The organism is Streptomyces sp. NPDC026301 (assembly GCF_055567935.1).
On sequence record NZ_JBVHPN010000007.1, the window covers coordinates 280,840 to 336,342 of the forward strand.

At 72.3% G+C, this 55,503-nt stretch carries 51 protein-coding genes (1 of these 51 only partly in view); 22 read left to right on the top strand and 29 right to left on the bottom strand.

Annotation, left to right across the window (positions count from 1 at the left end; translation table 11 throughout):
• Both ACZ4MH_RS14780 and ACZ4MH_RS14785 read left to right on the top strand, forming a co-directional pair.
• A protein-coding gene (locus tag ACZ4MH_RS14780) for an ABC transporter ATP-binding protein (RefSeq protein ID WP_351586168.1) crosses the window boundary here: on the top strand, positions 1-505 show its final stretch. It extends 1,559 nt beyond the left edge of the window; 505 of the gene's 2,064 nt are visible here — the last part of the coding sequence; its start codon lies beyond the left edge, outside the window; its stop codon occupies positions 503-505.
• 202 nt (positions 506-707) lie between these two features.
• Positions 708-1,484 (top strand): VOC family protein, encoded by a 777-nt coding sequence (locus tag ACZ4MH_RS14785; RefSeq protein ID WP_351586170.1) that lies wholly within the window; start codon positions 708-710, stop codon positions 1,482-1,484.
• Between the two features lie 28 nt (positions 1,485-1,512).
• Here ACZ4MH_RS14785 and ACZ4MH_RS14790 read toward each other — a convergent pair whose 3' ends face one another.
• On the bottom strand, positions 1,513-2,994 hold the full coding sequence (locus tag ACZ4MH_RS14790; RefSeq protein ID WP_351586172.1) for an aminotransferase class I/II-fold pyridoxal phosphate-dependent enzyme: 1,482 nt from the start codon (positions 2,992-2,994) through the stop codon (positions 1,513-1,515).
• A gap of 128 nt (positions 2,995-3,122) precedes the next feature.
• Here ACZ4MH_RS14790 and ACZ4MH_RS14795 point away from each other — a divergent pair, with 128 nt between their 5' ends.
• On the top strand, positions 3,123-3,839 hold the full coding sequence (locus ACZ4MH_RS14795) for a hypothetical protein (protein ID WP_351586174.1): 717 nt from the start codon (positions 3,123-3,125) through the stop codon (positions 3,837-3,839).
• Positions 3,840-3,849: 10 nt separating this feature from the next.
• On the opposite strand, the gene ACZ4MH_RS14800 is transcribed toward ACZ4MH_RS14795, so the two are convergent.
• Positions 3,850-4,287 carry an Lrp/AsnC family transcriptional regulator gene (locus tag ACZ4MH_RS14800; RefSeq protein WP_351586176.1) on the bottom strand — a complete coding sequence of 146 codons (438 nt, stop codon included), beginning with the start codon at positions 4,285-4,287 and terminating at the stop codon, positions 3,850-3,852.
• Between the two features lie 161 nt (positions 4,288-4,448).
• Here ACZ4MH_RS14800 and ACZ4MH_RS14805 point away from each other — a divergent pair, with 161 nt between their 5' ends.
• From ACZ4MH_RS14805 to ACZ4MH_RS14830, 6 genes are all read left to right on the top strand, one after another.
• Positions 4,449-7,967, top strand: coding sequence for an indolepyruvate ferredoxin oxidoreductase family protein (locus ACZ4MH_RS14805; protein ID WP_351586178.1), 3,519 nt, complete (start codon positions 4,449-4,451; stop codon positions 7,965-7,967).
• Positions 7,964-9,106: an acyl-CoA dehydrogenase family protein gene (locus ACZ4MH_RS14810; RefSeq protein ID WP_351586180.1), complete on the top strand. Its 1,143-nt coding sequence runs from the start codon at positions 7,964-7,966 to the stop codon at positions 9,104-9,106. The genes ACZ4MH_RS14805 and ACZ4MH_RS14810 overlap by 4 nt, the downstream gene beginning before the upstream one ends.
• A 192-nt stretch (positions 9,107-9,298) precedes the next feature.
• Positions 9,299-12,517, top strand: a complete 3,219-nt coding sequence (locus ACZ4MH_RS14815) for an alpha-L-rhamnosidase (RefSeq protein WP_467754517.1) — start codon at positions 9,299-9,301, stop codon at positions 12,515-12,517.
• A gap of 119 nt (positions 12,518-12,636) precedes the next feature.
• On the top strand, positions 12,637-14,016 hold the full coding sequence (locus ACZ4MH_RS14820; RefSeq protein WP_467754524.1) for an FAD-binding oxidoreductase: 1,380 nt from the start codon (positions 12,637-12,639) through the stop codon (positions 14,014-14,016).
• Positions 14,017-14,183: 167 nt separating this feature from the next.
• Complete coding sequence (locus ACZ4MH_RS14825; RefSeq protein WP_351586182.1) at positions 14,184-15,347, top strand: exonuclease SbcCD subunit D; 1,164 nt, start codon at positions 14,184-14,186, stop codon at positions 15,345-15,347.
• Complete coding sequence (locus ACZ4MH_RS14830) at positions 15,344-18,463, top strand: AAA family ATPase (RefSeq protein ID WP_467754518.1); 3,120 nt, start codon at positions 15,344-15,346, stop codon at positions 18,461-18,463. The genes ACZ4MH_RS14825 and ACZ4MH_RS14830 overlap by 4 nt, the downstream gene beginning before the upstream one ends.
• A gap of 6 nt (positions 18,464-18,469) precedes the next feature.
• Here the strand turns inward: ACZ4MH_RS14830 and ACZ4MH_RS14835 are convergent, their stop codons facing one another.
• The 3 genes from ACZ4MH_RS14835 to ACZ4MH_RS14845 all read right to left on the bottom strand — a co-directional run bounded on the left by ACZ4MH_RS14835 (position 18,470) and on the right by ACZ4MH_RS14845 (position 20,812).
• Positions 18,470-18,925 (bottom strand): Lrp/AsnC family transcriptional regulator, encoded by a 456-nt coding sequence (locus ACZ4MH_RS14835; RefSeq protein ID WP_351594373.1) that lies wholly within the window; start codon positions 18,923-18,925, stop codon positions 18,470-18,472.
• Positions 18,926-19,029: 104 nt separating this feature from the next.
• Complete coding sequence (locus tag ACZ4MH_RS14840; RefSeq protein WP_351594370.1) at positions 19,030-20,058, bottom strand: DUF8189 domain-containing protein; 1,029 nt, start codon at positions 20,056-20,058, stop codon at positions 19,030-19,032.
• 85 nt (positions 20,059-20,143) lie between these two features.
• A complete protein-coding gene (locus ACZ4MH_RS14845; RefSeq protein WP_351594367.1) occupies positions 20,144-20,812 on the bottom strand; it encodes a CatB-related O-acetyltransferase in 669 nt (222 codons plus the stop codon).
• Between the two features lie 80 nt (positions 20,813-20,892).
• On the opposite strand from ACZ4MH_RS14845, the gene ACZ4MH_RS14850 reads away from it, so the two are divergent.
• A complete protein-coding gene (locus tag ACZ4MH_RS14850; RefSeq protein WP_351594364.1) occupies positions 20,893-21,822 on the top strand; it encodes an SDR family oxidoreductase in 930 nt (309 codons plus the stop codon).
• Here ACZ4MH_RS14850 and ACZ4MH_RS14855 read toward each other — a convergent pair.
• The 4 genes from ACZ4MH_RS14855 to ACZ4MH_RS14870 form a co-directional block, all read right to left on the bottom strand.
• Entirely contained in the window at positions 21,794-22,708 is a 915-nt protein-coding gene (locus ACZ4MH_RS14855) for a GNAT family N-acetyltransferase (protein ID WP_351594362.1), read from the bottom strand. The genes ACZ4MH_RS14850 and ACZ4MH_RS14855 overlap by 29 nt on opposite strands.
• Positions 22,709-22,847: 139 nt before the next feature.
• Positions 22,848-24,560 (bottom strand): DUF885 domain-containing protein, encoded by a 1,713-nt coding sequence (locus tag ACZ4MH_RS14860; protein WP_351594359.1) that lies wholly within the window; start codon positions 24,558-24,560, stop codon positions 22,848-22,850.
• 109 nt (positions 24,561-24,669) lie between these two features.
• The gene (locus tag ACZ4MH_RS14865) at positions 24,670-26,100 is read right to left on the bottom strand and encodes an amino acid permease (RefSeq protein ID WP_351594356.1); all 1,431 of its coding nucleotides are present in this window, start codon (positions 26,098-26,100) and stop codon (positions 24,670-24,672) included.
• A 305-nt stretch (positions 26,101-26,405) separates the two neighbouring features.
• On the bottom strand, positions 26,406-27,122 hold the full coding sequence (locus ACZ4MH_RS14870) for a CatB-related O-acetyltransferase (protein WP_351594353.1): 717 nt from the start codon (positions 27,120-27,122) through the stop codon (positions 26,406-26,408).
• A 161-nt stretch (positions 27,123-27,283) separates the two neighbouring features.
• Here ACZ4MH_RS14870 and ACZ4MH_RS14875 point away from each other — a divergent pair, with 161 nt between their 5' ends.
• Positions 27,284-28,231: a LysR family transcriptional regulator gene (locus ACZ4MH_RS14875; RefSeq protein WP_351594350.1), complete on the top strand. Its 948-nt coding sequence runs from the start codon at positions 27,284-27,286 to the stop codon at positions 28,229-28,231.
• A gap of 77 nt (positions 28,232-28,308) precedes the next feature.
• Here ACZ4MH_RS14875 and ACZ4MH_RS14880 read toward each other — a convergent pair whose 3' ends face one another.
• The 6 genes from ACZ4MH_RS14880 to ACZ4MH_RS14905 all read right to left on the bottom strand — a co-directional run bounded on the left by ACZ4MH_RS14880 (position 28,309) and on the right by ACZ4MH_RS14905 (position 32,704).
• Positions 28,309-28,749, bottom strand: a complete 441-nt coding sequence (locus ACZ4MH_RS14880) for a VOC family protein (protein ID WP_351594347.1) — start codon at positions 28,747-28,749, stop codon at positions 28,309-28,311.
• A gap of 15 nt (positions 28,750-28,764) precedes the next feature.
• Complete coding sequence (locus ACZ4MH_RS14885) at positions 28,765-29,955, bottom strand: alginate lyase family protein (protein ID WP_351594345.1); 1,191 nt, start codon at positions 29,953-29,955, stop codon at positions 28,765-28,767.
• A 153-nt stretch (positions 29,956-30,108) separates the two neighbouring features.
• Positions 30,109-30,441 carry a DUF3140 domain-containing protein gene (locus ACZ4MH_RS14890; protein WP_351594343.1) on the bottom strand — a complete coding sequence of 111 codons (333 nt, stop codon included), beginning with the start codon at positions 30,439-30,441 and terminating at the stop codon, positions 30,109-30,111.
• Between the two features lie 100 nt (positions 30,442-30,541).
• Positions 30,542-30,946 (bottom strand): nitroreductase family deazaflavin-dependent oxidoreductase, encoded by a 405-nt coding sequence (locus ACZ4MH_RS14895; RefSeq protein WP_351594340.1) that lies wholly within the window; start codon positions 30,944-30,946, stop codon positions 30,542-30,544.
• 142 nt (positions 30,947-31,088) lie between these two features.
• A complete protein-coding gene (locus tag ACZ4MH_RS14900) occupies positions 31,089-31,889 on the bottom strand; it encodes an SDR family NAD(P)-dependent oxidoreductase (RefSeq protein WP_351594337.1) in 801 nt (266 codons plus the stop codon).
• An 89-nt stretch (positions 31,890-31,978) separates the two neighbouring features.
• Complete coding sequence (locus ACZ4MH_RS14905) at positions 31,979-32,704, bottom strand: SDR family NAD(P)-dependent oxidoreductase (RefSeq protein ID WP_351594334.1); 726 nt, start codon at positions 32,702-32,704, stop codon at positions 31,979-31,981.
• An 86-nt stretch (positions 32,705-32,790) separates the two neighbouring features.
• On the opposite strand from ACZ4MH_RS14905, the gene ACZ4MH_RS14910 reads away from it, so the two are divergent.
• The 3 genes from ACZ4MH_RS14910 (at position 32,791) to ACZ4MH_RS14920 (ending at position 34,309) form a co-directional block, all read left to right on the top strand.
• Entirely contained in the window at positions 32,791-33,336 is a 546-nt protein-coding gene (locus tag ACZ4MH_RS14910; RefSeq protein ID WP_351594332.1) for a MarR family winged helix-turn-helix transcriptional regulator, read from the top strand.
• A gap of 184 nt (positions 33,337-33,520) precedes the next feature.
• Positions 33,521-33,925: a hypothetical protein gene (locus ACZ4MH_RS14915; protein ID WP_351594329.1), complete on the top strand. Its 405-nt coding sequence runs from the start codon at positions 33,521-33,523 to the stop codon at positions 33,923-33,925.
• Positions 33,926-34,063: 138 nt separating this feature from the next.
• Positions 34,064-34,309, top strand: coding sequence for a hypothetical protein (locus tag ACZ4MH_RS14920; protein ID WP_351594326.1), 246 nt, complete (start codon positions 34,064-34,066; stop codon positions 34,307-34,309).
• A 69-nt stretch (positions 34,310-34,378) separates the two neighbouring features.
• On the opposite strand, the gene ACZ4MH_RS14925 is transcribed toward ACZ4MH_RS14920, so the two are convergent.
• The 3 genes from ACZ4MH_RS14925 to ACZ4MH_RS14935 are packed head-to-tail and all read right to left on the bottom strand — an operon-like array spanning position 34,379 to position 36,663.
• Positions 34,379-34,606 carry a non-oxidative hydroxyarylic acid decarboxylases subunit D gene (locus ACZ4MH_RS14925; RefSeq protein WP_351594323.1) on the bottom strand — a complete coding sequence of 76 codons (228 nt, stop codon included), beginning with the start codon at positions 34,604-34,606 and terminating at the stop codon, positions 34,379-34,381.
• 33 nt (positions 34,607-34,639) lie between these two features.
• The gene (locus tag ACZ4MH_RS14930) at positions 34,640-36,064 is read right to left on the bottom strand and encodes a non-oxidative hydroxyarylic acid decarboxylases subunit C (RefSeq protein ID WP_351594320.1); all 1,425 of its coding nucleotides are present in this window, start codon (positions 36,062-36,064) and stop codon (positions 34,640-34,642) included.
• Positions 36,034-36,663 carry a non-oxidative hydroxyarylic acid decarboxylases subunit B gene (locus ACZ4MH_RS14935; RefSeq protein ID WP_351594317.1) on the bottom strand — a complete coding sequence of 210 codons (630 nt, stop codon included), beginning with the start codon at positions 36,661-36,663 and terminating at the stop codon, positions 36,034-36,036. Before ACZ4MH_RS14935 ends, ACZ4MH_RS14930 begins: the two co-directional genes overlap by 31 nt.
• A gap of 98 nt (positions 36,664-36,761) precedes the next feature.
• Between ACZ4MH_RS14935 and ACZ4MH_RS14940 the strand changes: the two genes are divergently transcribed.
• Positions 36,762-37,664: a helix-turn-helix transcriptional regulator gene (locus ACZ4MH_RS14940; protein ID WP_351594314.1), complete on the top strand. Its 903-nt coding sequence runs from the start codon at positions 36,762-36,764 to the stop codon at positions 37,662-37,664.
• Between the two features lie 113 nt (positions 37,665-37,777).
• Positions 37,778-38,005, top strand: a complete 228-nt coding sequence (locus tag ACZ4MH_RS14945; protein WP_351594311.1) for a hypothetical protein — start codon at positions 37,778-37,780, stop codon at positions 38,003-38,005.
• Between the two features lie 100 nt (positions 38,006-38,105).
• On the opposite strand, the gene ACZ4MH_RS14950 is transcribed toward ACZ4MH_RS14945, so the two are convergent.
• Positions 38,106-39,329, bottom strand: coding sequence for an FAD-dependent monooxygenase (locus ACZ4MH_RS14950; RefSeq protein WP_351594308.1), 1,224 nt, complete (start codon positions 39,327-39,329; stop codon positions 38,106-38,108).
• Between the two features lie 94 nt (positions 39,330-39,423).
• Between ACZ4MH_RS14950 and ACZ4MH_RS14955 the strand changes: the two genes are divergently transcribed.
• Positions 39,424-39,993: a TetR family transcriptional regulator gene (locus ACZ4MH_RS14955; RefSeq protein WP_351594305.1), complete on the top strand. Its 570-nt coding sequence runs from the start codon at positions 39,424-39,426 to the stop codon at positions 39,991-39,993.
• A 64-nt stretch (positions 39,994-40,057) separates the two neighbouring features.
• Here the strand turns inward: ACZ4MH_RS14955 and ACZ4MH_RS14960 are convergent, their stop codons facing one another.
• Positions 40,058-41,086 (bottom strand): helix-turn-helix transcriptional regulator, encoded by a 1,029-nt coding sequence (locus ACZ4MH_RS14960; RefSeq protein WP_351594303.1) that lies wholly within the window; start codon positions 41,084-41,086, stop codon positions 40,058-40,060.
• Between the two features lie 103 nt (positions 41,087-41,189).
• On the opposite strand from ACZ4MH_RS14960, the gene ACZ4MH_RS14965 reads away from it, so the two are divergent.
• A complete protein-coding gene (locus ACZ4MH_RS14965; protein ID WP_351594300.1) occupies positions 41,190-41,597 on the top strand; it encodes a DUF3224 domain-containing protein in 408 nt (135 codons plus the stop codon).
• 74 nt (positions 41,598-41,671) lie between these two features.
• On the opposite strand, the gene ACZ4MH_RS14970 is transcribed toward ACZ4MH_RS14965, so the two are convergent.
• Entirely contained in the window at positions 41,672-41,749 is a 78-nt protein-coding gene (locus ACZ4MH_RS14970; protein WP_370443954.1) for a 50S ribosomal protein bL37, read from the bottom strand.
• 335 nt (positions 41,750-42,084) lie between these two features.
• Here ACZ4MH_RS14970 and ACZ4MH_RS14975 point away from each other — a divergent pair, with 335 nt between their 5' ends.
• The 3 genes from ACZ4MH_RS14975 (at position 42,085) to ACZ4MH_RS14985 (ending at position 43,646) form a co-directional block, all read left to right on the top strand.
• Positions 42,085-42,417, top strand: coding sequence for a hypothetical protein (locus ACZ4MH_RS14975; RefSeq protein WP_351594299.1), 333 nt, complete (start codon positions 42,085-42,087; stop codon positions 42,415-42,417).
• Positions 42,418-42,708: 291 nt separating this feature from the next.
• Entirely contained in the window at positions 42,709-43,392 is a 684-nt protein-coding gene (locus ACZ4MH_RS14980; protein WP_351594296.1) for a TNT domain-containing protein, read from the top strand.
• A 20-nt stretch (positions 43,393-43,412) separates the two neighbouring features.
• On the top strand, positions 43,413-43,646 hold the full coding sequence (locus tag ACZ4MH_RS14985; RefSeq protein WP_351594294.1) for a hypothetical protein: 234 nt from the start codon (positions 43,413-43,415) through the stop codon (positions 43,644-43,646).
• Between the two features lie 39 nt (positions 43,647-43,685).
• Here the strand turns inward: ACZ4MH_RS14985 and ACZ4MH_RS14990 are convergent, their stop codons facing one another.
• From ACZ4MH_RS14990 to ACZ4MH_RS15005, 4 genes are read right to left on the bottom strand one after another with little or no spacing between them, the layout of a single operon-like run.
• Positions 43,686-45,182 (bottom strand): GH1 family beta-glucosidase, encoded by a 1,497-nt coding sequence (locus tag ACZ4MH_RS14990; RefSeq protein WP_351594291.1) that lies wholly within the window; start codon positions 45,180-45,182, stop codon positions 43,686-43,688.
• Between the two features lie 53 nt (positions 45,183-45,235).
• On the bottom strand, positions 45,236-46,165 hold the full coding sequence (locus ACZ4MH_RS14995; protein WP_351594289.1) for a carbohydrate ABC transporter permease: 930 nt from the start codon (positions 46,163-46,165) through the stop codon (positions 45,236-45,238).
• Complete coding sequence (locus ACZ4MH_RS15000; protein WP_467754525.1) at positions 46,165-47,133, bottom strand: carbohydrate ABC transporter permease; 969 nt, start codon at positions 47,131-47,133, stop codon at positions 46,165-46,167. Before ACZ4MH_RS15000 ends, ACZ4MH_RS14995 begins: the two co-directional genes overlap by 1 nt.
• A gap of 27 nt (positions 47,134-47,160) precedes the next feature.
• Positions 47,161-48,471: an ABC transporter substrate-binding protein gene (locus tag ACZ4MH_RS15005; RefSeq protein ID WP_467754519.1), complete on the bottom strand. Its 1,311-nt coding sequence runs from the start codon at positions 48,469-48,471 to the stop codon at positions 47,161-47,163.
• 248 nt (positions 48,472-48,719) lie between these two features.
• Between ACZ4MH_RS15005 and ACZ4MH_RS15010 the strand changes: the two genes are divergently transcribed.
• Positions 48,720-49,736, top strand: coding sequence for a LacI family DNA-binding transcriptional regulator (locus ACZ4MH_RS15010; RefSeq protein WP_351594379.1), 1,017 nt, complete (start codon positions 48,720-48,722; stop codon positions 49,734-49,736).
• A 16-nt stretch (positions 49,737-49,752) separates the two neighbouring features.
• Here ACZ4MH_RS15010 and ACZ4MH_RS15015 read toward each other — a convergent pair whose 3' ends face one another.
• The 4 genes from ACZ4MH_RS15015 to ACZ4MH_RS15030 form a co-directional block, all read right to left on the bottom strand.
• Positions 49,753-50,619, bottom strand: coding sequence for a polysaccharide lyase (locus ACZ4MH_RS15015; RefSeq protein WP_351594280.1), 867 nt, complete (start codon positions 50,617-50,619; stop codon positions 49,753-49,755).
• A gap of 71 nt (positions 50,620-50,690) precedes the next feature.
• Positions 50,691-52,370, bottom strand: coding sequence for a right-handed parallel beta-helix repeat-containing protein (locus ACZ4MH_RS15020; RefSeq protein WP_351594277.1), 1,680 nt, complete (start codon positions 52,368-52,370; stop codon positions 50,691-50,693).
• A 73-nt stretch (positions 52,371-52,443) separates the two neighbouring features.
• Positions 52,444-54,249 (bottom strand): right-handed parallel beta-helix repeat-containing protein, encoded by a 1,806-nt coding sequence (locus ACZ4MH_RS15025; protein WP_351594274.1) that lies wholly within the window; start codon positions 54,247-54,249, stop codon positions 52,444-52,446.
• The gene (locus ACZ4MH_RS15030; protein WP_351594271.1) at positions 54,246-55,478 is read right to left on the bottom strand and encodes a glycosyltransferase; all 1,233 of its coding nucleotides are present in this window, start codon (positions 55,476-55,478) and stop codon (positions 54,246-54,248) included. The genes ACZ4MH_RS15025 and ACZ4MH_RS15030 overlap by 4 nt, the downstream gene beginning before the upstream one ends.
• Positions 55,479-55,503 lie beyond the last annotated feature (25 nt).

Genomic DNA, 55,503 nt, shown 5'->3' on the forward strand with positions numbered 1-55,503 from the left:
GGCTCGCGCGCTCGCCCTGGACCCCTCCCTCGTCGTCGCCGACGAGCCGGTCTCCGCGCTGGACGTGTCCGTACAGGCCCAGATCCTCAACCTCATGCGCGACCTGCAGCGCGAGAAGGGCATCGGCTACCTCTTCATCTCCCACGACCTGGCCGTCGTGCGCCACCTCGCCGACACCGTGGGCGTGATGTACCTCGGCAAGCTCGTGGAGACCGGGCCCGCCGAGGCCGTACTCGGCCGCCCGCTGCACCCGTACACGCGCGGCCTCCTCGACACGGTCAACATCCCCGACCCGCGGGCCGTGCCCGCCGCCGCGGCGCTGGGCGGCGAGACCCCCTCGGCCGCCGAGCCGCCCTCCGGCTGCCGCTTCCGCACCCGCTGCCCCGCCGCGCGGGAGCTGTGCGCGACCACCGAGCCGCCGCCCGCCGAGCCGGCGACGCCCGGACACCGCGTGGCCTGCCACTTTCCGCTCGCAGGCGTAGCCTCGGGAGTGCCGGTGCGCTGAGCGCCCGAGCACGGGATCCGTCCCGCTGTCCGTACTTCCTGCGGTTTCGGACGGGAGGTACCGGGGTGTCGTCCACGCGTGTCCCCGGCCCACGGATGACACTGTGGGGCGAATGGATCAGGCCGGGCCCGGACCCCGTGCGCCGCGGAGCGGGAGGCCGGTGCGGGGCAGCCCGGCCGGAGCGAAAGGAGTGACGTCCAGCATGGCGTCGACCGAACCTGTGCCAGGAGTTCCGTGCTGGGTCAGCCTGAGCGCGCGCGACCTGAAGGGGGCCGAGGAGTTCTACGGCGCGGTACTGGGCTGGACCTTCCGGCCCGGGGCGCTGGGCGAGGAGTTCTCCGTCGCCTACATGGACGACAATCCGGTCGCGGGCCTCGGCGAGCTCGCGGGTGCCCTGCACGTCGCCGTCGCCTGGACCCCCTATTTCGCCGTCGCGAACGCGAACGACTGCGCCGCCCGGATCAGGGAGCGCGGCGGCACGGTCGCCGTCGGCCCCCGGTCCTTCGGGCCCGGCCGCGCCGCGATCTCCGCCGACCGGGACGGCGCCACCTTCGGGATCTGGGAGGGGCGCGTCCCCGCCGGCTGGTCCGTCGGCCGGGGCAGCGCGCCGGCCTGGCTGGAGCTGCGGACGCGTGACGCGTTCGACGCCGCCATCTTCTACGCCGAGGTACTGCAGTGGGCGGCCGAGGAGGGCAAGGGCTGCGACGTGGCGTACGAGCAGGAGCGGGTGATCGTGCGGGAGGGCGACAACACGGTGGCCGAGCTGCGCGGGGGAGCGGTCGAGTCGGCGCCCGACCCGCACGTCCGGCCGCGCTGGCACGTGCACTTCTGCGTACCGGACGTGAAGGCGGCCGCCGAGGCCGCTGTCGCGACCGGGGGCGCGGTCGCCTCCCCGCCGGTGGAGACCGAGGGCGGCGGCCACCGCTCCGCCCTCCGCGACCCGGAGGGCGGCCTCTTCACGGTCACGGAAGGCATCTGAGGGCAGAGGCTCGCCCCCGTGCGTACCTCTACGGGTGCGTCTCCTCCACCAGTACCCGGACCGTGCCGAGCGTGGTGTCCGTGGCGTCCGGCAGGTTCATGCCCGCCTCGATGCCGGTGCGCAGGTAGTGCAGTACGGGCGCGGTGAGCCGTTCGCCGGGCAGGGCCGCGGGGATGCCGGGCGGGTACGGCGTCAGCATCTCCGCCGAGATCCGCCCGGCCGCCTCGGCCACCGGCACGTCCTCCGTCGCCCCGAAGAACCCGTCCCGCGGCAGGCACGCCTGCTCCAGCCGCAGCCCGGCCGGCGGCGGGATCTCGATCTCCGGCGCCGGCCGCAGCTCCGGCGCGGCCCGGCTGAGATCGTGCAGCGCGGCGAGCAGCCGGTCGGCGGTGCCGCGGTCGTCGGCGTGCGTGAGCTGCGTGCTGATCCGGCGGTGGTCGGCGAGATGGGCGTCGATGCCGCGGTGCGCGCGCAGCCAGTCGGCGCAGCAGTAGCCCGTCGTCCCCAGCCCGCTGACGTCGATCACCACGGGCAGCGGGTCGAAGTCGTGCCCGAGCCCGGGGCCGCAGAAGTCCGCCCGGTCGTTGACGTGCAGCCCGTCGATCTTCTCGATCCCGGTCCGCACCTCCGCCGCCAGCTCCAGCGCGTGGCCGAGCAGCGCCTCGCCGTGCAGCATCATCTGCCGCCGCCAGCCGTCCATGCCCGCGTACAGCAGTACCGAGGGGCTGGTGGTGCCGAGCAGGTCGGCGCGGGACTTCAGCAGCGCCGGGTCGATGAGGTCGCCGCCCAGATGGAACACCGACCCCTGCTCCAGGCCGCTGCCCATCTTGTGGATGCTGGTCACGCAGACGTCGGCGCCCGCGTCCATGGCCCAGGACGGCAGATCGGGGTGGAAGGGCAGATGAGCGCCCCACGCCTCGTCCACGATCAGCGGCCGGCCGCGGCGGTGGCAGACCTCGGCGATGGCCGCGATGTCGGCGCAGCTGCCGTACGGCGTGGGGCTGGTGACCAGCGCGCCGCGGGCGTCCGGGCAGGCGTCGAAGGCGGCTTCGTACGCCTGGGGCGAGGGCGCGTGCGCGAGGTGCCGGTCGGCGTCCCACTGCGGGTCCACCCAGACCGGGTTGACGCCCGACAGGATGAGACCGGACACGACGGATTTGTGCGCGTCCCGGCCGATCAGCAGCTTCTCGTGCGGCCCCGCGACGGCCAGCATCGCCGCCTTGACGGACAGGGAGCTGCCGCAGGTCGAGAAGAAGGTGTGCGACGCGTGCACGGCATCGGCCATCAGACGCTCGGCGCGCTCCAGCACCCGGCCCGAGGTCCGCCGGTCGTCCAGGCCCCCGCTGGCCAGCACGTCGCCGTGGAAGACGGCGTCGCCCAGCACCTCGCGGACGCGGTGATCGGCGCCGCGGGCCTGCTTGTGTCCGGGGGGCGTGAAGGAGAGCCGGCCGAGCTCGCGGTAGTCGGCGAGCGCTTCGAGAACCGGGGCCTGCGTGTGATCCTGTGCCATGTACCCACGGCTTCCCGCGGGCGGGTGACGTCAATCCGGGCATATGCCCTGAGCGGTAACGAGCCACCCTCCCCCGAACGCGCCCGGACGGAAGCCCGGCGGACGGCGGAGCGACGCATACTGGCGGCATGGACAGCGAGCCGTCGGACACATCGGGCGCCGATCGGGGCGACCGATACGCGCGCGAGCAAGAGGACCGCACGGCGGAGGAGCGAGACCGCAGTGCCGATGCACGGGACCGCGCCGCGGACGAGCGCGAACGCCTGGCGGATGAACGGGAACGCCTCGCCGACGAGCGGGAGCGCGCCGCGGACGACCGGGAGGTGCGCCTGCGTGAGCTGGAACGCCGGCTGGACCACCGCGCACAGCAGATGGGCTTGATGTCGGCCGGCAGCCGGCAGCGGTCCTACGAGGCGGTGGAGCGGTCCCGCGCCCTGCTCGACGCGACCGCCGCGGGCCTGGAGCGGAGTCACGCGGCGCTGCGCCGCGCGGACGCCAGTGACGACCGGGACCAGAAGGCCGTCGACCGGGAGCTCAGGGCTTCGGAGCGGCAGGGGGCGACCGGCCGCGGCGAACAGGGCCTCGACGACGAGGCGGACGTGGCGGACGCGGAAGTCCTCGGCGAGGCGGCGGACCCCGACGGCGTGGTGGCCCGGCTGCGTGCGCAGTTCCTCGCGGCGGCGGTCGGGCTGGCCGCCGCCGAGGAAGAGCTCGCCCGCCGCCACGACCGCCTCATGACGGAGTATCCGGACGCCGCTGACGACCACCGGCGCCAGGCCGAACGGTCCCGTGAGGTGGCACAGTGCGCGCGCGATGCCGTACAGCGGCTCTGCGGCGAGGTGTGACCGGTGATCCTCAGGTCCGGCTCCACGACCCCAGGACCATCAGCGTCTTCGTGCCTGTGACCCGGCCCGCGCTGCGCAGGCCGTCGATGACCTGCTGCAGATGGGCGATGTCGCGCACCCGGACCTGGATGAGGGCGTCCGGGTCGCCGGCGATGGTGAAGACGGCCTGTACTTCGGGGACGTTGTAGGCCGAGCGGACGATCTCGTTGACCCGCGTCGTGCCGGCGTACCGCAGCTCCACGAAGGCTTCGATGCCCCAGCCGAGCTTGCTCTGGTCGATCTGCACGGAGAAGCCGGTGATCACCCCGATGTCCTTGAGCCGGTCCACGCGCCGCTTGACCGCGGCGACCGACAGGCCCACCTCGGCGGACATCTCGGAGAAGGTCCGGCGGCCGTCCTCGCGCAGCAGTCGCAGCAGGCGGTGATCGATGTCGTCGACCTCAGTCATGCAAAGGAATGTATGTCGCAGCTGATCATTCGTAAATAGTTTGCGCGTTGGCGCCGAGTTTTGTTTCGAGTCTTGTGCGTTCCGCTTCCCGTTGCTGTGCTGTGCCCGTTCGTCACCACCTCATTTCCAAGATCCTTCACAACGATGTCGAGGAGGCTTGCGTGAGCACCCCACCCGCTGCGGTGTCGCTCGACGACAAGTACACGGCCACCGACGGCCGCGCGCTGATCTCGGGCGTCCAGGCCCTGGTACGGCTGACGCTGGAGCAGCGCCGGCTGGACGAGGCCCGCGGCCTGGACACCCGGGCCTTCGTCAGCGGATACCAGGGATCGCCGCTGGGCGGTGTCGACCTGGAGATGGGGCGCGCGGCCCGCTTCCTGGACGAGGCCGGCGTGGTCTTCAAGGCGGGCGTCAACGAGGAGCTGGCCGCCACGGCGGTGGCCGGCACCCAGATGCTCGGCCAGGTGCCCGGCCGCCGGCACGAAGGGGTGACCGGCTACTGGTACGGCAAGAACCCCGGCCTGGACCGCGCGGCCGACGCGATCCGGCACGCCACCCTCGCCGGGACCGCACCGCTCGGCGGCGCTGTCGCCTGGATCGGCGACGACCCCGGCAGCAAGTCCTCCACCGTGCCCAGCACCTGCGAGCGGATGTGCCAGAGCCTGGCGATGCCCGTCCTCGCGCCCGGGTCCGTCGCGGAGATCATCGAGTTCGGGCTGCACGCCGTCGCGCTGTCCCGCGCCACCGGCCTGTGGACCGGACTGAAGATCGTCGCCGATATCGCCGACGCCTCGGCGACCGTCGACTTCGACGCGGTGCGCCAGGGCATCCCCGAGCCGGACCGCACCGTGCGCCCCACGGCCCCCGCCCTCGTGGGCCCCGCCGCGCTCGACGCGGAACACGACATGCTCACCCGCCGCCTCGACCTGGCCCGCGCCTACGCCCGTAAAGCAGGGCTCAACAAGGTGACCTTCAGCGCCCGCCGTGCCACCCTCGGCGTGCTCGCCTCCGGGACCTCGTACGCCGTCGTGCAGCGCGCACTGGACGACCTGGGCCTGGACGAGGCGGCCATGGAGGCGCTGGGCATCCGGCTGATCCGGATGGGCATGCCGTTCCCCGTCGCCGACGAGGATCTGGTGGCCATGACCGGCGACCTGGAGCAGGTCCTCGTCGTGGAGGACAAGGTGCCGTTCCTGGAAGGGCTGCTCAAGGAGGCGCTGTACCGGACGGCGGACGCGCCCGTCGTCGTCGGGCGCCGGGAGGAGAGCGGGCGGCCGCTGCTCACCGCGCGCGGCACGCTGGGCGCCGAGGACGTGGCCCGGGCGCTGGCCCGCCGCATCGGCGCCGACCGGCTGCCCGACGGGGCCCGCGCGCACCTGGACGCGCTCACCCCGGCCCGCCCCGCCCGCATCACCCTGCCCACCGTCGCCGCCCGCACTCCGTACTTCTGCTCCGGCTGTCCGCACAACACCTCCACCCGCACCGACGACGGCACGCTCGTCGGCGTCGGCATCGGCTGCCACGCGATGATCGCGCTGGACGGCGCCGGGCGCGGCACGCAGATCGGGCTGACCCAGATGGGCGGCGAGGGCGCCCAGTGGATCGGCATCGCGCCCTTCACCGACGACGCGCACTTCGTGCAGAACCTCGGCGACGGCACGTTCCACCACTCCGGCTCGCTCGCCGTCCGCGCCGCCGTCGCCGCCGGCGTCACCATGACGTACAAGCTGCTCTACAACGACGCCGTCGCGATGACCGGCGGCCAGCGCGCCGAAGGCCGCCTCGACATCCCCGCCGTCATCCGACTGCTGGCCATCGAAGGTGTGCGCAAGGTCGTCGTCACCACCGCGGAGCCCGGCAGCTACCGCGGCGTACGGCTGGACCCGATCGCGACCGTGCGGCACCGAGACGACTTCGCCGAGGCCGAGCGGGAACTGGCCGCCACCGAAGGCGTGACCGTCCTGCTGCACGACGACCGCTGCGCCGCCGAGGAGCGGCGGCTGCGCAAGCGCGGCCAGCTGCCCACCCCGGTCGAGAAGGTCGCCATCAACGAGCGGGTCTGCGAGGGATGCGGGGACTGCGGCGACAAATCGACATGTCTTTCCGTGCAGCCCGTCGAGACCGAGTTCGGCCGCAAGACCCGCATCCACCAGGCGTCCTGCAACACCGACCTCAGCTGCCTCAAGGGCGACTGCCCGTCCTTCCTGCTCGTCGAGCCGGGCCGGAAGGAGCCCCGGAAGATCCCCGACCTGCCGGTGGAACTGCGCGAACCGGCCCGCCGGTTCGGCCCTGCCGGCACCCTGCTGCGGATGCCCGGCGTCGGCGGCACCGGCGTGGTCACCGTCTCCCAGATCCTCCAGATGGCGGCCCGGCTGGACGGCCTGTACGCGGCCGGGCTGGAGCAGACCGGCCTCGCGCAGAAGGGCGGGCCCGTCCTCAGCGACCTGCGGATCGCCAAGACGCCGGTGACCGGCGCGCTGCGCGCCTCGCGCGGCACCGCCGACGTCCTGGTCGGCTTCGACCTGCTCGGCGCCGCCTCCGACAGCAACATGGCGGTGGCCCGCGCCGGCCACACCGTCGCCGTCGTCAACACCGCCGTCGTACCGACCGCCGCCATGGTCACCGGCCGCGTCGTGCTGCCCGGCTCGCCCGACGACGCCCTGGAACGCATCGAGTCGGTCACCCGCCGCGACGACAACCTCTACCTCGACGCGCAGGGCCTGGCCGAAGCCCTCTTCGCCGACCACATGCCGGCCAACATGGTGCTCATCGGCGCCGCCTACCAGCACGGCTGCCTCCCGCTGAGCGCCGAGGCCGTCGAGGACGCCATCCGCCTCAACGGCGCCGCCGTCGAGAAGAACCTCGCCGCCTTCCGCTGGGGCCGCGCCGCGGTGCTCGACCGCGGCGCCGTGACGGCCGCACTGGCCGCCCCCGAACGCCCGGTCGTCCGGATCACCCCGGCCGCCGCGGCGATCGCCGCCGAGCACACCACCGGGCACCTCGCCGACGAGGAGCTGCGCGCGGCCATCGCCACCCGCACCGCCGACCTCATCGGCTACCAGAACGAGCGGTACGCCCGCCGGTACGCCGACGACGTCGCCCGTGTCGCGGCCCTCGCCCAGGAGCGCGGCGGCGCCGAAGCCGGTGCCTCCATCGCCCTCGCCTACGCCCGCGGCCTGCACAAGCTCATGGCGTACAAGGACGAGTACGAGGTGGCCCGGCTGCATCTCGACGCCACGGAACAGGCCAAGCTGGACGACGAATTCGGCACCGGATCGAGCGTCTCCGTCCTGCTGCACCCGCCCGTTCTGCGCGCCCTCGGCATGAAGCGCAAGATCCGGCTGCGCCGCACGGCGCCGGTCGCCTTCCGGTCCCTGCGCGCCGGCCGCGTGCTGCGCGGCACCTCCCTGGACCTCTTCGGGTACGCCGAGGTCCGGCGCGTGGAGCGCGCCCTGATCGGCGAGTACCGCCAGTTGGTGCGCGGCGCGCTCGCCCACCTCACGCCGGAGAGCGCCGACGCCGTGCGCGCCGTCGCGGAGCTGCCGGACCTCGTGCGCGGGTACGAGGACATCAAGCTCGCGCGCGTCGCGGACTTCCGCGAGCAGGCCCGCGCCGCACTCGCGGGTCTCGGTACCACCACTGCCCGTCCCGCAGCGGGCACGCACATGGAGGCACGATGACCGTCGACCGGATGCTGCCCACCCGGGAGGCCGAGGACCTGCTCGACCTCACCCGCGACATCGCCGACAAGGAGCTCGCGCCGCGCGTCGACAAGCACGAGCGCGAAGAGCTGTACCCGGAGGGCCTGTTCACCACCCTGGGCGCGGCCGGACTGCTCGGCCTGCCCTACCCGGAGGAGTACGACGGCGGGGGCCAGCCGTACGAGGTGTACCTCCAGGTCATTGAGGAGCTGGCGGCCCGCTGGGCGGCCGTCGCGGTGGCCGCCAGCGTGCACACCATGTCCGCGTACGCCCTGATGACGTACGGCAGCGAGGAGCAGCGGCACCGCTGGGCGCCCGGGATGCTCGGCGGTGACCAGGTCGGCGGCTACAGCCTCTCCGAGCCGCAGGCCGGCTCGGACGCCGCCGCGCTGACCTGCAAGGCCGTGCGGGACGCCGACGGTTACCGGATCACCGGCAGCAAGGCGTGGATCACCCACGGCGGCAAGGCCGACTTCTACACCCTCTTCGCCCGCACCGCCGTCGGCAGCCGCGGCATCTCCTGCTTCTTCGCGCCCGGCGCCGCCGAAGGGCTGACCTTCGGACGGCCCGAGGAGAAGATGGGCCTGCACGCGATCCCGACCACGGCGGCGCACTGGGACGGCGCGCTCATCGAGGCGGACCGGCTGATCGGCAGCGAGGGCCAGGGCCTGCAGATCGCGCTGTCCGCACTGGACTCCGGGCGGCTGGGCATCGCGGCGTGCGCCACCGGCGTCGCGCAGGCGGCCCTGGACGCGGCCGTCACGTACGCCAACGAGCGCACCGCCTTCGGCCGGAAGATCATCGACCACCAGGGCCTCGGCTTCGTCCTCGCGGACATGGCCGCCGCCGTCGACTCGGCACGCGCCACCTACCTCGACGCCGCCCGCCGCCGCGACGCGGGCCGCCCGTACAGCCGCCAGGCCAGCGTCGCCAAGCTCATCGCGACCGACGCCGCGATGAAGGTCACCACGGACGCCGTGCAGGTCTACGGCGGATACGGCTACACGCGGGACTTCCCCGTCGAGCGCTACATGCGCGAAGCCAAGATCATGCAGATCTTCGAGGGAACGAACCAGATCCAGCGGCTGGTCATCAGCAGACAGCTGTCGCGTCCCTGAGAGGCAGCGGCTCCCGGCGGCACGTCCGGGAGCCGCTGCTTTTTGCAGGTGCTGTTTGAAATGTTTCATTGTTTCGCTGCGTGAGTGGTAGACACTCGCGTGTCCGCCTACTACCTTCCAGCGACAGCGCGTTGAAACGATCCAATCCGGATATGACTCTACGGGGACTCGCCAAGCTGAAGGGAAGACGGTATGACCGAGGCAGCAAGCGGCACGGGAAGCGGTGGGGTGGCGCGCAGGACCGTGCTCGCCACGACTCTCGGCGCCACCTCCGTGGCCCTGGCCGGAGGACTGGGGGCCGCCACCCCGGCAGCGGCCGAGCCGGTCCTCGGCGGGATACCGGCGTCCGCCGGAATGCCTTCCGGTGGGACATCCGTGACCGGGCTGACCGTGGAGCACCGCACCGCGCCCCTCGGAGTGGACGCGGCCAGGCCCCGCTTCGGATGGCGCCTGGAGTCTGCCGTTCGCGGGCAGCGGCAGACCGCCTACCGGATCCTGGTGGCCACCACTCCTCAGCGCCTGAACAGCCCCGGCTCCGCCGACGTATGGGACAGCGGCCGTGTCACCTCCGCCGACTCGGTGGCCGTGCCGTACGGAGGCAAGGGGCTCGCGGCGTCCACGCGGTACCACTGGACCGTCCTGGTCTGGGACAAGGACGGCCGCCCCGTCTCCCACAGCCCCACCGCCCACTTCGAGACCGGCCTGCTGAGCACCGACGGAGTGGCCGGCTGGGACGGCGCCAAGTGGATCGGGATGGCGGGGAAGAAGCCCAACAGCCCCGGGGCGCCGATGCTGCGCAGCGAGGTGCCCCTGCGCGCAGGCAAAGCGGGCAGAGCAGGCAAGGCAGCCAGAGCAGGCAGCTCCGGGCAGGTGAGCGAGGCGCGGTTGTACGTCTCGGCGCTGGGCGTGTACGAGGCCTACGTCAACGGCAGCCGGGTGGGAGTGCCGCACGGCAAGGGCGAGACGCACGAGCTGCTGACGCCGGGCTGGACCAACTACGACCGCACGGTCAGCTATCTGACGTACGACGTCACCGACCTGGTGGCCCGTGACCGCGACCGGGTCACGCTGGGCGCGGTGCTCGGCAACGGCTGGTACAACAGCCGGATCTCCGAGGGCAGTACGTACTACGCGAAGAGCGGCCACCGCCTGGCGCTGAAGGCGAAACTGCTGATCCGGTACGGCGACGGCACCACACAGACGGTGGTCACCGAGCCCGGTGCGGGCTGGAAGGCGACGGACACGGGCCCTTACCGCGCCGACGACATCTACGACGGCCAGACCTACGACGCGCGCAAGGAGCTGCCCGGCTGGGCGGCGAACGGCTTCGACGACGCGGCCTGGCAGGCGGCCGACGAGGACGACTTCACCGCCCGTTTTCCCGGCGCCGGGCTCGTCGCGTACCCAGGTGAGTCCGCACGGCTGGCGCCCGAGTGGGACCGGCGACCGCAGTCCGTCGTCGTCTACGGCACGGTCGCCGGCAAGAGCTCCAGCGCCAACGGCAAGGGGCACATCGTCGTCGACCGGTCCCGGTCCACCACCGACGCCGAAAAGGCCGCACACACCGCCGTCACCCTGCGCGCCGGCGACACCGCGGTCTTCGACCTCGGCCAGAACATGGTCGGCGTGCCCCGCTACACCGTCAGCGGCCCCGCGGGCGCCCAGGTCGTTCTCCGGTTCGGGGAGATGCTCAACGACGACAGCGCGGGCGCGGACGGCCCCGAGGGCTCGGTCTACCGGGCGAATCTGCGTTCCGCCAAGGCGACCAGCACATACACCCTCAAGGGCGGCGCGCCGGAGACCCACCAGGACTCGCTGTCCTTCTACGGCTTCCGCTACGTCGAGGTCACGGTGGCCACCGCCGGCGCGGCGGTCACCGTTTCGGAGGTGACCGGGAAGGTCGCCACCTCGGCCCTGGACGACATCGGCAGCATCACCACCGACGACGAGCAGGTGAACCAGCTGTTCGGCAACGCGCGTTGGGGCCAGCGCGGCAACTACCTGTGGATCCCCACCGACTGCCCGCAGCGCGACGAGCGGCTCGGCTGGACCGGCGACACGCAGCTCTTCGCCAACACCGGCCTCTACAACGCCGACGCCGTGAACTTCCTCAGCCACTTCGCCGAGTACAACCTGGCCGCATCGCAGGAGGTGTACGGCGTCGACGGCGCGCAGTTCACCGCGGTGGCACCGGGGGCGCGGTACGAGCCCAAGCAGCCGTGCAGCGGCTGGGCCGACGCGGGTGTGGTCGTGCCCTGGACCGTGTGGCAGATGTCGGGCGATGCCACCGTGGTCGAGCGCTGCTGGCCGGCGATGACGAAGTACCTCGACTGGATCCGCCGGCGCACCGGCGACAAGTACGCCGGTCCGGGCGCGATCTTCGGAGACTGGCTGGCCTTCCAGCGCACCAGCGCCCAGTTCATGAGCGACGTCTACTACGCGCACTCCACCCGGCTGATGGCGGACATGGCCCGCGCCATCGGCCGCGACGCCGAAGTGAAGGAGTACCGCGACCTGTTCTCCCGCATCAAGGGGGCGTTCACGGCGAAGTACCTGGCCACGGACTCCGCGGGCAGGCTGACGGTCCGGTCGGGCCTGGACGGCGCCTCGGCCGTCGAACCGGGCGGCAGCGAGCAGCCCACCGAGGACAACACGCAGACCGCACTGCTGTGGGTGCTCAAACTCGGCCTGTACGACACGCAGGCCCAGCGCCGTCAGCTGGTCGAGCTGCTCGCGGAGAACATCGAGAACAGCGCGGCCTACAAGCGGGCCCACCCGGACAGCAGCCGGGTGGACTACGACGAGTACACCCTGTCCGTGGGCTTCCTCGGCGTGAACGTGCTCGCCCCGGTCCTCACCGCCGAAGGCCGGCCCGACCTCGCGTACCGGCTGCTCCACCAGGACGCCATGCCGTCGTGGCTGTACTCGGTGAAGAACGGGGCCACCACGGTCTGGGAGCGGTGGAACTCCTACTCCAAGGAGGACGGCTTCGGCCCGGTCGAGATGAACTCGTTCAACCACTACTCCTACGGCGCCATCGTGGAGTGGATGTACGAGGACATGGCCGGGATCGCCAAGGACCCGGCCCACCCCGGATTCCGGCACTTCTTCCTCCAGCCGCACCCCGATCCGACCGGAAGGATCCGGGAGGTGACCGGTGCGCACCGCTCGCCGTACGGCAGGATCGTCAGCGAGTGGCGGGTACACGGCGAGACGCTGACGTACCACGCGGTCGTCCCGCCGAACAGCAAGGCGACGCTGCGCATCCCCACCGCCGATCCGTCCACCGTCCGCGAGGACCGGTCCCCACTGGCCGGGGCGTCCGGCGTGAAGTTCCTCGGCTTCGCCGACGGCACCGCCGAGTACCTGCTCGATTCGGGCAGCTACCACCTCACGGGCACGCTGCGCTGAGACGGCGCAGCACCCGGCCGAGGGGCGGTGATCACCGCCCCTCGGGGCTGCGGATACGGTGCGGAGATGGCAGACATGTTCGAGGAAGTGGCGGGTGATCCGGCGTGCTGATCGATGAGCTGCGGCAGGAGCTGCCGGACGGGCGGCTGGTCGAGGACCCGGAGGTCGCCGCCGGATTCGTGCACGACGAGGCGGAGTGGGCGCCGCACGGCACGCCCCGCGTCGTCGTCCGGCCGCGCACGGCGGAGGAAGTACGCACCGTCGTCCGCGCCTGCCTGCGGCACGGCGTCCCGCTCGTCACCCGCGGCGCCGGCACCGGCCTCTCCGGCGGCGCCAACGCCGTCGAGGGCTGCGTCGTGCTCTCCACCGAGCACATGAACACGATCCGGGAGATCGACCCGGTCGAGCGGCTCGCGGTCGTCGGTCCCGGCGTCGTCAACGACGACCTGCGCGCCGCCTGCGCCGAGCACGGCCTGTGGTACCCGCCGGACCCGGCCAGCGCCCCCTGGTCCACCATCGGCGGCAACGTCGCCACCAACGCGGGCGGCCTGTGCTGCGTGAAGTACGGCGTCACGCGGGACTACGTGCTCGGGCTGGAGGCCGTGACCGGCACCGGCGAGCTCGTCCGGCTGGGCCGGCGGACCGCCAAGGGCGTCGCCGGGTACGACCTCGCCGGACTCCTCGTCGGCTCCGAAGGCACGCTCGGGGTAATCACCGAGATCACCGTACGGCTGCGCCCGCAGCGCGAGCCGGAGCGCACGGTCGCCGGGTACTTCTCCTCCGTCGTGGACGCGGGCCGCGCCGTCGCCGCGGTCGGCGCCGCCGGGCTCACCCCCTCGGCGCTGGAGCTGATCGACCGGCACTGCCTGGCCGCCGTCGACAAGTGGAAGAACATGGGCCTGTCCGTCGACGCGGACGTGGTGCTGCTCGGCCGTACGGACGCGCCCGGTCCGGCCGGCGAGCAGGAGGCCGCGCACATGCTCGCCTGCTTCGAGGAGGCGGGCGCCACCTGGGCCGCGCAGTCCACCGACCAGGAGGAGGCCGACGCGCTGTTCGCGGCCCGGCGGCTCGCCTACCCGGCGCTGGAACGCCTCGGCCCGGTCCTCACCGAGGACGTGTGCGTCCCCAAGGCCGCCGTACCCGAGATGCTCGCCCGCATCGAGCGCGCCGCCGCCCGTCACGACACCCTCATCGCCAACATCGCGCACGCCGGCGACGGCAACCTCCACCCGCTGCTGATCACCCCGCCCGGCGACACCGCGGCCCAGGAGCGCGCGCAGGCTGCCTTCCACGAGATCATCGCGGACGCGATCGACCTCGGTGGCACGGTCACCGGCGAGCACGGCGTCGGGCTCCTCAAGCGCGACGGCCTGGCACAGGAGCTGTCCGCGCCCGTCCTGGACATGCACCACGCGATCAAGACCGCGCTGGACCCGCAGGGCATCCTCAACCCCGGCAAGGTCGTGCCCGAACGCGCCCGTCCGCAGGGCGCCGGCTGACTCGGACGATCCCCGGCGGAAGGCCGCCCGGTGCACGGAAAACCGAGGTCCGTGGGAAACCGGGGGCCCAGGGGCGCTAGCGTGGTGCGTGCCGTTGACCACCGGCTGCGGGCCGGTCGCGGACGCATCGCGCGGAAGAAGGAAACCATGCAGGTCGGAGCCGTCTGTTGAGAATCTTGCACACCTCCGACTGGCATCTCGGTCGCTCCTTCCACCGCGTGAACATGCTCGGCCACCAGCGCGCCTTCCTCGATCACCTCGTCGAGACCGTCCGCGAGCAGCGGGTCGACGCGGTGCTCGTCGCGGGCGACGTGTATGACCGGGCCGTCCCGCCGCTCGCCGCCGTAGAGCTGTTCGACGAGGCGCTGCACCGCCTCGCCGACCTCGGTGTACCCACCGTCATGATCTCCGGGAACCACGACTCGGCCCGCCGGCTCGGCGTGGGCGCCCGCCTCATGGCGAAGGCCGGCATCCACCTGCGCACCGACCCAGCCGGCTGCGGCACGCCCGTCGTGCTCACCGACGAGCACGGCGACGTCGCCTTCTACGGCCTGCCGTACCTCGAACCCGCGCTGGTCCGCGACGCGCTCGGCGCCGAGAAGGCCCAGCACACCCCGGTACTGCGCGCGGCCATGGACCGGGTGCGGGCCGACCTCGCCGACCGGCCCGCCGGCACCCGCTCCGTCGTCCTCGCGCACGCCTTCGTCACCGGCGGCGCGCCCAGCGACAGCGAGCGCGACATCACCATCGGCGGCGTCGCCTCCGTACCGGCCGACGTCTTCGACGGCGTGGACTACGCGGCCCTCGGCCACCTGCACGGCTGCCAGATGATCACCGAGCGGGTGCGGTACTCCGGCTCCCCGCTCGCCTACTCCTTCTCCGAGGTGCAGCACCGCAAGTCGATGTGGCTCATCGACCTGGGCGCGGACGGCGCCGTGGAGGCCGAGCGGCTGCCGTGCCCCGTGCCGCGCCCGCTCGCCCGCCTCCGCGGCCGCCTCGACGACCTGCTCGCCGACCCCGGCCTCGCCCGGCACGAGGAGTCCTGGGTCGAGGCCACCCTCACCGACCCCGCGCGCCCGCACGAGCCGATGGCCCGGCTCACCGCGCGCTTCCCGCACACCCTCGCGCTCGCCTTCGAGCCCGAAGCACGCGACGGCGGCCCCGACGTCTCCTACGCGCAGCGGCTGCGCGGCCGCAGCGACCAGGAGATCGCCGAGGACTTCGTGGCCCACGTGCGGCCCGGACGCGCCGCCGACGCGGCGGAGCGCGCTCTGCTCGGCGCGGCGTTCGACGAGGTACGGACCGACCAGGCGGCGAAGGAGTCGGCGTGAAGCTGCACCGGTTGACCCTCACCGCCTTCGGGCCGTTCGGCGCCGCCCAGACCGTCGACTTCGACCGGCTCTCCGGCGCCGGGCTCTTCCTGCTGCACGGCCCGACCGGCGCCGGCAAGACCTCCGTCCTGGACGCCGTCTGCTTCGCGCTGTACGGCTCCGTGCCCGGCGCCCGCCCCGGCGGCCAGTCCCTGCGCAGCGCCCTCGCCGCACCCGGCACGCTCACCGAGGTCGTCCTCGACCTGACCGTCGCCGACCGCCGGCTGGAGATCACCCGGCGCCCCGAGCAGCCCCGCCTGAAGAAGCGCGGCACGGGCACGACGATGGAGAAGGCGTACAGCGCGCTGCGCGAGTTCGACCCGGTGGCGGGGGAGTGGAGGGCGCTCAGCCGGTCCCACCAGGAGATCGGCGAGGAGGTCCAGCAGCTGCTCGGCATGAGCAAGGAGCAGTTCTGCCAGGTCGTGCTGTTGCCGCAGGGCGAGTTCGCGAAGTTCCTGCGGGCCGACGCCGAGGCCCGCGCCAAGCTGCTCGGCCGGCTCTTCGACACCCGCCGGTTCGCCGCCCTGGAGGAGCGGCTCGCCGGGCTGCGGAAGACAGCGGCCGACCGGGTCACCGCCGCCGACGACCGGCTGCTCGCGCTCGCCCACCGGATGGCACAGGCCGCGGGTGACACCCCGGACCTGCGCGACGCCTCGGTGCCCGCTCCGGGCCGGGCCGAGGAGGAGCCCGCCACGGGTACCGGCCGTGGTTCTCGTACGCGAACGAAGAAGACCGCCGCCCCGAGCCGTACGGACGCCGCGCCGGCACCCGGCGAACCGGGCTTCGCCGCCACCGTCCTGGCATGGGCGGCCGTCGCCCGGGCCGGTGCGCGCGAGCGGCTGGAGATCGCCGCAGCGGCGGCCACGACAGCCGAGACGGCGGCGGCCGAGGCAGCGCGCACCCTGGAGGACACCCTCGAACGCGCCCGGCTCCAGCAGCGATACGCCGACGCCCGCCGCCGCGCCGACGCCCTCGAAGCGCAGGCGGCCGACCGCGACCGGGCCCGGCAGCGGCTGGACCGCGCCCGCAAGGCCCAGCGTGTCGCCCCCGGACTCGCGCTGCGCGACGCCGCCTGGCGCGACCACGAAGCGGCGCACGCCGCCGAACGCCGCTCCCGCGAGCGGCTGCGCTCCGACCTCGTGGACGCGGGCAGCGACCAACTCGCCGCGCTCGAACACCGGTTGAGAGGCGAGCTCGGCTCGCTGGACGCGGCCCGCCGCGACGAGCGCCGCGCCGCCGACATCGCTACCGAGCGCGCCGCACTGGACCGCGAGGCCCGCGACGACGAACAGGCCCTCCTGGACGCCGCCGACTGGCTGACCGGCTGGGAGACCACCCGCACCGCGCACCAGCAGCGCATCGAAGCCGCCCAGGAGGCGGCGGCCCGCGCCGAACAGCTCCACGCCCGCCTCGAACCGGCCGAGACCCGCCTGGCCGCCGCCCGCCGCCGCGACCGCGCCACCGCCCAACTCACCGATGCCGAGCGGGAGTTGCTGTGTGCCAGGGAGGCCGCGACCGCGGCCCACGAAGAGTGGCTGAAGCTCAGGGAAGCGCGGCTGCACGGCATCGCCGCCGAACTGGCCAAGAACCTGGAAGCCGGCGCGCCGTGCGCCGTCTGCGGCGCGACCGAACATCCGGCGCCCGCCCGCACGGAAGCCGGTCACGTGGACCGCGACCGGGAGGAGGCCGCGTTCGCCGCGTACGAGCGTGCCGTTTCCGCCCGCGAGGAGGCCGAGCGGGTCCAGCAGTCCGTCAAGGAGGAGCTGGCCGCCGCCACCGCGGGAGCCGGCAACGCGCCCGTCGCCGCGCTCGCCCAGGACCTCGAAGAACTGCGGACGGAACACACCGCCGCGCACACCACCGGCGCCGGGCTGCACGCCGCCCGCGAAGCCCTCGCCCGCGCCGAGCGCGAGTACGAGCGGCGCCGCGCGGAACAGCAGGCCGCGCAGCAGCGCACCGCGGCCCGCGACTCCCGCCGCGAGGCCCTGGACCGCGAGGAGAACGCGCTGGCCGAAGGGTTGCGCCGGGCCCGCGGCGACAGCGCGAGCGTCGCCGAGCGCGCCCACCGGCTGGAACGGCAGACCACGCTGCTCGCGGAGGCGGTGACCGCCGTACGGGCCGCCGAGACCGCCGCCGAGCGCCTGAAGGAAGCCGACGCCACCCTCGCCGACGCCGCGTACAAGGCGGGCTTCGACACCCCGCGCGAGGCTGCCGCCGCCCTGCTCGGCGACGACGAATGGCGGCGCGTTCAGGGACAGTTGGATGCCTGGCAGGCCGAGGAGGCCGCGGTCGCCGCGGAACTCGCAGACCCGCGCACCGCCGACGCCGCCGCCCTGCCGCCCGCCGACGCCGAACAGGCCCGGGCAGAAAGCGAACTGACTGCTCGTCGGCTGCGGGACGCCGCCACCGCGCACGCCACCGCCCGCGACCGTTGCGCCGAACTGGACCGGCTCTCCGCGCGCGCCGAGACCGACGCCCGCGAACTGGCCCCGCTGCGCGCCGAGTACGACCGCGTCGCCCGCCTCGCGTCCCTCACGGCGGGCACCTCGGCGGACAACGAACGCAAGATGCGCCTGGAGTCCTACGTGCTGGCAGCGCGCCTCGAACAGGTGGCCGCCGCCGCCAGCGCCCGCCTCACCCGCATGTCGGCCGGGCGCTACACGCTCGTGCACTCCGACGAACGGGCCGGCGGCGCCCGCCGCTCCGGCCTCGGCCTGCACGTCATCGACGCGTGGACCGGCCAGGAACGCGACACGGCCGGCCTCTCCGGCGGCGAGACCTTCTTCGCCTCGCTCTCCTTGGCGCTCGGCCTCGCCGACGTCGTCACCGACGAGGCCGGCGGCACCCGCCTGGACACCCTCTTCATCGACGAGGGCTTCGGCAGCCTCGACGAACAGACCCTCGACGAGGTCCTGGACGTACTGGACTCGCTCCGCGAGCGCGACCGCAGCGTCGGCATCGTCAGCCACGTCGCCGACCTCCGCCAGCGCATCCCGGCCCAGCTGGAGGTCGTCAAGAACCGCGCGGGCTCGACGGTCCGCCTCCGCACCCCCGACAGCCTCGAAGGCACCGGCTGACGGACATCACGGCCGGATCGGCCGGCCCGGCAGCGGCGACGAGTACACCACATTGGTCGTCACCGCGCCGAGCGCGCCGATCCGGCCCGCCACCTCCTCCAGATGCCGCATCGACCGTGCCGCGACCTTGATGACGAAGCAGTCGTCACCCGTGACGTGATGCGCCTCCAGGATCTCCGGCGTGCTGTCCAGCAGGTCGTGGAACGGCTTGTAGTTGCCGCTCGGATACCGCAGCCGTACGAAGGCCAGGACCGGCATCCCGACCCGCTCGGGATCCACCACGGCCGCGTACCCACGAATCACCCCGGCCTCCTCCAGCCGCCGCACCCGTTCGGTGACGGCGCTGGCCGACATGTTCACCGCCCGCGCCAGCACGGCGTAGCCCGCACGCGCGTCCTGCTGGAGGGCGTCGAGTATGCGCCAGTCGGTGGCGTCGGGGGAGTACCGGGAAGAGCTCGTCATGATCGCTGTCTAGCAGTCGAATCCCCGGTAGATCAAGGTTCTGCCGGAGCCGACCGGAGCCGAACGGTGCTGCCACCGGGTCACTGCCCCGGCGGCCTACGCGGTCAGACGCGTTCCTGGAAGGCGTACCACAGGGCGCCCTCGCCGCCCCGGTAGAAGACGAAGACGCGGCCGTCGCGGCTGAGCGCGGGGACCGGGTTGTTGTGCACGCCGCCGGTGATGTCGCCGAAGGGGACGTACTCCAGGCTGCCGGGGTCCTTCTGGGCCGCGGTCAGCAGGGCGTCGCTGCTGCCGCGCGCGAACACGTGCTGGCGGCCGTCGGCGGCCAGCACCGAACGCGGAATGCCGTTGAGGGTGCCGCCGAGGCTCCGGGTGGAGGTGGAGAAGCTGCCGTAGCCCGTGACCTGCCCGAACCACCACGACTCGTTGTTCGAGCCCCAGTAGTGCACATCGAGGTGGCCGTTGCAGTCGGGCAAGATGTGCAGCCCGCCCTTCGCACCCGTCGTGATCTTGGCGTAGCCCTCCCACTCGGTGGCGTCGTCGGCCTTCTGTGTGTTGGTCCACAACTCGTCGTTGCGGCCGATGTGCACGAAGGAGATCCGGCCGTCCGCGGCCAGGGCGGCGGCCAGCCGCTCGCCCTTGGCCTCGCCGCCGAGGCTGACAGGGGTGGTGAAGTCCGTGCCGGACAGCGACTTCTGCCGGGTCTCCCATATGGCGCGCTCGCCGCCGATGTAGAACACCGAGATCCGCCCGTTGGCGTTGAGCACCGGGGCCGGATTGCTGTTCACCCCCGTGGTGATCGCGTCCGGAGAGCCGAAGTCGCCGTTGATCCGGTTCTGCTGTACCCGCATCAGCCGGTTGTCCTGGCTGCGCCAGAAGACGTAGATGCGCCCGTCCTTGCCGCGCAGCGCGGCCGGCGTGCCCACCAGCCGGGCGTTGGGCACCAGTTCCCGGTCCTTGGTCCAGCTGAGGTCCTGGTTCTGCCAGCTCGCGTACATGGTGTTGCCGCCGCCCTGGTAGATCACCAGGAGGCGGCCGTCCGCGTTCGCCGCCACCGCCACGTCCTCGGTGAACGATCCCCCGAGGTTGACCGGCGTTCCCCAGCGCAAGCCCTCTGTGGTCGAAACCGCCATTTGTGCCCCCTTACTAGGAAAGGAAGGGAGCCAGCCTCACACAACGAGCTGCCGCTCGGACCGCCAAGTCACGCCATTCCCCCGGCTACTGGGTCAAGGGCTGCTCCCGCCCCGGCGCCGCGGCCGCCAGCTCGTCGACGCTGCCGGACATGACCGTACGGAGATGGGCGGTGAGGTGGTCGAGCGGCCAGTCCCACCAGGCCAGGTCCAGCAGGCGGGCGATGTCCGCCTCGCTGTAGCGGCGCCGGAGGAGCCGGGCGGGGTTGCCGCCGACGATGCCGTAGTCGGGCACGTCGTCGACGACGACCGCCCCCGAGGCGATGACCGCGCCATGGCCGATGCGCACGCCCGGCATCACCGTCGACCGGTAGCCGAACCAGACGTCGTTGCCGACCACGGTGTCGCCGCGGCCGGGCAGCCCGGTGATCAGGTCGAAGTGCTCGGCCCAGGAACCGCCCATGATGGGGAAGGGGAAGGTGGAGGGGCCGTCCATCCGGTGGTTGGCACCGTTCATCAGGAACCGCACGCCCTCGCCCAGCGCGCAGAACTTCCCGATGACCAGCTTCTCCGGCCCGTAGTGGTACAGCACGTTGCGGGTCTCGAACGCGGTCGGCTCGTCCGGATCGTCGTAGTACGAGAACTCGCCCACCTCGATCAGCGGCGAGGTGACGAGCGGTTTGAGCAGCACGACCCGGGGCTGTTCGGGCATCGGGTGCAGCACGGTCGGGTCGGCGGGGAGGGGGGTGGTTGGCATGACGGGAGCCTTTTCTCATGAGTGGGGAAACGCGGAAAACGGGATGACAGGGGCCGCCTCGGCGGTCAAGGTGGTCGACCATGGCCACGACGCACGACCGGAACACCGAGCCGCACGCGACTGAACCGCACGCGACTGAACCGCACGCGACCGAATCGCACGCGACCGAACCGTCCCCGTCCGCCGCCGCGCTGCGCCGCGCACCGTACCCGCTGCGCGGCCGTACCGCGCTGGTCACCGGCGCGAGCCGGCGCGGCGGCATCGGCTACGCGGTCGCCCGCCGGCTGGCCGCGTACGGCGCCAGTGTGTACCTGCACCACCACGTCCCGCACGATGCGCGGCAGCCGTGGGGCGCCGACCCCGGCGGGCCCGACGCGGTCGCGGCAGGCGTCCGGGAGGTGGCCGTCCCCGGCGCGGTGGTGACGCACGGGCCGGCCGACCTCACCGCGCCCGAAGCGCCGGCCCGCCTGCTCGGCACCGCCGCCGACGCGCTCGGCGGCCGGCTGGACATCCTCGTCGCCAACCACGCGCTGAGCGGCCACGACGGCACCCTCGACACCATCGACGCGGCCATGCTGGACGCGCACTGGGCGACCGATGTGCGGTCGGTGATCCTGCTGGCGCAGGCGTACGCGCGACACCGCACGCGACACCCCGCCCCCGGGCAGCCCGGCGGCCGCGTCGTCATGATGACGTCCGGTCAGGACCAGGGCGGCGGGATGCCGGAGGAGGTGGCGTACGGGCTGGCCAAGGGCGCGCTGGCGTCGGCCACGCGCACGCTCGCCACGACCTTCGCACCCCTCGGCGTCACGGTGAACACCGTCAACCCCGGCCCGGTCGACACCGGTTACGCCGTCGGTGAGCTCCGCGAACGGGTCGCCCGGCGCTTCCCCGGCGGTGAGTGGGGCGCGCCCGACGACCCGGCCCGCCTCATCGCCTGGCTGGCCACGGACGAGGCGGCCTGGATCACCGGCGAGGTCATCAACTCGGAGGGCGGGTTCCAGCGCTGAGGGCCCCGTCCGCATCGGTCGTACCACCGTTCCCGCTCCCCGCGTACTCGAAGGCGTACATGCCGGACCGCTCGCCCGCGCGGACGAAGCCGGCGCGTTCCAGGACGCGTTGCGAGGGCACGTTCGCCGGCTCCGTGGTGGCGACCAGCGTGCCCACCTCGGGACGGGCCGCCGCCCATGAGGCGAGCAGGCGTACCGCGTCCGTCGCCCAGCCCGCGCCGCGCGCCGAGGGGGACAGGTCGTAGCCCAGCTCGACCGTCCCCGCCTCGTCCGGCGGGCCGTGGAAGCCGATGCCGCCCAGGGCGACGCCGTCCTCGGTACGGGTGATCGCGTACGTGCCCCAGCCCGGCCGGTACAGCCCTGCCGCCGCGAGCCGCACCATGATCCCGGCGCCCTCCACCGTGCCCTCGGGCGGCGCGCCGTCCACCCACGTCAGCCCGGCCGTGCCGCCGTCCGTGAGCCGCGCGCACTCGGCCGGCGGCAGCGCTCGCAGCGTCACGCGCCCCGCGGTGAGCGCGAGCGGGAAGCCGGAGGCCGCGGCGACCAGCGCCTCGAACAGCCGTGCCGCCTCCGCGTCGTCCGTGACCGGCCCGAGGCCGTCGGTCCGCTCCTCGTCCGTGAGCAGCGTGCGGTCCCGGTCCGCGAGCGCGGCGGCCAGCTCGGCGCCCCGCCCCGCGGGCAGCGGCCGGCCGCGGTACCGGACGGGGCCGGGCCCGGCGGGCACGCCGGCGACGGCCCGCGTCGCGTTGCCCGCGAGCAGCGCCTCGTGGTCGACGACCGCGACCCGCGCGCCCGCCGCGCCGGCGGCCCGGGCCTCGCACGCGAAGTCCGGGTCCGGGCGGCCCGGTTGCAGCGGATCACCGGGGAAGAGGAAGAGGAGGGTCATGGGGAGGGACCCTACGGACCGCCCTCTCCGGCCGCCACGGAATTCTCACGGACGCGCTGCCGTCCACAGCGTCCGACGGACGACAGAGGGGAGGGGCGGCGGCCGTCCGCGGGCCGCCGCCCCTCCTGCCCCGTGCGGCCTACAGCGCCGACAGCTCGCTCTCCAGGTCGTCCAGGCCCAGCGAGCCCTGCGACAGCGCCGCCATGTGCCACTTCTTCGGGTCGAAGGCGGCGCCGTGCCGGCGGCGGGCGGCCTCGCGGCCGTTCAGCCAGGCCCGCTCGCCCAGCTTGTAGCCGATCGCCTGGCCGGGCATCCCCTGGTACCGGATGATCTCGCTCTCCACGAAGTCGGACGAGCGGCTGCAGTGCGCGTCCATGAACTCCTGCGCCAGCTCCGGCGTCCAGCGCTCGCCCGGGCGGAACGGCGAGTCCGCCGGGATCTCCAGCTCCAGGTGCATGCCGATGTCGATGATCACGCGGATCGCGCGCATCATCTGGGCGTCCAGGTAGCCCAGGCGCCGCTCGGCGTTGCTGAGGAAGCCCAGCTCGTCCATCAGCCGCTCGGCGTACAGCGCCCAGCCCTCGGCGTTGGCGCTGACCATGCCGACGGTGGTCTGGTAACGGGAGAGCTGGTCGCTGACGTGCGCCCACTGCGCGAGCTGGAGGTGGTGGCCGGGCACGCCCTCGTGGTACCAGGTGGAGACCAGGTCGTACACCTGGAAGCGGGTCTCGCCCATGGTCGGCAGCCACGTGCGGCCCGGGCGCGTGAAGTCCAGCGAGGGGCTGGTGTAGTACGGCGCTGCCGCGGTGCCCGCGGGCGCGATCCGCGACTCCACGCGCTTGACCCGCTCGGCCAGTTCGAAGTGCGTGCCGTCCAGCTTCTCGATGGCCTCGTCCATCAGCGACTGGAGCCACTCACGGGTCTCCTCGACGCCCTCGACCGCCTCGCCGTTCTCGTCCAGCCAGGCCAGCGCCTCCCACGGGGTCTTCGCGCCGGGGAGGACCTTCGCGGCCTCATTCTCCATCTCGGCGAGCAGCCGGTGGAATTCGGACCAGCCGTACGCGTACGCCTCGTCCAGGTCCAGGTCGCTGCCGTTGTAGTAGCGGGCGAGGCGGGCGTACCGCTCGCGGCCCACCACGTCCGGGGTGCCCTCGACGGCCGGCGCGTAGGTGTCGCGCAGCCAGTCGCGCAGCTCGGTCAGCGCGCCGGTGGCGAAGCCGGCCGCGGCGTCCAGGTCGGCGCGCAGGCTCTCGGGCCCGGTCGCGGCGAAGTCGGCGAACCAGCTGCGGTCCGTACCGATCCACTCGCCCAGCTGCCCGAGCACCGTCCGCACCTGCCGCGGCCCGGCCGGCAGCTCCCGCTTCAGGCCCTCACCCAGGGAGGCACGGTAGCCCTCCAGCGCGGCGGGCACCGCGCGCAGCCGCTGCACGACGGCCGCCCAGTCCTCGTCCGTCGCGGTCGGCGTGAGGGTGAAGATGTCGCGTACGGAGTGCAGCGGCGAGCTGAGGTTGCTGACGGCGCGCAGGCCCTCGCCCGCTTCGTGGACGGCGAGTTCGGCGGTCAGCCGCTCGCGCAGCAGCCGGGCGCAGCGCCGCTCGCCGTCGCTGTCGCCACCGGGCCGCGCCTCGGCCGCGGTGAGCCGGTCGAGCGTGGTGCGGGCCAGCTGGGCCAGCTCCTCCTGCCCCGTGGGGGAGAAGTCGGGCAGCTTGCCTGAGCTCTCCGGTACGCCGAGGAACGTGCCGGTGATGGGGTCGAGGGCGATCAGGGCGTCGACGTAGGCGTCGGCGACCTGGCGGGGCAGCGGCTCGGCGGCGGAGCCGGCCTGACCGGTGGAAGCGTTGGGTTCGGACATGGGCCCATCCTGGTACGGATGGGCCCACCGCGTCACCAGCAATTCCACTGACGGGCCTGTCGGGCCGGCTTCTTCGCCCTCCGCTGAATCGGGTGCGGTCCGCGCCGGTTCAGGCGGTCGTGCGGCGGCCCCGCAGCCGGTCCCGTACCAGCGCGACCGCCACCACGAGCACGGCGGCCAGCAGCGACAGCGTGACCTGCTGCCGCCCGGCCGGGTCGGTCAGCATGTAGACCAGCACGAACGAGATCATGCCGATCGTCGCCCAGGTCAGATACGGGAACAGCCACATCCGCACGACGAGCTTGCGCGGGTCGTCCCGCAGGATCATCCCCCGCATCCGCAGCTGCGCGAAGCAGATGACCAGCCACACGAACAGCGCGACGGCGCCGGAGGAGTTCAGCAGGAAGGCGAAGACGGTGTCCGGCCACTCGTAGTTGAAGAACACCGCGAGGAAGCCGAAGAGGACCGAGGAGAGGATCGCGGCGCGCGGCACGCCACGGGCGCTGGTGCGCGCGAACGCCTTGGGCGCGTCGCCGCGCCGGCCGAGCGAGAAGGCCATGCGGGAGGCGGTGTAGAGCCCGGAGTTGAGACAGGACAGCACCGCCGTCAGCACGATGACGTTCATGACCTGTCCGGCGTGCGGGATGCCGATCGAGTTCAGGGCCGCGACGTAGCTGCCGTCCTTGGTGATCGACGCATCGTTCCACGGCAGCAGGCTCACCACGACGAAGATCGAGCCGAGGTAGAAGACGCCGATGCGCCAGATGACGCTGTTGGTCGCCTTGGTGACCGCGCGCTGCGGGTTCTCCGACTCGCCGGCGGCGAGCGTGACGATCTCGCTGCCCATGAAGGAGAAGACCACCATGAGCACGCCGGTCAGGATCGATCCCGGACCGTGCGGCATGAATCCGCCGTGCGCGGTGAGGTTCGCGATGCCCGCGGACTCGCTGTGCGCCCCGGGGAGCACCCCGAAGACGGCCAGCAGGCCGATCACGACGAACGCGCCGATCGCGACGACCTTGATCCCGGCGAACCAGAACTCGAATTCACCGTACGAGGCGACCGACGCCAGGTTCGTGGCCGTGAGCACCACCATCACGATCAGCGCCCAGCCCCACTGCGGCACGGCCGGGACCCAGCCTTCGAGGATCTTCGCGCCCGCCGTCGCCTCGACGGCCAGCACCACGACCCAGAAGAACCAGTACAGCCAGCCGATCGAGAAGCCCGCCCAGCGGCCGAGCGCCCGGTCCGCGTACGCGGAGAACGACCCGGAGCTGGGATAGGCCGCCGCCATCTCGCCCAGCATCCGCATCACGCACACGACCAGCGCGCCGACCAGGGCGTACGACAGGAGGATGGCGGGTCCGGCGGCGGCGATGCCGGAGCCGGAGCCGACGAACAGGCCGGCGCCGATCACCCCGCCGATCGCGATCATGGACAAGTGACGGTTCTTGAGACCGGCCTGCAGGCCGTCCGACGGGCCGTCGCCGGGGGCGGACGGTGGGGATGGCGCCACGTCGGTCGTCGGTTGCGTGCTCATACGGTCCTCGGCATTTCGGTGGGATTCCATCCCTGCGGGGCAGGGCGCGGCGCGCCGCGGGGTGCGGCGGTCCGCGATGAGGTGCGTCGCGTGGGGGAGGCGGGGAGCCGGCGGCGCGCTGCGGGCGGACGCCCGGCGTCCGGGGCCCGGTGTCCCGGGGTGTCCCGGCCCCCGGGGGTCACCCGGGAGGTCACGGGGGTTCGATCTTGCGTTACGCAGACGCTAGGAAGAATTTCCGCCACTCACCATGTACAGATGTCACACGCTGCCCGCCGGACCTTTCGACATGTGCACAAACGCGCAGGTCAAGGGCGGTGCGGAAGGGCCCTGGCGCCGGTCAGCGTGCACGGGTCGACGTCCCCCGCGACATCCTCCGGGTCGATTCCGGCATACCGGGCCAGCTGCGCGACGTCGCGCCCCTGGAGGAGTGGGAGCGCTTCCGCGATCCGCTCGTCGCTCCAGTTCCACCACCCGATCCGCCAGAGCAGCTTGCGGCGCAGCGGGTCGAAGCGGTGCCGGACGATCCTGTTGTTGCCCACCACGACGGAGTAGGGGGCGACGTCCTTGGAGACGACGGCGCGCGCCCCGATGATCGCGCCGGTCCCGATGCGCACACCGGGCAGCACGACCGCCTCGTAGCCGGTCCACACCTCGTGCCCGACGACGGTGTCGCCGGCCGGTGCCCAGGCGTCGTGCTCGTGCGCGAAGAAGTTGAAGCCGTACGGCGTCACGGCGTCGGGGTGGGTGTCGTGCCCGTGATTGCCGCCCAGCAGAAACGCCGTGCCCGAGGCGAACTGGCAGAAGTTCCCGATCCGCAGCCGGTCCAGGGGCACGCCGCTGTCGCCGTACTCCGTGCGGTCGTCGAAGGCGTAGCGCAGCCGCGCGGCGAACGACTCCTGGTGGTGGTAGCCGCTGTACCAGCTGTGCCGGCCCTCCTCCAGCGCGATCAGCGGGTGCGCCGACACCTCGGGATCGGTGTCGATTCGCTGCACTTCGGTGAAATTGTTGAAGATCTCGGTCATGGGCGCGGACGCTAACAGCGCGGCTGCGCAAGGTCTTCCGGTTTTCTTCTGTGTGCCGCGGGTGTGCTGCCGGTAAAGAGGTGTGAGACTTTTGTGCCCGGCGCCGCGGGAGGTGTGCTTTCCGCGGTAACGGGCACGGTGCGCGTTGTTACCATGCGTCCATGGCGGGGGACACCGGCCCGACCGGCCCGGAGAGCAGTGCTCCGACGGATCCGAGCACACACCAGCTGAGACTGTTCCTGCTGCTGGCCGAGGAGATGCACTTCGGCCGGGCGGCGAAGCGGGTGTTCATGACGCAGCCCGCCTTCTCGCAGCAGATCCGTTCGCTGGAGCGGCGCCTCGGGCTGACCCTGGTCGACCGCACCACGCGCACGGCGGGGCTGACCCCCTCGGGGCAGGAACTGCTCCCGGAGATCCGGGCGATGGTGCAGGCCGCCGACCGGCTGCGGCAGGTCGCCGGCGAGCGCATCCGTACGCTCTCGGGCCGGGTGGTCATCGGCTCCTTCGAGGCCATCACCTCCGTCCACCCGATCCCGGCGATCCTGGCGGAGCTGAAGGCGCGGCATCCGGGGATCGAGGTCGAGATCGTCCGGATGGGCTTCGCGGACTCCGCGGCCACCGTCCTCGCGGGCGGCGTGGACGCGGCGTTCCTCTTCCCGCCCGTGCCGCCCGGGATCCAGACCCAGCGCCTCGCCGAGCTGCGCCGCGTCGTGTGCCTGGCCGCCTCCGACCCGCTCGCGGACGCGGGCCCGCTGACGCTCGCCCGGCTCAGCGAGCGGCGGTTCATCGGTTTCTCGCCGGAGATCCCCAAGGTCTGGCGGGACTTCTGGGGAGTCGACCCCCGCCCCGACGGCAGCCCGGCCCGCTACACCGCGCACCAGATCGCCGAGTTCGAGCCCGCGCTCACGGCCATCGCCCTCGGCGAGGGAGTGCAGTTCCCGCCGGAGCCGGCCCGCTGGCTCTACCAGCGGCACGGCGTCGCGTACGCCGAGGTCACCGACCTCCCGCTGTGCCACACGGCCCTCGCCTGGCGGACCCCCGACCGTGACCGGCCGATAGTGACCGCACTGCGCCGGGCCACCCGCACGGTCCTGGACCGGATCCGATAGCCGGGGCAGCGGGGCCGCGCCTTCCAGAACCGGTCCCTCAACCGTGAACTCGGCGCGCACGGTCCCGTCGGCAGCCTTCAGCCGAGCTGCTCGGCCAGTCCGACGATGATGCCCTCGGGGCCGCGGACATAGCAGAGCCGATAGCTCTCCTCGAACTGCGCCAACTCGCCGACGAGTTCGGCCCCATGGGCGCGCAGGCGGGCAACGACGTCCTCGATGTCGTCGACGGCGAACATGACGCGGCGAATGCCCAGCGTGTTCGCCGGCGCGTCCTTGGGCTCGGCGCTGATCGCCTTCGGCGTGTGGAACCTCGCCAGTTCGATGCGGCCGTGGCCGTCCGGGGTCCGCAGCATCGCGATGTCCTGTCGGACGTCGTCGATCCCGATGACACGCTCCACCCAACGTCCCTCGACCGGCCCCTTACCCTCCAGCTCCATGCCGAGTTCGACGAAGAACGCGATAACGGCCTCAAGGTCGTCGACAACGATGAGGACGTTGTCCATCCGCTGGATCGTCATGCCGGGTCTCCTTGGTCACTCGGGGTTCTCCGCGTGGGTGAGGGTCTCCCAGCCGACGAAGAGGTTGTTGGAGCCGGCCGGGCGGCCGCGTTCGGTGAGCGTCTGAGTGTTCGTCATGGCCTGGCCGAGGCGGCCGTGCAGCGCGTTGAACCCGACCTCGGTGACCGGGCCGAGGCCGCGCTTGATACTGCCACCGCACAGCCAGGTCGGCGGCGCCTCGCCCAGCTCGTACTTGGCGTGGAAGCCGAGCGCGTACCGCAGCCGTTCGCCGACGTCGGTGGCGTACAGGTCCTGGCCCTGGATGCGGCTGGTCTCGGCGATGTGCGAGATCGCGGAGATGCCGTAACCGGTGTGGGTGAAGTCGCGGCAGGTCTCCTGGGAGAGGCCGTTGACGAAGGTGGACTGACCCTGCCAGTACTTGATGACCTTGTCGCGGCTGTCCAGCCCGCTGCCCGGCGCGGTCTTCGGCAGGTCGCCGTCGCCGCTGAGGTAGACATACGCGGGCACCCGGCCGCGGAACTTCGCCATCGCCTTGTCGTACGACGCCTTGTCGTCGAGGAAGACGGATATGCCGACGGCGGCCTCCATCATGCTCAGTTCCCAGTTGCCGTTGGAGTTCGAGCCGCCGATCACCTTGGGCAGGTAGACGGTGCGCAGCATGGTCTTGAAGCGGTCCACCTTGTCCTGCGCCCAGCCGGTGTAGGTGTACCGGATGATCTCGGCGGCCCGCGGCCAGGAGGAGCCCGCCCAGCCGGTCTGCAGCGGGGCGTTGGAGTTGGTGTGGTCCTTGATGGTGCCCGACCAGGCGTCCATGATCTCGATCGCCTTCTTGGCGTACCGCTCGTCCCCGCTGACGTACCAGGTCAGCGCGAGCGTGTACGCGGCGAGGGCGTCCTCGCGCTCGTCCGTGCAGCCGTAATTGGGGTCGGAGTAGGAGCCGCACTCGACGACGGCGCGCGGCTTGGGCGTGCGGTCGAGCGCGGCGTACTTGCTCGCCTTCATCCGGTCGTAGGCGTTCTTCCAGGGCTGTGCCCCGGAGTCGACCTTGTCGCGGACGAAGTCGAGCTGGCCGCGGGAGACCAGGACACCGGGGTGGGTGAAGCCGGCCGACGGCGCGGCGGCGAGCGTGGCCAGGACGGCGGTGGCGGCGAGGAGGGCGGTGCCGATGGTGCGTGCCGCACGGTGGGGACGTCTCTGCACTGGCATGGGGGGTTTCCGTCCTTGTATGTGAACGGTGGTCGCCTCTTTGGACAGGCGCGATGGTCGGTGAACCTAAAGGTCTGCACCAGACGTGTCAACACTCCTTGCCAGAACGCGAAAAGGGCCCCGCCGGTACAGCGGGGCCCGTCTCCGCGGCCGTCAGGCGGGCTTGAGCGGGTCGTGGCCGATGTTCATCAGGCCGTGGCGCCAGTCGGCGCCGCCCGCCTGCGGGTCGCGGTGCTCGGCCCGCTGGGTCTCCACGATCTCGCACACCCGCCGCATGACCTGCGCGTCGTCCTCCGTGAGGTCGGTACGGCGCTTGCCGAGGATCTCCAGTACGTGCCGCCCGAGCGGCGCACCGGCCTGGTCGGGGACCACCTCCGACTCCTGGCCCGCGGCCTGGACGCTCAGCCACTCCTGCAGCTCACGCGACGTCATGTTGACGACGGAGTGGAACGCGTCCCACAACTCGGTGCTGACCTGTGCGCTCACGACATGCCTCCTCGGGCTCACGACCGCCCGGAATCACCCGGAATGTACGCCGCACAAGTATCCGGCGACCCACCTGGGCAAACCCCGCGTCACCCGGCCGTCAGGCAGTGCGTTCCAGCACCACGACCGGGATGTCCCGGTCGGTCTTCTGCTGGTACTCGTCGTACTGCGGCCAGACCGCCGCCATCGTCCGCCACATCGCCGGCTTCTCCTCCGCCGTCGCCGTGCGGGCGCGCGCGGTGAACCGGTCGCCCTTCACCTGTACCTGGACCTCGGGATTCGCCTGCAGGTTGAGGTACCACAGAGGCGGTGCGTCCGAGCCGCCCTTGGAGGCGACGACCAGCAGGTCGTCACCGAAGGGCTGGTAGATCAGCGGCGTGCTGCGCTGCTCGCCGCTCTTGCGGCCGGTGGTGGTGAGGATGAGCGTCGTGGTGCCCTGCCACTCGTGCCCTTCCGCGCCATCGGTCTCGACGTACCGCTTCACGTGTTCCTTGCCGAACAGCATCGGCCGACTCCTTCGTACGGACGAACAGGGACAGGGCAAACCTGCCATCGTGGGGCGCCGCGTACACCTCCGTTCCGCGCCGATCCGCGCCCGGCGCACCCCGGCCGCCCCGCTCCGGCGGTCGCGCCGCGCCGCCCGGCGCTCACCGCCGCGGAATGCCCCGCATCCCCACCTCGGCGGCGACCAGCCGGTCCAGCGCCTCCTGGGTGTCCGCCAGACCCGGTACGCACACCACCTCGCCCCGCTCCAGCGCCGCCAGCGAGGCCGTCACCACCTCGTCCACCGGCATTCCCCCCTCCGCGTGAACCCGCTGCTCCGTACCGGCGACCGACTCCTCACCCGTCGTCAGATGGAACTCGGTGGCGGTGAGCCCCGGGCAGAGCACCTGAATGCGGAGCGGGGTGTCCGCCAGCTCGGCCGCGAGGGTCCGGGTGAAGGTGACGACGTACCCCTTCGTGCCGCCGTAGACGGCGCGCCGGGGGAGCGGGTCCGGGGGCAGCGAGCCGGCGAACGCGAGGCGGGAGGCGACGTTGACCACCGCGCCCCGGCCGCGCTTCAGCATCCCGGGGACGGCGGCCCGGGTCAGCACCGTCAGCGCCGTGACGTTGACGCTGAGCACCCGCGTCAGCAGCATCGGGTCGACCTCGGTGAAGTTTCCGTAGCCATTGATGCCCGCGTTGTTGACCAGCAGCGCCACGTCCTCGGCCGCGACCCGCTCGGCCGTCCGCGCCAGGTCCTCCGGTACGCCCAGGTCGGCGACGAGCGTCTCGACGGCGACGCCGGCCGTCTCCCGCAGCCGGCCGGCGAGCTCGTCCAGCCGCTGCGCCCGCCGCGCCACGAGCACCAGGTCCCAGCCGGCCTCGGCCAGCCGCTCGGCGTACCGCGTGCCGATCCCCGACGAGGCCCCGGTCACCACGGCCGTCCCGGTTCCGGTCGTCTCCATCTCCGCGCTCACTCCTTCGCTGATCGGCACCCGCGCAAGCTACCGGAACACCTTATTCCGGTAGCCGTCCGACAGCCGTCCGGCGCGCGTCAACGCGTGGTGTAGGCGCCGCCGTTGACGTGGATCGTCTGGCCCGTGATGTGCCGGGCGCCGGGAGAGGCGAGGAAGAAGACGGTCTGCGCGATGTCCTCCGGCGTGCCCGGACGCTTGTTGTGCGTCTCCTGGACCAGCTTCTCGTGCCGGGCGTCCGGCAGCTGCCCGCCGAAGAAGGCGGTGCCGGCGACGTAACCCGAGGAGATCACGTTGGTGGTGATGCCGTGCGGGCCGACCTCGGCGGAGAACGCGGCGTTCCACGCCTGGAGGGCCGCCTTGGCCGCGCCGTACGAGCCGCCGCCGCGCTCCGCGCCGATCGACCCGATGCTGATCACGGAGCTGCCGTCGGCGAGGAGGTCGCGTACGGCGGCAGTGGTCAGCACCGCGCCGAGCACGTTCTGGGAGAGGTTGCCGTGCCACTCGGCGACCAGCTTGTCCAGCGGCGAGCCCGCGGCCGACGCGGCGTCGAACAGGCCGCCGGCCGCGTTCACGAGGACGTCGAGCCGGCCCGTCGCCTCGATCCGGTCGGCCAGCGCCGCGACCTGAGCGGGGTCGGTCGCGTCGCAGACGACGCCCTCGGCGCCCAGTTCGACGGCGGCGCGCTCGACGGTGTCGGCACGGCGTCCGGTGACGACGACCTTCGCCCCGTCGGTGGCGAACGCCCCGGCGACGGCGCGCCCGATGCCGCTGGTACCGCCGGTGACGAGCACGGTGCGGGTCATGAGGTTCCTCCCCTGAGAACTTCTGCGAGCTGCTGCGCACTGCTATGTTTAGGTCTAAACGTACCCCACGGCAGCGGGAGCGCACCATGAGCGAGGACCTCGGCACCGCCGCGGGCGGCGCCGTCCCGTCGTATCCCGCCGCCGAGATCGCGGCGGCGTGGCAGCGGGAACGGCCGGGCACGCCCACCGAGTCGATCGAGATCGTGACGCCGATCTGGTGGCTGGGGAAGCTCTTCGCGATCGACCGCGACCGGGCGCTGCGCGCCGCGGGCATCGACACGGCCACCCTCGACCTGCTGTCCGTCATCCGCCGCTCCGGGCCGCCCTACACCCTCAGTACGCGGGAGATCGCCCGGCGGACGCTGGTGACCGCGGGCGCGATCTCCCAGCGCGTCGCGCGGGCCGAGCGCGGCGGGCTCGTCCGGCGGGCCCCGGCCGGACCCGGGAGCCGGGCGGTCCTGGTGTCGCTGACCGACGCGGGCCACGCGCTCGTCGAGCATTCCGTCGACGAGGTGCTCGGCCGCGAAGCCACCCTCGTCGCCGGCCTGTCGGCGTCCGAACGCGCCACCCTCGCCGCCCTGCTGGACAAGCTGCTCACCGACGTCAGGACGCGCACGGGCGACACCGCCTGACGCACCGTCGATGCCGGCCGGGCGCCCGCGGCCGGGCGTCGACACTCATGCGGCACTCACTCAGCGTCACGATCTCCCTGGTTTTTCGCGCCCGGGCGGGTGGGAGCAATTCCTGGCATGCGACCGGAGTTCCGTACCCGCTCCAGGCAGTACGGGCCCGGCCCGAGAACGTCCAGGAGAAACCATGAAGCTGACCGCCACAGGGATGAAGGCCACCGCGGCCGCCGCCGTCATGGTGGCCGCGCTCACCGTCCCGGCCGCCACTTCTTCCCCGTCCGCCACGGCGTCCGCCGCCGGTGCGCCGTCCGCCCCGACCACCCACCTCACAGGCGCCGCACCGGCCGCCTTCGCGATCCCGCCCGGCCTGTCCTGCGACACCGGCAAGCACGCCAACGACGAGTACACCGGCTACGCGCTCTGCCGGAACAACGGCGGCGCACCGCAGACCTTCTGGGTGCACCTGGTCTGCGGCTGGGCGCCGGACGTGGACGGCGAGCATGTCACGCTCAACCCCGGCCAGTCGGGGCAGTCCACCGCGCACTGCGGCAGTCTCGGCACCGGCATCGGGGAGATCTCGGTACAGCCGTAGGGCGAGGGGCCGCGGCAGAGGCGCGGCCCTGCCGTTCGGGTGGCGGTACGTGTGTCGATTCAGCGACTCGGCTACTCATCGACCAACGAGGCGGCGCGGGAACGCCGCCTCCTCCTGTGGCAACCGATGGAGGTATCGATGAAGCGCTCCGCTCTGCGCCTGGCCGCGGTCGCACTCCCCGTGACGGCACTCGTCCTGGCCGCCGGTGGTACGGCGTCCGCCCACGATGACGACGACTTTCTGAAGAGCAGGATCGTCGTCACGACAACGCACCACCACTGCGACGGCCACGGGCCGCACGGATGGCACAGCAGTGGCGACTGGTCGACCTCGGTCTCCATCGAGACCGGCATGGGCGGCGACCTCGACATGTACAACGACTGACCGCACGCGCACCGGGCCCCGCCCTCCCCAGAGGAGAGCGGGGCCCGGTCGCGCGTTCCGAGGAGAGCGTCAGCCGGCGTGCAGCGGCGGCACCGCCGGGACCTCGATGGCGCTGTCGATGTCCTCCTGGGTGAGGCGGAACTGCGCGGGGTACGCGTCGCGCCGGGTACGGCGGTCGGGCTCGGTGGTGCGCCAGGTGTACAGGCAGCGGGTGCACTGGAGCACGTCCCAGACGCCGGGGACGGGGGAGTGGGCGAGGGTGTCGAGCGCGTCGTGCGCGCAGCGGGGGCAGATCATGCGGGTCTCCGGAAGGGGAAGGCAGGGGGCGGGTCAGCGGGCGGCGATCAGCGCGTTCAGCCGGCCGATCCACTCCTTGGTCTCGGGCAGGTCGCGGACCGGGGTGCTGAAGTTGCCGCGATTGTCGGGCGAGACCGGGGTCGTGGCGTCGATGATCATCTTGCTGGTGATGCCGGCGGGGTTGGCCGCCGGGGCCAGCTCCAGGACGGACAGGTTGGGAATGATCACGACGTCGTCCGCGGGGTTGACCTTGGAGGACATCGCCCACATCACCTGCGGCAGGTTGAACGGGTCGACGTCCTCGTCGACGAGGATCACCTGGGCGACGTACCCCAGACCGTGGGGCGTGGTCATCGCGCGCATGCCGACCGCCTTGGCGAAGCCGCCGTACCGCTTCTTCGTCGAGATGATCACGGCCAGGCCGTGCGTGTACATCGCGTTGACCGCCTGCACCTCGGGGAACTCCGCGCGCAGCTGCTTGAGCAGTGGCACGCAGGTGTTCGGCCCGACGAGGTAGTCCACCTCGGTCCACGGCATGCCCAGGTAGAGCGACTCGAAGACCGGGTTCGTGCGGTACGAGATGCGGTCGATGCGGACCACCGGCATCCGGCGGCCGCCCGAGTAATGCCCGGTGAACTCGCCGAACGGGCCCTCGATCTGCCGCTTGCGGCCCTCGATCACGCCCTCGATGACGACCTCCGAGCCCCAGGGCACGTCGAAGCCGGTGAGCGGCGCGGTGGCGATCGGCGCGGGCGCGCCGCGCAGCGCGCCGGCCATCTCGTACTCGGAACGGTCGTACCCCATCGGCATGCCGGCCACGATCGTCATCACCGGGTCGTTGCCGAGCGTGATCGCGATGGGCAGGTCCTCGTCCCGGCTCTCGGCCGCCTTCAGGTGCAGCGCCACGTCGTGCACCGGGACCGGCTGGATGGCGAGCCGGTCGCGGCCGATGACCTCCAGGCGGTACGTGCCGACGTTCTGCTTGCCGAAGTGGTCCGGGTCGTCGGGGTCGCGGGAGACGACCGCGGCCTTGTCCAGGTAGAAGCCGCCGTCGCCGTCGTTGAGGCGGAAGAGCGGAAGGACCTTGAAGAGGTCGATGTCCGCGCCCTCCTGCGTGTTCTCGCGCCAGGGGGCGTCCTCGCGGCGCTCGGGCGCGACGGGGAAGTCGTCCCAGCGCCGCGCGAACTCCTCGACCTGGTCCTTGACCGAGGTGGCTGCGGGCAGGCCGAGGGCGAGGGCGTGGTTGCGCCAGGAACCGTGCACGTTCAGGGCGATCCGCGCGTCGGTGAAGCCCTTGACGTTGTCGAAGTACAGGGCGGGGGCGCCCTCGCCGATCCGGCCCGCCGCGTTGGCGGCCGCGGCCAGGTCCGGCTCGGGCAGTACCTCGTCGGTGATGCGCAGCAGCTGGCCCTCGCCCTCCAGGGTGGTCAGAAAGCTGCGGAGGTCGTCGTAGGCCATGTCGGCTCCTTGCTGTCAGTGCTGTGGTGACGCGCCGCCCGCATGCCGGCCCACCGCTTGGCGGCGGGCGCCGGCAGGTCGAACTGGTCGACGATGCGGGCGGTGATGTGGTCGACGATGTCGTCGACGGTGGCGGGGTGGTTGTAGAAGGCGGGCATCGGCGGCACGATCTGCACGCCCATCCGCGCCAGCGCCAGCATGTTCTCCAGATGGATCTCGCTGAGCGGCGTCTCCCGCGGGACGACCACCAGCTTGCGGCGCTCCTTCAGTACGACGTCGGCGGCGCGGCCGACCAGGCCGTCCGCGTAACCGGCCCGGATGCCGGCGAGGGTCTTCATCGAGCAGGGCACGATGATCATGCCGTCCGTCCGGAACGACCCGGACGAGATGGCCGCGCCCTGGTCCTCGGGGCTGTGCACGACATCGGCCAGCCCGGCGACCTCGCGGGCGCTCCGGCCGGTCTCCAGCTCGATCGTGGACCGGGCCCAGCGGCTCAGTACGAGATGGGTCTCCACCTCCGGCAGCTCGGCCAGGTGCTCCAGCACCCGGATTCCGAAGACCGCCCCGGTCGCCCCGGTCATTCCCACGATCAGCCGCACGTCGCACCTCGCTCTCCGGCAGCTTCCGGCTCATCGCTGCCTCTTGTGCGACCGTAGGAGGGGGTACGGGGACGACAGCGGTACGCTACGGACTCAGCATGGGAAAAAACGGACAGCTCTCGATCACGGACGTCGCCTACCGGCCGTCTCTCGGCGCGCCCATTGGCATGGACGTCCTGGACTTCGCCGAGCTGCGGGCCCGCGGAGACCGCCGCGGCATCGATCTGGGGAGCCCGCAGCGCCCCGGCTTCCACCACCTCATCCACGTGCGCTCCGGCACCCTGCGGCACACCGTGGACTTCTCCGAGCACGTGCTGCGCGCCGGCAGCTGGCTGTGGATCCAGCCGGGCCAGGTGCACCAGTACGTCCCCGAGGACCTGGCGGCCGCGCGCGGCACCATCGTGATCTGGCAGCCCGGCTTCGCCGACGCCGAGGCGCCCTTCGAGCAGGTCCCGCTGCTGCCGGAGGGGCCGCACGCCCGCGCCACCCAGCTCGCCCTGCGCCACCTCACCCACGAGTACGCCGACCTGGCCTCCATCCCCCTCCAGGCGCACATCGAGGCGCTGCGCCTGCTGTTGGCCGTGCTGCTGCTGCGGCTCGCCCACGCCCGCCCCGAGACCCCCGCCGCGCACCGGCCGGGCGGCGCCTTCGCGCACTACCACGCAGCCGTCGAGCGCGACTTCGCCGACACGCACCGCGTCGCCGACTACGCCACCGCGCTCGGCTACAACGTCCGTACCCTCACCCGCGCCACGCTCGCCGCCACCGGCCTGTCCGCCAAGCAGTACCTCGACGCGCGCATCCTCCTGGAGGCCAAGCGCCTCCTGGTGCACACCGACGCCCCGGCGGCCGAGGTCTCCCGCCGGCTCGGCTTCCGGGAGCCGGGCGACTTCTCCAAGTTCTTCCGCAAGCGCGACGGCCGCACGCCGCAACAGTTCCGGGCGGTGGCCCGCGGCGCGACGGAACAGGCCGTGCGGAGTGAAAATCCGACGACTCGGTGACCCGGCTCACCTCGGTCGGCCATCAGGGTCAATTGCCCGAGCGCCGCGCTTCGGGAACCGGCGGGGCGGAGAAGCATGGGGGCGATCAACCCACCTACCTGAAGAGGTATGACATGCGCAAGATCTTCGCTCGTACCGCTGCGTCTCTCGCCCTGGCCTCGGCCGCGCTGGTCCCGATGAGCGGCATCGCTTCCGCGCACGACCACGACGACGTCAGCGGGATGCTCAGCGGCTCGGCGAGCAGCATGACCAGCGTCGGCGGCCACGACGGCGTCGTGACCGTGGGTGACGCGCGGGCCGCCGCCTACTGGATGGGGCTCGTCGACGCGGGCCGGTTCTGACCGGTCCGGGCGACGGCTGAGCTGTCGTGCCGTCCAGTGGCGGTGTTGCCCCGGGACCGGGGCGGCACCGCCACTGTGCGTACTAGGTCATGACGCACCGTCAGGAAGCGCGCGGGCCCGCGACCGGCTCCCGCTGTACGTCATGGGCGTGGATCCAGCCGAAGTCCGCCGGGACCGTGGCCAGCTTCCGGTCCCGGCGCTCGGCCGCCGGCCCGTCGGGCAGGTGCAGCAGGCCGGAGGTGACCCAGGAGCTGCGCTGCACCTGGCGGGTGCGCACCCGCCGGAGCCCTTCGTACCGGAGCAGGGCCGCGCCGTACGCGTCCGGCCCGCCGGCCGCGCGGGAGTCGGCCAGGCAGTCCGCCAGCGTCACGGCGTCCTCGATGGTCTGGTTGGCGCCCTGCCCGTGGTGCGGCAGCATCGCGTGCGCCGCGTCCCCGATCAGCACCGCCCGGCCGCGGCTCCACCGCCGCAGCGGCGCCTGCCCGAACAGACCCCACCGCGCGCTCTGCGGCGCGGCCGCGAGCATCTCGGTGATCGCCGGGTGCCAGCCGTCGAACGCCGCGAGGAGTTCCCCGGGCGCGGCTTCCGCCCGCCAAGTGCCGTCGGCCCAGCGGTCCGGGCCCTCCACCACCGCGAGGAAGTTGACCGTTCCGGCGCTGTCGATGGGGTAGTGCAGCACGTGCGCGCCGGGCCCCATCCAGAACTGGATGGCCGCCGGGTCCGGCAGCGAGGGCATTGCCTCGGCCGGCACCAGGCCGCGGAAGCCGCTCGTACCGGAGTACGCGGTGACGTCCTCGGCGGTGACCTGGCGCCGCACGGTGGAGTGCACGCCGTCCGCGCCGACGACCAGCCCGGCCCGCACGCTCCGGCCGTCCGCGAGGTCCAGGCGTACCCCGCCGCCGTCCGCCGCCGCGTCCTCGTGCACCCCGCCGACCGCCGTGCCCAGGTGCAGCCGCTCGCTGCCCCAGGCGTCGCCCAGGATGCGCTGGAAGGCCGCGCGGTGCACGCCCAGGTAGGGGCCGCCGAACCGCGTACGGTACGAGTCGCCGACCGGGTGCGCGGCGATGCGGCGGCCGTCCCGCCAGTGCCGGTACACCAGCTCGGTCGGCTCGGCGCCGGCCGCCGTCAGCTCCGTGTCCAGGCCGAGCCGGGCGAGCAGCCGGGTGGCGTTCGCCGACAGTGCCACCGCCGCGCCGACCTCGCGCAACTCGGGTGCCTGCTCGTGGATTTCCGCGTCGATGCCGCGTGCCCGCAGGGCGAGAGCCAGGGTGAGCCCGCCGATGCCGGCCCCCACGATCGCGATGTCCGGGCCCGTTGCGCCCATGCTCTGCCTCCTCGTCTCGCCGCTGTTGATGTACCGATCGGTACATCAACGGTTCGCGTTGGACTGTAGGTGTACCGATCGGTACGGTCAAGGGGTGCCTCGTGCGACGGATTCACGGAAACGGACCGAACTGCTGGAGAAGGTGGTGCAGCATCTGGAGCACCACGGCCTGGCGGGCCTGTCCCTGAGCCCACTCGCGGAAGCGGTGGGCACCAGCAAACGGATGCTGCTCTACTACTTCGGCAGCCGGGAGAACCTCCTGGCCCAGGCCCTGGCGGCCAGCCGGCCCGACGCCGAGGCGATGTTCGGCGGCGTCGACGACGCGGCGGAGCTGCGCCGCGCCGCCCGCGCGCTGTGGGAGGCGATCACGGTCGGCAGGCAGCGCGGGCTGGTCCGCATGCTGCTGCAGCTGCTCAGCCTGGCCACCACGCAGCCGGAGCCGTACGGAGCGCTGGCCGCCGACGCGGTCGAGGTGATGGTCGGCCCGATCGCCGCCGCCTACGTACGGCTCGGACACGCGGAGCAGGACGCCAGGGTCCGGGCCACGCTGCTGGTCTCGGGCCTGCGCGGGCTGTGCCAGGACCGCCTGGTCACCGGCGACACGGCCCGCATCGACGCCGCGGCGCACCGGCTGATCGAGGACGCCACGAGCCCGGCGGGCTGAATCCGGGCAACGCGGGCGGCGCGGGCGGCCTTACGGGGTCAGGGCGCCGCCGCGTAACGGTGCGTCAGTCCGAGGCCGGGGTGGCCGCCGAGTAACGGTGCGTCAGCCCAGGGTCAGGCGGGCCCGCCGCGTAACGGTGCGTCAGTTCGGCCACCGTCCGGGCCACGGCCGCGCGCAACTCGGGTGGGCCGAGCACCTCCGCCTCCGTGCCCAGCCTGAGCAGGTCGCCGACCGCGACGGCCGGTGTCTCGACCGCCAGCTCGACCCGCACCCAGCCCTCGTCGTCGGGCGGCCCGGCCGCTTCGAGGGCCCGCGCGCCCGCGGCGCCGAACTGCATGGGCAGCAGCTGCCGGCCGCGGGGCGAGATCCGCAGCTGCGCGACGCCCTGGTGGAGGGCGGTCTCCAGGCGGCGGGAGGACTCCGCCCAGTGCGCGGCCAGGTCGAATTCCGCCGGCCGGTCGAAGGCCTGCTCCGTGACGTCGACGGCCAGCAGGCGGGAGATCCGGTAAGTACGGATCGCCTCGCCCGCCAGCGCTACCAAGTACCAAATGCCGCCCTTGAGGACGAGGCCGAGCGGGCCGAGGTCGAGCGCCCGGTGGCCGTCGCCGCCCCACTTCCGGTACTGGACGCGCAGTACGCGCTGTTCCCACACCGCCTGTGCGACGCGGCCGAGATGGGGGACCGGGTCGGCCTCGCGGAACCACGCGGGCGCGTCCAGGTGAAACCGGTCCTGGACGCGCCGCGACCGATCCGCCAGCCCGGCCGGGAGCGCGGCCTGCAGCTTCAGCTGCGCGGTGGCCAGCACCGCGCCGAGGCCCAACTCGCCCGCGGCGCCCGGCGCCCCGGCGAGGAAGAGCGCGTCGGCCTCGGCGTCGGTGAGCCCGGTTAGCCGCGTGCGGTAACCATCCATCAGGCGGTAGCCACCGTCGGGGCCGCGGTCGGCGCAGACCGGGATGCCCGACGCGCCGAGCGCCTCGATGTCCCGGTACACGGTACGGACCGACACCTCCAGCTCCGCGGCGAGTTCGGACGCCGTCAGCCGCCCGCGGTTCTGGAGCAGCAGGAGCAGGGAGAGAAGCCGGTCGGCACGCATGGCAGCCATTGTCCCGTGTACCTGACAGAAGGTGTCAGGTACGGCGGACAGGCTGGTCACACACCGCGCGGAACAGGCCGTGCGGCCGATCGAAAGGGCGGCCATGCCCGCACAGACCACCGGCCACTTCACCTTCGCCGACTGGCAGGAGCGCACCGTCGGCCCGGCCGAGGCGCACCCGAAGCTCGCGCACGCCTCCGTCACCAACACCTTCACCGGTGGCATCGAGGCGGCCCGCACGACGTGCGAGTACACCATCGTCTACGCCACGGAGAAGACCGGCACGTTCACCGGCATGGAAGTACTGACCGGCAGCCTCGACGGGCGCGCGGGCACGTTCGTCGTCGAGGAGCGCGGCTCCTTCGAGCCCGACGGCACGGTGCACTGCACGTTCGAGGTGGTGCCGGGCACGGGCACGGGCGAGCTGGCCGGGCTGCGCGGCACCGGCTCCTTCACCGCCGTGCACGGCGCGCCGTCCGTCCCGTACACCTTCGAGTACGCGCTGGACTGACGACTGACCTGGACAGGGAAGGAGGCCGGTGGGCTGTGCCCACCGGCCTCCTTCCCTACGGCGTCCTTCGTCCTTCAGGACTGCGGACGGCTGCCGTGGTTGGCACCGTTCTTGCGACGTGCCTTCTTCTTGCGGCGGCGCTTGGACGACATGGCGGCTCCTTTTCTCGCGTTGCTTTTCGCCGAGTTTCCACCCTTTCATACCGGTATCCCGCTCGGCGATCTCGGGGGCCCGTACCCAGCCCCGCACGCGCAACGCCACTTCTTTCGCGTGAACCACCTCACGCCGCGATGACCACCACCGCACGCCACGACCGCAACCACCTCACGGTGCAACGACGGGCGCCCGCCTGGGGCACCGTGCGATCCAGTGATCACCGTGCGATCCAGTGATCTTTGCGCCGGTAGTCGGGTGAAGTTCTGTTAGCCATGCGCCACCGCGCGGAAGGACGGACACGTCACATCCATGATGCGAGGGAGAGAGCACCGTGCGTACCCGACTCGCGGCAGGTGCGGCAGCCGCCGCCTCCATGATCGTCCTCCTCGGCGCCCCCGTGGCCGCCGCCTACGCTCCGGCGTCCGCCGCCGGCGCAGTGCAGGTCGCCGGCGACCCCGGCGACGAAGACCCCGTCAACGGCCCGGCCGGCATGTCCGGCGACCCGGAGCCCGCGCAGCCGGGCGCCTTCCCGGGGCAGGAGCAGAACACGATGCCGGGCGACGAGGCGCGGCCGGGCGAGACGCCGAAGCAGCAGGGCAACAACGGCCTCCTCGGCGGTGGCGGCAAGGGCGGCCTGCTGGGCCTGGGGCTGCTGGGCCTCTGAGAGAACGCCCGAAACACACGCAGCAGGGGTCGCCCGCGCGGCGGCCCCTGCTGCGTTGCTGTGCGGCACCCTGCGCTGGCTTGCGCTGCACCCCGGGCCGTGACGGGTGGCCGGAAATCGGCGTCGCGTGCTACCGCCCTACGTGAACGACCGGTTACCGTGCGGAATGGTCCGAGCTGATGGCACATCAGCATCAGCACCCGCAGCGTGCACACGTGTACGCGCACGCCGTCGGCCCGGAAAGCCGTCCCCACGCAGCAGGTCTGCACGACCGCACAAGGAGAGCCCTGAGTGAACCGACTCCGTACCCTGCTCGCCGCGCTCGGCCTGGCCGCCGGGCTGGCGGCCGCCCCTGCCGCGAGCGCCGCGCCGCAGCAGCAGGAGAAGCGCCCGGCGGCCGACGCCGCCGCCCGGCACGAGCCCTGCACCGGCAAGTTCAACGGTGACGCGCGGCTCGGCCCGAAATGGCTGCCGAACAAGCGGCTGGCACCGGTGGGCCCGCTCCTGAAGGGGTACCACCGGACGGGCACGCTGTCGCCCGCCGCCTTCCTGAAGAAGTACTGGCAGGGACCGGCGGACTCGGGCAGCTGGAAGTACCCGCCCAACGACGGATTCGCCGAGGTCAACGGCGAGATCGACAAGGAGCCGTCGAAGCTGCGCACCGGCCAGCGGCTGGACCGCTTCGGCTCCGAGTTCGGCGGGTACCTGGCGCCGGCCGGCGACCCGTACGCCGAGCGCGCGCTGCCCCCGCAGAACCTCAACACCCGCGAACCCGTTTCGCCGTGCGACTACCACACGTACAAGGTGATCAAGCCGTTCTGGGTGTGGCAGGGCAGCATCGCCCCCTGGTTCGAACAGCCCGGCGGCGGCCAGCAGATCAAGCTGGACTCGGTGTTCCTGAACCCGGGCGAGGGCCAGCGGCTCAACGTGAAGTGGCTGGTGGACCACCGGTACCTCACGCCGGCGGACGCGTAGGCCGGACGGCGGACGACGCCATGGACCGGCAGCAGCTGCGGTCCGCGCTGCGCGCGGCCGGGGTGGCCGACGGCCACTACCGGATCGAGGGCGTGCACGAGCCGGCCCCCACGCCCCCCGACTTCCTGTACCTGCGCAGGACGCCGGACGGGGCGTGGGAGACCGGTGCGTACGAACGCGGCCGTTACGAGGTCATCGCCCGCCATACGGACGAGGCCGCGGCCTGTACCCACCTGCTGGCCCTGCTCACTTGAGGGCCCGGCACTTACTCGGTGTCCGCTAATCGGTGTCCGCTACTCGGTGTCCGCCGCCGGGAGGGTGTTCGTGCGGGACACCTCCGCGTACCACCGGGCGCTGGCCTTCGGGATGCGGCGCCCGGTCGGGTAGTCCACGTACACCGCGCCGAAGCGCTTGCTGTAGCCGTAGCCCCACTCGAAGTTGTCCAGCAGCGACCACAGGAAGTAGCCGCGGACGTCCACGCCGGCCTCGATGGCGCGGTGCACGGCCGCCAGGTGGCCGTGCAGATACGCGATCCGGTCCGGGTCCCGCACCTCGCCGCTCGGGTCGGCGTAGTCGTCGCACGCCGCGCCGTTCTCGGTGATCATCAGCGGCAGGTCCGGCGCGTCCGCCTTCAGCCGCAGCAGCAGGTCGTACAGGCCGCTTGGATCCACCGCCCAGCCCATCGCCGTCGTACGGCCCGGCGGACGGTGGAAGACCACGTCGTCGGCGCCCGGCCAGGGGCTGTGGCCGCTCTCGCCGTGGCCGTCGGCGGAGTGGTCGGGCTCCGTGCCGTCCGCCGCGGACACCAGCGTCGGCGTGTAGTAGTTGACGCCCAGGAAGTCCAGCGGCTGCTGGATGGTCGCGGTGTCGCCGTCGTGCACGAAGGACCAGTCGGTCAGCCGCGCCGTGTCGGCCAGCAGGTCGTCCGGATAGGCGCCGTGCAGCAGCGGGCCGGTGAACACCCGGTTGGCCAGGGCGTCGATACGGCGCGCCGCGTCCGCGTCCTGGGGGCTGTCGGTACGCGGCCGTACCTGATGGACGTTGAGCGTGATCGCGATGTCGGCCGCGGACGGCAGCGCCGCGCGGAGCGCCTGGACCGCCGTGCCGTGCGCGAGATTGAGATGGTGTGCGGCGCGCAGCGCGGCGACCGGTTCGGTACGCCCCGGCGCGTGCACCCCGGAGGCATGGCCCAGGAAGGCGCTGCACCAGGGCTCGTTGAGGGTGATCCAGGTACGGACCCGGTCGCCCAGCGCGTCGGCGGCCAGCGCCGCGTACTCGGCGAACCGGCCGGCGGTCGCCCGCTCCGGCCAGCCGCCCGCGTCCTCCAGCTCCTGCGGCAGGTCCCAGTGGTAGAGCGTGACCACCGGCTGGATGCCCTTCTCCAGCAGCTCGTCGGCCAGCCGCCGGTAGAAGTCCAGGCCCTTCTGTACGGCGGGGCCGCGCCCGGTCGGCTGGACGCGCGGCCAGGACAGCGAGAAGCGGTACGCACCCACGCCCAGCTCGGCCATGAGGGCGACGTCCTCGCGCCAGCGGTGGTAGTGGTCCGTCGCGATGTCGCCGGTGTCGCCGTTGCGCACCTTGCCCGGCGTGCGCGCGAAGGTGTCCCAGATGGAGGGCGTGCGGCCGTCCTCGGCCGCCGCGCCCTCGACCTGGTACGCGGCCGTGGCCGTGCCCCAGAGGAAGCCCGGCGGGAAGGAAAGGCCGGCGGCGGGGCCCTGATCAGCGGCGAGGAGAGGGTGCGGCGCTGCGGCTGTCTCCGAGCGGGCGGCGGTCTGCGATGCGGTGGTCAAGGGTGTCCTTTCGGGAGAAGAAGAAACGGGGGAGACGGAAGCGGGCCGGGCGGTCATCCCTTCACCGCGCCCTGCATGATCCCGCCCACGATCTGGCGGCCGAAGACGATGAACATCGCCAGCAGGGGGAGCGTTCCGAGCAGCGCGCCCGCCATGATGAGCGACTGGTCGCGGACGTACCCCGCGCTGAGCTGGGTCAGCGCGACGGGGACGGTGGGGTTGGTCATGTCCAGCGCGATGAATGGCCAGAAGAAGTCGTTCCACGCGTGCACGAACGTGATCATGAAGAGGACGGCCATGGCCGGCCGGGCGACCGGCAGCACGATGCTCCAGAAGATGCGGAGCGAGTGCGCGCCGTCCACCCGGCCCGCCTCGACCAGCTCGTCGGGCAGCGCCTCGGCCAGGTACTGCCGCATGAAGAACACGCCCACCGCGCTGACCAGGGTGGGGAAGATGACCGACGGCAGCTGCTGGCCCCAGCCCAGCTCGCTCATCATCATGAACAGCGGCACGACGCCCAGCTGCGGCGGCACCATCATCGTGCCGATGACCAGCATGAGCAGGATGTTGCGGCCGCGGAAGCGCAGCTTGGCGAAGGCGAAGCCCGCGAGGGTCGCGAACAGCACGGTCGACAGCGCGATGACGCCTGCCACGATCAGGCTGTTGGCCATGGCCTTGCCCAGCGCCGCGTCGTTCCAGGCCTTGCCCAGGTTCTCGAAGAGGTGCGGGCCCGGCAGGAACGGCGGCGGCGTCTGCGACACCCGGGTGTTGTCGCTGGAGGCCGCCACCAGCGTCCAGTACAGCGGGAACAGCGAAGCGAGCGTCGCGACGGCCAGCAGGACGTAGGCGACGGGGCCCGCGTGGTGCTGACGTCCGGCGCCGGGCCGCAGGGACAGCCGGCGGCGGGCCGGGGGACGCGTAGGGTGCCCGGCGGTGCGCGGGCGCCGGTCCGCCGCCGGGGCCTCGAGGCTGTCGGTGGTCATCACTGGCTGCTCCTGGACAGGACGTGCCGGCGGCCGGCCGGGCGGGAAGCGAGGCGCTGGACGACGCGCTGCACGACGAAGACGAGGATCAGCAGCAGGAACATCGCCCAGGCGATGGTCGCGGCGCGCCCCATCTGGTAGTTCTTCCAGCCCTCCTCGTAAAGCAGCAGGCCCAGGGTCTGGTACTGGTTGTCGGCGCCGCCGGTGATGCCGTTCGGGCCCTGGCCGAAGATCAGCGGCTCGCCGAAGAGCTGGGTCGCGCCGATCGTGGACAGCACGATCGTGAAGACGACCGTGGACCGGATGCCGGGGATGGTGACCATCCGGAACTGCTGCCAGCGCGAGGCGCCGTCGAGCGCGGCGGCCTCGTACCGCTCGTCCGGCACGGCCTGCATCGCCGCCAGGTAGAGCAGCGCGTTGTAGCCGGTCCAGCGCCAGATGACGATCGAGGAGACGGCCAGCTGGGCGGCCCACTTGTCGTTCTCCCAGTTGACCGGGTCCATGCCGACCAGCCCCAGCAGCCAGTTGATCATGCCGAAGTCGCGCTCGAAGAGCATCGTGAAGACCAGCGCGGCGGCGCCCACCGACGTCGCGTACGGCGTCAGCGCCGCGACCCGGAAGAAGGCCGAGCCGCGCAGCCGGTAGTGGAGCAGGTGCGCCAGGCCCAGCGCCATCAGCAGCTGCGGGACGGTGGAGAGCACGCCGAGTGTGAAGGTGTTGGCGAGCGCGTTCCAGAAGCGGTCGTCGCCCCACAGCGCCGTGAAGTTGTCCAGCCCCACCCACTCCATGAGGTCCATGGAGGACAGCTCCACTTTGTGCAGCGAGATCCACGCGGTGTAGAGCAGCGGATAGAAACTGAACGCGGCGAAGACGACGAAGAACGGGGCGACGAAGGCGTACGGGGCGCCGCGCACGTCCAGCCGGTGCCAGAACGTACGCCGCCGATAGGTCTGCAGGGCCACCGGGATCCTCCTGTATCGGTCGGGTGCCGGCGGTCAGCCGGTGGCCTTCTTGACGCGCTCGTCGGTGGTCTTCCAGGCCGTTTCGGGGCTCTTGTGCTGTGCCTCGATGAGCGTCAGGCCCTGCGAGAAGATGTCCTTGATCGTGCCGTCCTTGCGGCCGAGCACCTGCTTGTCGGGGATCTCCCGGGCGGCGACGCCGAAGATCTCGCCGATCGGCGCCGCACTGAAGTACGCCGACTTCGCGTGGGCCACTTCGGGTGCCTTGAGGGCCTTCTCCGACGACGGGAAGTTGCCGAGCTTCTCGAAGAGGTACGCCTGCTGCTCGGGCGCGGTGAGCCACGCGACCAGCTTCTTCGCCTCGTCCTTGACCGGGCTCTGCTCCATCACGCCGAGGAAGGAGCCGCCCCAGTTGGCGCCCTTGGGGGCCTTGGCCACATCCCACTTGCCCTTGTTCTTCGGGCCCGCCTTCTCGCTGATGTGGGCGAGCATCCACGCCGGGCACACCGTCGTGGCGAACGTACCGTTGGCCAGTCCCGGGTCCCAGCCGGGCTGGAACTGGCGGAGCTTGGCGGTCAGGTCCGAGGAGGCGGCGTCCGCAGCCAGGTCCCAGGCGCCGGTGACGACCGGGTTGTCCTTGTAGATCAGCTTGCCCTTGGCGTCGTAGAACTGCTGGGAGCTGCCGTAGATCATGGCGTTGAACAGACCGCTGGCGCTGTCCATGAAGGCCACGCCGTCGCCCTTGAAGCCGGACTTGAACTTCCGCCCCGCGTCGACGTACTTCGACCAGTCGCCCGCCCACAGCTCCGCGACCTTCTCGCGGTCGGTGGGCAGCCCGGCCTTGGCGAACAGGTCCTTGCGGTAGCAGACGGCCATCGGGCCGATGTCGGTGCCCAGGCCGATGACCTTCTTGTCCGCCGTGCTGACCTGGTTCCGCTTCCAGGGCAGGAAATGTCCGGTTCCGGGGACCTTCGACAGGTCGGCGAAGGTCGCCGCCCGGGTGTCCACGAGCTCCTTGGCGCGCCCGACCTCGATGCCCTGGATGTCCTTGAGGCCGCTGCCGGCGGCGAGATGGGTCTGCAGCGCGGTGTAGTACGTCTGCTCGTCCCCGGCGATCTCCGCCTTGATGGTGACGTTCGGGTGGTCCTTCTCGTAACGCTCCAGCAGGCCGGCCTCCTTGAAGCCCATGACGCCGTACAGGCCCATGGTGATGGTGACCTTGCCGTCCTTGATCCCGCCGCCGGTGTCCGAGGCGCCGCTGCCGCCGCAGCCGGCGACCAGGCCGAGCGCGGCGGCGGCCGACACCACCGCCAGGGATCTCCTCGTCATCGTTTTCCGAACGCTCATCGCCGTTCCCCTCCCAGGCCCATGCCGATGTGGGTACGTTCCCATTCGCCGCTGGACGGCGCTGGGAACGTGCCCACCGATGTTTCGGAAGAGTGACCGCAGTCGGGGTGATGTGTCAATGACTTGAACACAGACGAGAGTTGACGTTCCGCTCGGCACAGTGCCCGAAGGCTGTACGGAGCGCGCCGGAGGTCTGGCACAATGCGCTGGTGAACGGGGCGGGGACGGGACACGGCGGGGGTGGCGCGATGGCGGGCGGACAGCGGCCGACGATAAAAACCGTGGCGGCACGCGCCGGCGTCGGCCGCACCACGGTCTCACGCGTCATCAACGGCTCGACGCTCGTCAGCGACGAGGCCAGGGCCGCCGTCCTGGCCGCCATAGCCGAGCTGAACTACGTACCGAACTCCGTCGCCCGCGGCCTCGTCACCAGCAGGACCAACTCCATCGCCCTGGTCATCCCCGAATCGGAGTCCCGGCTCGGTGCCGAGCCGTACTTCGCGGCCGTGATCCGCGGCGTGAGCACCGGCCTCGCCGACACCCGGACCCAGCTCCAGCTGATCCTCGTCCGCGACCAGGGCGAGCGCGACCGGCTCACCGCGTCCGTCGCGGAGCGGCGGGTGGACGGCGTCCTGCTGGCCTCCGTGCACGAGCACGACCCGCTGCCCGCGCTGCTGGAGGAGATGGGCCTGCCCACCGTGCTCGCCGGCCGCCGCTCGCCCGAGGAGTCGCTCAGCCACGTCTGCGCCGACAACGCGGGCGGCGCCCACGCGGCCGTACGGCACCTGCTGGAGCGCGGCCGCACCAGGATCGCGACGGTCACCGGACCGATGGACATGGACGTCGGCCGCGGCCGGCTCCAGGGCTGGCAGGACGCCCTGCGCGCGGCCGGCGCGCGGCCCGAGGAACGGCTCGTGGCCCGCGCGGACTTCACCGAGGAGGGCGGGCGGGCCGCCGTGCGCACGCTCCTGGACCGCGTCCCGGACCTGGACGCCCTCTTCGTGGCCTCCGACGTGATGGCGGTGGGCGCACTGAGCGAGCTGCGCGCCCGCGGGCGGCGCGTCCCCGAGGACGTGGCGGTCGTCGGCTTCGACGACTCCTTCCTCGCCCGGCACACCCACCCGCCCCTGACGACCGTCCGGCAGCCCGTCGAGGAGCTGGGCACCACGATCGCCCGCGTCCTGCTGCGCGAGATCGCCGACCCCGCGGCACCCCGGCAGCGGCTCACGCTGCCGACGGAGCTGGTGGTCCGCGAGTCGTCCTGAGAAGCCAGGTGACGGGTCAGTCGCGCCGTATCGGACCGATGCGCTCGTGCGAGACGGCGAACGCCGCGAAGTCCGCGTAATCCGCGTCCGGCGTCGCCCAGCTCGGGTCCGAGCCGCCGAAGAAGGTCGAGAAGAACACGCCCTCGATCTGCAGTTTCTTCGTGGTCCGGAACTCCAGGTCGTCCTTGCGCAGCACCCGCCGGCCGTCGAGGAACACCTCCACCGAACCGTCGTCCTCGCCCGGCGTGTTGAGCCGTACGGACTGCTCCACGCAGGTCCAGCGGCCGACCGGCCACTTCCACTTGCCGCGGCCGAGCGAGGTGCCGTGCTCCACGGAGGTCGGCAGGTACGCGTACACCTCGCCCCGGCCCTTGCGCCGCCACATGTACCGCGTGGACAGGCCGTTCTCGCCGTCGGGGATGTGCCGGCCGCCGGTCACCGAACCGCCGTACAGGCCGGGCAGCTTGCCGCCCTTGACGAAGTCGAAACCCTTGGGGAAACGCAGGTAGTAGCGCAGATGGAGGGCGTCGGTCGGGCCGGAGCGCAGCGGCAGGTACAGCTGCGCGCCGCCTTCCGGGCGGCCGTAGCGGCGGGCGACGGTGGGGCTGGCCGAGCGGGCCGGATAACGCACCCGCAGCACGGGCCCGTACAGCGGATGGTGCCGCAGCGCGGCGCGGGACAGGCCGAAGGAGCCGTCCTCGCGCGGCCTGAGCCGGGAACCGAAGAACCGGGCCACCGCGGCGGTGTCCCAGTCCAGGGACGAGCCGGGGGAGGGGTCGTCCGTTTCCCGCGGCGGCGGGGGTTTCTCGTCGGAGCCGGAGCACGAGGCGAGGAGGGCGGCCAGCGAGGCCGCTCCCGCGGCGACGAACGTCCGACGGTCCATGGGCCGGGTGCTCCTGTCCTGGCTCGGGGGCATCGGCCGCCCCGCCGCACGGGCGGCGGGACGGCCTGCTGTCAGGCGGCGGCGATCCGGTAGGTCACCGCCGAGCTGCTCGCCTCCTTGGCGCGCAGGGTCAGGGTGCCCTTCGAGTCCGCCTTGCCGGTGGCCACGGTACGGCCGTCTGCGGTGAGCTTGTACGAAGCGCCCGATTTCAGGCCAGTTGCGGTGAAGGCCGCCGAACTGGCCGAGTCCAGCTGCACCTTGACCGGGTTCTGGTCGCGGAAGGCGATCGACCCGGGCGAACCCTTGACGGTGTACGTCAGCCCGGACGGCGCGGTGTTCCGGTCGAAGGTGGTCCCCGCGGTCTGCTGGGTCAGCGCGCCGGAGGCCAACGTGCCGGTGAAGGTGTTCCCGCTGAACGTCAGGTTGTCGCTCTGCCCGAGCTTGAGGACGTTGCTCCCGCTGCCGTCGAAGGTGTTGCCGGTGAACTTCAGCCGGGCCGGCCTGCCGGTGTCGTTGGTGTACACGGGCTTGTCCGAGCCCTGGTACGTGTAGACGGCGTACTGCCCGCTGTCCGTGACGGTGTTGTTCGTCATGGTGATGTCCTGCGAACCGACGCTGTAGCGCAGCCCGAACTTCGCGCGCGTGACGGTGTTGTTCTCGATGACGTCGTCACTGCTGTCGAAGACCGCGATGCCCGCGCCGTTGGGCTGGTCGTGCACGTTGTTGTCGCGCACGACGGAGTCGGTGACGCCGCGGTGCAGCATGATGCCGTGCACCTGGTTGTCCGACGCGTCCTCGTCGCCCGGCGGCAGGTAGGGCGGGATGCCGTTGTGGTCGCTCTCGTTGCCGACGATCTCCAGGTGGTCGCACCGCTGGGAGCAGATGATCCCGTGATTGCCGTTGTCGTGCGCGTGGTTGTTGGTGATCGTCAGGTGGTCCGAGTCGTCGTGCGGGTCGAGCCCGTACGCCACGTTGTGGTCGTACTCGTTGCGGTCGAACGTCATCCCGTAGGCGCCGAAGGTGTAGGTGCCCATGTAGTTGTGGTGGAAGCGGCTGCCGATCTGGTCGCCGAGCACGTCCAGCCGGTCGCAGACGTCCTGGTGGTCGATGTCGCAGCCGCGGGCCTTGTACGCCACGCCGTAGCTCTCGGCCGCGTAGTAGCCGAGGTACCCGATGTCGCTGTGGTAGATGTTCATCGTGGACTGGCGGGGCGTGCCGTCGGTGTCGAGGTAGGACAGCGCCCGTATGAAGGCCCGTCCGCGCTCTCCGGTGCCGGCCGAGGTGTCCTTGTCCGGGCCGTTCGCCTTCTCGTCCCAGGAGGTGATCTCGGCGCGGTCGATGTCGATCGTGCCGTACTGCGCGGTGATGGAGGCGACCTCGGTGGGCCCGCCGCCCGCCGGGCTGTTGAGCCGCAGGGTGTCGGTGTCACCGCCCGCCGCGGAGCCGTGCAGCTCCAGGGTGGCGCCGTTCTGGACGACCAGGTTGGCGTCCAGCTGCCAGGTGCCGGGCGAGCCGTCGACCTGGTGCAGGGGAGCGCTCGGGCACTGCGTGCTGATGCCGGACGGCGACGACGTGCCGGACATGAGGTAGAGGGTGTTGGTACTGGAGGCGTACCGCACCTGTCCGGAACAGGCCGCGGCCTGTGCGGGCGGGGCGAGCACGCCGGTCAGGCCGGTGACCAGCGTGCCCGCGGACAGCAGGACGATGCCCGCGCGCAATGCTCTTGTGACGCCGGATGATCGGTCGGTCATGGTGTGCCACTCCTTCTCCGGCCGCCGTCCGTTGCGGGCGGCGGCCGGTATCGGCAGCACGGCTGACGATGCGTCAGGCCGTGTTCTCTACGTGCCCGGCGACCTTGGCCCGTGGGGTGCCGCGGTGCCGGACGTGATGGAGGGTCTGCAGGACGACGGCCAGGGCCAGGGCCACCAGGGCCGCGAAGCCGAGCCAGGGGAACGGCGGCAGGGTGATCTCCGTCTTCCCGTGCCGGGCGACCTCGCCGTCGCCGTCGAGCGCCACCGGGGCGCGGACGCGGGAGTCGGTGAGGTCCAGCATCGATCCGGCGTCCGCGTCGATGCCCTGCCGCTCGGCCAGTACGTCCACGGACTTCCCGGAGGCACGGACGTGCTGCGCGAGGTGCATGCCGCGGTGCGAGCTGCCGATCGTCACGTCCTCCAGGCGCGCCGCGGCACCGAGGTCGACGGCCGTGGTGCCGCCGGACAGGGCGCCGCCGGTGACCCGCAGCCCGGGGGAGCTGGAGGCCAGGCCCTTGCGACTGGCCTCGCTGACCCGCACGTCGGACAGTGTGATGTGCCGGGTGGTGGCGGAGGCCAGCACGCCGGTCTCGCCGCCGTCCACCCGTACGCCGTGCAGCGCGACCCGGTCGGCGTTGCCGCCGATGGCGATGCCGGTGCGGTTGCCGGTCAGGGCCGTGCGGTCGATGCGGACGTGCGAGCCGGTGATGCCGATGCCGCGGTCGAAGCCGCCGACACTGCCACCGGAGACCGTGGCCCCCTCGATGCCCTCGGCCAGCAGGATGCCGGGCTCGCTGCCGTTGTGCCCCGTCAGCTCGGGTTCCTGTACGGAGACGGTGCTGTTGCCGCCGGAGACGCGCACCGCGGCGCGCGACGAGCTCTCCACCGTGGCCTTGTGCACGACGCACTGCCGGCAGGACGTCAGGTCGATGCCGCCGCCCTGGTCGAAGTGGGAGGTGGGGGAGGTCAGCCGCAGGCCGCGCTGGAGGGTGGCCTTGATCCCGGCGCCGTCGTTGTCCCGGGTGTCCAAGCCGGTCAGGCTGCGGTTGTCGGTACCGCCGAGGGCGATGCCCGTACGGCCGTTGGACTCGGCCGCGAGGCCGCTCGCCTTCGTGCCGCGGTCGCCCTTGAGTACGATGCCGTCCTCGGCGGCCCCGGTGGCCGTGACGTTTTTCAGCGTGACGTCCTTGGAGCCGGCCAGCCGCAGCCCGGTGTAGTTGTCCTCGAACGTCGTACCGGTCGCGGATCCCGTACTGCCACGGGCCCAGGTGACGCCCGACTGGTCGGCGGTCGCGGACTCGCCGACCCGGCCGAACCCGCTGACGGTGGCGTTGCGGAAGTCCATCCGGCCGCCCGCGCCCATCGAGAGGTACGGGCGTCCGAGCGCGCTCGCGGGCGCGGGGCTGGAGCCGTCCTCCGCGACCGAGGCCAGCGTGGTGCTGTCGACGTCCAGGGCGGCCCGGCTGCCGCTGATCCACGTGCCCGACCTGGCCGTCCGCCCCGCGGTGAGCAGGACCTTCTTCGTTCGGTCGTCGATGCGCAGGATGGTGTCGGGAGCGAGCAGCATCGCGGTACGGATGCGGACGGTGGACGGCCGGCCGGGCTCGGAACCGATCCACTCCCGGCCCGCGTTGGCGGCCAGCCAGCCCAGCGAGACGGACGGCGTCCCCGGATACAGCCGGCGCACGACGACGCCGTGGCTGAGCAGGCTCACGCTGCGCGGCCGCAGCACCATCAGCCGGTCCGGCTCCCCGGTGCGCTGCCATGCGGCGACGTCCTCGGGCAGGTCGGCGGCCGCCGCCGGCGCAGTCTGGACGCCGAGGGCCAGGACGGCCGAGAGGGCGGCCGCGGCCGCCCCACAACGGTGTACGTATGTCATGCGCCTGCCTCCGAACCTGCGGCCTGCGGCGAGGTCCGCACCGCGACACCGTTGACGACGGACACCTGCCGGGTCAGCCAGCGCTGCCTGCGGATGGTCAGCAGGGCACAGATCTTCACCCCGGCCATCAGGAACGACACCAGCACGAAGCCGGGGACGAGGAAGAACGACGACGGCCTGCGCACCAGGTGCGGAAGCATCTTCATCGCCCGGCTGATCCACCACCAGGCGGCCAGGCAGGCCACGAAGAACCAGTCCTGCCGCACGATCGCCCAGGTCATGAAGACCGGCGCGAACAGCAGCGTGAAGCTGCTCACCGCCTTGTCGGCCATGGTGAAGGCGAGGAACGGATGGCGCCGGATCCAGCGGGACGACAGCGCTCTGAGGTCTGATCTCCAGGTGTTGCGGGACCAGCGCAGCCGCTGCTTCATGAAGATCCGCAGGGTGCCGGGGAAGGTCGACCAGACCCGCGCCGAGCGCTGCATGTACGTACGGTGGCCGCGCGCCAGGGTCAGTGTGGTCAGCCGCTTGTCGTCGCCGGACATGCACGGCACGCCCATGAACGTCTCGGTCATGAACTCGTCGGATATCTCCAGCAGCAGCTCCCGGCGGTAGACCGCGGTCCGGCCGGAGAGGCAGGAGACGGCGCGGCCCACGGCGGTCTGGGCCGCGTTCTCGTCGAAGTACCGGTAGTCCAGGTACATGTCGTTGACCCGCTGCAGGAAACCCCGCGGGTTGTAGACGTTCTGGCGGGTGCCGACGCCGCCGACCTTGGGGTCGGCGAACGGCTTGCACACCTCGGCGGCCACGTCGTCCGCCCAGATGGTGTCGGAGTCCACCAGCGCGACCAGGTCGGTGCTGCACGCCTCCCAGCCGCGGCGCAGCGCGTCGCGTTTGCCGGGGACGTCGGTGATGACGACGGTCACGGGATAGCGGGCCGCGACCTTCTGGCACGCGTCGTCGGTGACGTCGATGACGAGGACGACCTCCTCGACGTCGTTGGCCAGCCAGGATTCGATCGCGTGCGCGAAGATGTCGGGATCTTCCTGGTACACCGGGACGACGATGCTCAGCGGCAGCCGGAAGTCGTTGCGCACCGGGCGGTACAGGGCGGCCGGCGCGCGGCGCACGAGCCAGCAGCTCCAGCGCACCAGGCCCAGGATGCCCAACGGCAGGTAGACCAGGTAGTACCGGAAGTCGTAGAGCGTGGTGTCTAGTAGGGCACTCATGGTTCCGTTCTCGATGACGGGTGAG

Excerpts from the sequence above, each read along its gene's own strand:
- ACZ4MH_RS14800 (WP_351586176.1), bottom strand. The coding sequence starts at position 4,287 with ATGACTGAGGTCGACGACATCGATCACCGCCTGCTGCGACTGCTGCGC.
- ACZ4MH_RS14995 (WP_351594289.1), bottom strand. The coding sequence starts at position 46,165 with ATGACCACCGACAGCCTCGAGGCCCCGGCGGCGGACCGGCGCCCGCGC.
- ACZ4MH_RS14860 (WP_351594359.1), bottom strand. The coding sequence starts at position 24,560 with ATGTCCGAACCCAACGCTTCCACCGGTCAGGCCGGCTCCGCCGCCGAG.
- ACZ4MH_RS14945 (WP_351594311.1), top strand. The coding sequence starts at position 37,778 with ATGCGCAAGATCTTCGCTCGTACCGCTGCGTCTCTCGCCCTGGCCTCG.
- ACZ4MH_RS14870 (WP_351594353.1), bottom strand. The coding sequence starts at position 27,122 with ATGACCGAGATCTTCAACAATTTCACCGAAGTGCAGCGAATCGACACC.
- ACZ4MH_RS14815 (WP_467754517.1), top strand. The coding sequence starts at position 9,299 with ATGACCGAGGCAGCAAGCGGCACGGGAAGCGGTGGGGTGGCGCGCAGG.
- ACZ4MH_RS14950 (WP_351594308.1), bottom strand. The coding sequence starts at position 39,329 with ATGGGCGCAACGGGCCCGGACATCGCGATCGTGGGGGCCGGCATCGGC.
- ACZ4MH_RS14835 (WP_351594373.1), bottom strand. The coding sequence starts at position 18,925 with ATGACGAGCTCTTCCCGGTACTCCCCCGACGCCACCGACTGGCGCATA.
- ACZ4MH_RS15010 (WP_351594379.1), top strand. The coding sequence starts at position 48,720 with ATGGCGGGCGGACAGCGGCCGACGATAAAAACCGTGGCGGCACGCGCC.
- ACZ4MH_RS14920 (WP_351594326.1), top strand. The coding sequence starts at position 34,064 with ATGAAGCGCTCCGCTCTGCGCCTGGCCGCGGTCGCACTCCCCGTGACG.
- ACZ4MH_RS15030 (WP_351594271.1), bottom strand. The coding sequence starts at position 55,478 with ATGAGTGCCCTACTAGACACCACGCTCTACGACTTCCGGTACTACCTG.
- ACZ4MH_RS14905 (WP_351594334.1), bottom strand. The coding sequence starts at position 32,704 with ATGACCCGCACCGTGCTCGTCACCGGCGGTACCAGCGGCATCGGGCGC.
- ACZ4MH_RS14855 (WP_351594362.1), bottom strand. The coding sequence starts at position 22,708 with ATGACCCTCCTCTTCCTCTTCCCCGGTGATCCGCTGCAACCGGGCCGC.
- ACZ4MH_RS14895 (WP_351594340.1), bottom strand. The coding sequence starts at position 30,946 with ATGCTGTTCGGCAAGGAACACGTGAAGCGGTACGTCGAGACCGATGGC.
- ACZ4MH_RS14810 (WP_351586180.1), top strand. The coding sequence starts at position 7,964 with ATGACCGTCGACCGGATGCTGCCCACCCGGGAGGCCGAGGACCTGCTC.
- ACZ4MH_RS14795 (WP_351586174.1), top strand. The coding sequence starts at position 3,123 with ATGGACAGCGAGCCGTCGGACACATCGGGCGCCGATCGGGGCGACCGA.
- ACZ4MH_RS14925 (WP_351594323.1), bottom strand. The coding sequence starts at position 34,606 with ATGATCTGCCCCCGCTGCGCGCACGACGCGCTCGACACCCTCGCCCAC.
- ACZ4MH_RS14900 (WP_351594337.1), bottom strand. The coding sequence starts at position 31,889 with ATGGAGACGACCGGAACCGGGACGGCCGTGGTGACCGGGGCCTCGTCG.
- ACZ4MH_RS14845 (WP_351594367.1), bottom strand. The coding sequence starts at position 20,812 with ATGCCAACCACCCCCCTCCCCGCCGACCCGACCGTGCTGCACCCGATG.
- ACZ4MH_RS14910 (WP_351594332.1), top strand. The coding sequence starts at position 32,791 with ATGAGCGAGGACCTCGGCACCGCCGCGGGCGGCGCCGTCCCGTCGTAT.
- ACZ4MH_RS14985 (WP_351594294.1), top strand. The coding sequence starts at position 43,413 with ATGGACCGGCAGCAGCTGCGGTCCGCGCTGCGCGCGGCCGGGGTGGCC.
- ACZ4MH_RS14785 (WP_351586170.1), top strand. The coding sequence starts at position 708 with ATGGCGTCGACCGAACCTGTGCCAGGAGTTCCGTGCTGGGTCAGCCTG.
- ACZ4MH_RS15020 (WP_351594277.1), bottom strand. The coding sequence starts at position 52,370 with ATGACCGACCGATCATCCGGCGTCACAAGAGCATTGCGCGCGGGCATC.
- ACZ4MH_RS14790 (WP_351586172.1), bottom strand. The coding sequence starts at position 2,994 with ATGGCACAGGATCACACGCAGGCCCCGGTTCTCGAAGCGCTCGCCGAC.
- ACZ4MH_RS14915 (WP_351594329.1), top strand. The coding sequence starts at position 33,521 with ATGAAGCTGACCGCCACAGGGATGAAGGCCACCGCGGCCGCCGCCGTC.
- ACZ4MH_RS15025 (WP_351594274.1), bottom strand. The coding sequence starts at position 54,249 with ATGACATACGTACACCGTTGTGGGGCGGCCGCGGCCGCCCTCTCGGCC.
- ACZ4MH_RS14940 (WP_351594314.1), top strand. The coding sequence starts at position 36,762 with ATGGGAAAAAACGGACAGCTCTCGATCACGGACGTCGCCTACCGGCCG.
- ACZ4MH_RS14960 (WP_351594303.1), bottom strand. The coding sequence starts at position 41,086 with ATGCGTGCCGACCGGCTTCTCTCCCTGCTCCTGCTGCTCCAGAACCGC.
- ACZ4MH_RS14885 (WP_351594345.1), bottom strand. The coding sequence starts at position 29,955 with ATGCCAGTGCAGAGACGTCCCCACCGTGCGGCACGCACCATCGGCACC.
- ACZ4MH_RS14850 (WP_351594364.1), top strand. The coding sequence starts at position 20,893 with ATGGCCACGACGCACGACCGGAACACCGAGCCGCACGCGACTGAACCG.
- ACZ4MH_RS14965 (WP_351594300.1), top strand. The coding sequence starts at position 41,190 with ATGCCCGCACAGACCACCGGCCACTTCACCTTCGCCGACTGGCAGGAG.
- ACZ4MH_RS14865 (WP_351594356.1), bottom strand. The coding sequence starts at position 26,100 with ATGAGCACGCAACCGACGACCGACGTGGCGCCATCCCCACCGTCCGCC.
- ACZ4MH_RS15005 (WP_467754519.1), bottom strand. The coding sequence starts at position 48,471 with ATGAGCGTTCGGAAAACGATGACGAGGAGATCCCTGGCGGTGGTGTCG.
- ACZ4MH_RS14970 (WP_370443954.1), bottom strand. The coding sequence starts at position 41,749 with ATGTCGTCCAAGCGCCGCCGCAAGAAGAAGGCACGTCGCAAGAACGGT.
- ACZ4MH_RS14880 (WP_351594347.1), bottom strand. The coding sequence starts at position 28,749 with ATGACGATCCAGCGGATGGACAACGTCCTCATCGTTGTCGACGACCTT.
- ACZ4MH_RS15015 (WP_351594280.1), bottom strand. The coding sequence starts at position 50,619 with ATGGACCGTCGGACGTTCGTCGCCGCGGGAGCGGCCTCGCTGGCCGCC.
- ACZ4MH_RS14930 (WP_351594320.1), bottom strand. The coding sequence starts at position 36,064 with ATGGCCTACGACGACCTCCGCAGCTTTCTGACCACCCTGGAGGGCGAG.
- ACZ4MH_RS14875 (WP_351594350.1), top strand. The coding sequence starts at position 27,284 with ATGGCGGGGGACACCGGCCCGACCGGCCCGGAGAGCAGTGCTCCGACG.
- ACZ4MH_RS14840 (WP_351594370.1), bottom strand. The coding sequence starts at position 20,058 with ATGGCGGTTTCGACCACAGAGGGCTTGCGCTGGGGAACGCCGGTCAAC.